This window comes from Arenimonas soli (genome assembly GCF_014643775.1).
GTDB classification, from domain to species: domain Bacteria; phylum Pseudomonadota; class Gammaproteobacteria; order Xanthomonadales; family Xanthomonadaceae; genus Arenimonas; species Arenimonas soli.
Genome location: NZ_BMKC01000002.1, coordinates 56,109 through 112,832, shown reverse-complemented (window position 1 = coordinate 112,832; position 56,724 = coordinate 56,109). Strand labels below are relative to the sequence as shown.

General features: G+C 70.0%; 46 protein-coding genes (2 of these 46 running past the window's edge). 25 read left to right on the top strand and 21 right to left on the bottom strand.

The features are described 5' to 3' along the window. Positions 1 to 2,362, top strand: the 3' portion of a protein-coding gene (locus IEX13_RS08655; protein WP_188663264.1) for an ankyrin repeat domain-containing protein. It extends 941 nt beyond the left edge of the window; the window shows 2,362 of its 3,303 coding nt (coding positions 942-3,303); its start codon lies beyond the left edge, outside the window; it ends in the stop codon at positions 2,360 to 2,362. A gap of 6 nt (positions 2,363 to 2,368) precedes the next feature. Here IEX13_RS08655 and IEX13_RS08650 read toward each other — a convergent pair whose 3' ends face one another. Next, a complete protein-coding gene (locus IEX13_RS08650; RefSeq protein ID WP_188663261.1) occupies positions 2,369 to 4,183 on the bottom strand; it encodes a monovalent cation:proton antiporter-2 (CPA2) family protein in 1,815 nt (604 codons plus the stop codon). Positions 4,184 to 4,271: 88 nt separating this feature from the next. Between IEX13_RS08650 and IEX13_RS08645 the strand changes: the two genes are divergently transcribed. After that, positions 4,272 to 5,078, top strand: a complete 807-nt coding sequence (locus IEX13_RS08645) for an energy transducer TonB (protein WP_188663259.1) — start codon at positions 4,272 to 4,274, stop codon at positions 5,076 to 5,078. 70 nt (positions 5,079 to 5,148) lie between these two features. Here IEX13_RS08645 and rho read toward each other — a convergent pair whose 3' ends face one another. Both rho and trxA read right to left on the bottom strand, forming a co-directional pair. Then, positions 5,149 to 6,897, bottom strand: coding sequence for a transcription termination factor Rho (gene rho / locus IEX13_RS08640; protein WP_188663257.1), 1,749 nt, complete (start codon positions 6,895 to 6,897; stop codon positions 5,149 to 5,151). Between the two features lie 155 nt (positions 6,898 to 7,052). Further along, positions 7,053 to 7,379: a thioredoxin TrxA gene (gene trxA, locus IEX13_RS08635; protein ID WP_188663255.1), complete on the bottom strand. Its 327-nt coding sequence runs from the start codon at positions 7,377 to 7,379 to the stop codon at positions 7,053 to 7,055. A 172-nt stretch (positions 7,380 to 7,551) separates the two neighbouring features. Between trxA and rhlB the strand changes: the two genes are divergently transcribed. The 6 genes from rhlB to rpoH all read left to right on the top strand — a co-directional run bounded on the left by rhlB (position 7,552) and on the right by rpoH (position 13,564). Continuing rightward, positions 7,552 to 9,306, top strand: coding sequence for an ATP-dependent RNA helicase RhlB (gene rhlB, locus IEX13_RS08630; protein WP_188663253.1), 1,755 nt, complete (start codon positions 7,552 to 7,554; stop codon positions 9,304 to 9,306). Positions 9,307 to 9,321: 15 nt separating this feature from the next. Next, on the top strand, positions 9,322 to 10,008 hold the full coding sequence (gene ftsE, locus IEX13_RS08625; protein WP_188663251.1) for a cell division ATP-binding protein FtsE: 687 nt from the start codon (positions 9,322 to 9,324) through the stop codon (positions 10,006 to 10,008). Between the two features lie 44 nt (positions 10,009 to 10,052). Further along, positions 10,053 to 10,988 carry a permease-like cell division protein FtsX gene (ftsX, locus tag IEX13_RS08620; RefSeq protein ID WP_229668516.1) on the top strand — a complete coding sequence of 312 codons (936 nt, stop codon included), beginning with the start codon at positions 10,053 to 10,055 and terminating at the stop codon, positions 10,986 to 10,988. A 1-nt stretch (position 10,989) separates the two neighbouring features. Further along, entirely contained in the window at positions 10,990 to 11,832 is an 843-nt protein-coding gene (locus IEX13_RS08615) for a response regulator (RefSeq protein WP_188663249.1), read from the top strand. A 1-nt stretch (position 11,833) separates the two neighbouring features. After that, positions 11,834 to 12,565 carry a uracil-DNA glycosylase gene (ung, locus tag IEX13_RS08610; protein ID WP_188663247.1) on the top strand — a complete coding sequence of 244 codons (732 nt, stop codon included), beginning with the start codon at positions 11,834 to 11,836 and terminating at the stop codon, positions 12,563 to 12,565. 123 nt (positions 12,566 to 12,688) lie between these two features. Further along, positions 12,689 to 13,564, top strand: coding sequence for an RNA polymerase sigma factor RpoH (rpoH, locus tag IEX13_RS08605; RefSeq protein ID WP_188663245.1), 876 nt, complete (start codon positions 12,689 to 12,691; stop codon positions 13,562 to 13,564). 60 nt (positions 13,565 to 13,624) lie between these two features. On the opposite strand, the gene IEX13_RS08600 is transcribed toward rpoH, so the two are convergent. Next, positions 13,625 to 14,908 (bottom strand): NAD(P)/FAD-dependent oxidoreductase, encoded by a 1,284-nt coding sequence (locus IEX13_RS08600; RefSeq protein ID WP_188663243.1) that lies wholly within the window; start codon positions 14,906 to 14,908, stop codon positions 13,625 to 13,627. A 52-nt stretch (positions 14,909 to 14,960) separates the two neighbouring features. Continuing rightward, entirely contained in the window at positions 14,961 to 15,581 is a 621-nt protein-coding gene (locus IEX13_RS08595) for a response regulator transcription factor (protein ID WP_188663240.1), read from the bottom strand. A gap of 159 nt (positions 15,582 to 15,740) precedes the next feature. Here IEX13_RS08595 and IEX13_RS08590 point away from each other — a divergent pair, with 159 nt between their 5' ends. Then, a complete protein-coding gene (locus IEX13_RS08590; protein WP_188663238.1) occupies positions 15,741 to 17,318 on the top strand; it encodes a histidine kinase in 1,578 nt (525 codons plus the stop codon). A gap of 10 nt (positions 17,319 to 17,328) precedes the next feature. On the opposite strand, the gene IEX13_RS08585 is transcribed toward IEX13_RS08590, so the two are convergent. After that, complete coding sequence (locus IEX13_RS08585) at positions 17,329 to 19,515, bottom strand: primosomal protein N' (protein WP_188663237.1); 2,187 nt, start codon at positions 19,513 to 19,515, stop codon at positions 17,329 to 17,331. Positions 19,516 to 19,965: 450 nt separating this feature from the next. On the opposite strand from IEX13_RS08585, the gene IEX13_RS08580 reads away from it, so the two are divergent. Next, positions 19,966 to 21,459: a DUF3106 domain-containing protein gene (locus IEX13_RS08580; protein WP_188663235.1), complete on the top strand. Its 1,494-nt coding sequence runs from the start codon at positions 19,966 to 19,968 to the stop codon at positions 21,457 to 21,459. A 16-nt stretch (positions 21,460 to 21,475) separates the two neighbouring features. On the opposite strand, the gene IEX13_RS08575 is transcribed toward IEX13_RS08580, so the two are convergent. Further along, positions 21,476 to 22,783 carry a DUF3667 domain-containing protein gene (locus IEX13_RS08575; protein ID WP_188663233.1) on the bottom strand — a complete coding sequence of 436 codons (1,308 nt, stop codon included), beginning with the start codon at positions 22,781 to 22,783 and terminating at the stop codon, positions 21,476 to 21,478. A gap of 68 nt (positions 22,784 to 22,851) precedes the next feature. Here IEX13_RS08575 and IEX13_RS08570 point away from each other — a divergent pair, with 68 nt between their 5' ends. Together IEX13_RS08570 and sppA are read left to right on the top strand one after the other, a co-directional pair. Then, entirely contained in the window at positions 22,852 to 24,210 is a 1,359-nt protein-coding gene (locus IEX13_RS08570) for an MATE family efflux transporter (protein ID WP_188663232.1), read from the top strand. A 61-nt stretch (positions 24,211 to 24,271) separates the two neighbouring features. Next, complete coding sequence (gene sppA, locus IEX13_RS08565; protein ID WP_188663230.1) at positions 24,272 to 26,137, top strand: signal peptide peptidase SppA; 1,866 nt, start codon at positions 24,272 to 24,274, stop codon at positions 26,135 to 26,137. A gap of 59 nt (positions 26,138 to 26,196) precedes the next feature. Here the strand turns inward: sppA and IEX13_RS08560 are convergent, their stop codons facing one another. Continuing rightward, positions 26,197 to 26,436, bottom strand: coding sequence for a hypothetical protein (locus tag IEX13_RS08560; protein WP_188663228.1), 240 nt, complete (start codon positions 26,434 to 26,436; stop codon positions 26,197 to 26,199). A 58-nt stretch (positions 26,437 to 26,494) separates the two neighbouring features. On the opposite strand from IEX13_RS08560, the gene IEX13_RS08555 reads away from it, so the two are divergent. Further along, the gene (locus tag IEX13_RS08555; RefSeq protein ID WP_188663226.1) at positions 26,495 to 27,271 is read left to right on the top strand and encodes an SDR family oxidoreductase; all 777 of its coding nucleotides are present in this window, start codon (positions 26,495 to 26,497) and stop codon (positions 27,269 to 27,271) included. On the opposite strand, the gene IEX13_RS08550 is transcribed toward IEX13_RS08555, so the two are convergent. Continuing rightward, complete coding sequence (locus IEX13_RS08550; RefSeq protein ID WP_188663224.1) at positions 27,268 to 27,834, bottom strand: DUF4124 domain-containing protein; 567 nt, start codon at positions 27,832 to 27,834, stop codon at positions 27,268 to 27,270. The two genes, IEX13_RS08555 and IEX13_RS08550, sit on opposite strands and share 4 nt — an antisense overlap. A 48-nt stretch (positions 27,835 to 27,882) precedes the next feature. On the opposite strand from IEX13_RS08550, the gene IEX13_RS08545 reads away from it, so the two are divergent. Beyond that, complete coding sequence (locus IEX13_RS08545) at positions 27,883 to 29,472, top strand: amidohydrolase family protein (protein WP_188663222.1); 1,590 nt, start codon at positions 27,883 to 27,885, stop codon at positions 29,470 to 29,472. Between the two features lie 63 nt (positions 29,473 to 29,535). Here IEX13_RS08545 and IEX13_RS08540 read toward each other — a convergent pair whose 3' ends face one another. From IEX13_RS08540 to IEX13_RS08515, 6 genes are all read right to left on the bottom strand, one after another. Next, entirely contained in the window at positions 29,536 to 31,290 is a 1,755-nt protein-coding gene (locus tag IEX13_RS08540) for a trypsin-like serine peptidase (protein WP_188663221.1), read from the bottom strand. A 79-nt stretch (positions 31,291 to 31,369) separates the two neighbouring features. Next, complete coding sequence (locus tag IEX13_RS08535; RefSeq protein WP_188663219.1) at positions 31,370 to 33,865, bottom strand: DNA topoisomerase I; 2,496 nt, start codon at positions 33,863 to 33,865, stop codon at positions 31,370 to 31,372. A gap of 148 nt (positions 33,866 to 34,013) precedes the next feature. Further along, positions 34,014 to 35,177, bottom strand: a complete 1,164-nt coding sequence (locus tag IEX13_RS08530) for an RDD family protein (protein WP_188663217.1) — start codon at positions 35,175 to 35,177, stop codon at positions 34,014 to 34,016. Positions 35,178 to 35,270: 93 nt separating this feature from the next. Continuing rightward, positions 35,271 to 35,744, bottom strand: coding sequence for a DUF494 family protein (locus IEX13_RS08525; RefSeq protein ID WP_188663215.1), 474 nt, complete (start codon positions 35,742 to 35,744; stop codon positions 35,271 to 35,273). Between the two features lie 36 nt (positions 35,745 to 35,780). Further along, on the bottom strand, positions 35,781 to 36,914 hold the full coding sequence (dprA, locus tag IEX13_RS08520; protein ID WP_188663213.1) for a DNA-processing protein DprA: 1,134 nt from the start codon (positions 36,912 to 36,914) through the stop codon (positions 35,781 to 35,783). Between the two features lie 67 nt (positions 36,915 to 36,981). After that, on the bottom strand, positions 36,982 to 38,055 hold the full coding sequence (locus tag IEX13_RS08515) for a LysM peptidoglycan-binding domain-containing protein (RefSeq protein WP_229668503.1): 1,074 nt from the start codon (positions 38,053 to 38,055) through the stop codon (positions 36,982 to 36,984). 170 nt (positions 38,056 to 38,225) lie between these two features. Between IEX13_RS08515 and def the strand changes: the two genes are divergently transcribed. The 6 genes from def to IEX13_RS08485 are packed head-to-tail and all read left to right on the top strand — an operon-like array spanning position 38,226 to position 45,544. Next, positions 38,226 to 38,735, top strand: a complete 510-nt coding sequence (gene def, locus IEX13_RS08510; protein ID WP_188663210.1) for a peptide deformylase — start codon at positions 38,226 to 38,228, stop codon at positions 38,733 to 38,735. A 2-nt stretch (positions 38,736 to 38,737) separates the two neighbouring features. Then, positions 38,738 to 39,664, top strand: coding sequence for a methionyl-tRNA formyltransferase (fmt, locus tag IEX13_RS08505; protein ID WP_188663208.1), 927 nt, complete (start codon positions 38,738 to 38,740; stop codon positions 39,662 to 39,664). Further along, complete coding sequence (gene rsmB, locus IEX13_RS08500; RefSeq protein ID WP_188663206.1) at positions 39,661 to 40,986, top strand: 16S rRNA (cytosine(967)-C(5))-methyltransferase RsmB; 1,326 nt, start codon at positions 39,661 to 39,663, stop codon at positions 40,984 to 40,986. Before fmt ends, rsmB begins: the two co-directional genes overlap by 4 nt. Before the next feature lie 26 nt (positions 40,987 to 41,012). Continuing rightward, positions 41,013 to 42,704 (top strand): ArnT family glycosyltransferase, encoded by a 1,692-nt coding sequence (locus IEX13_RS08495; RefSeq protein ID WP_188663204.1) that lies wholly within the window; start codon positions 41,013 to 41,015, stop codon positions 42,702 to 42,704. A 6-nt stretch (positions 42,705 to 42,710) separates the two neighbouring features. Further along, complete coding sequence (trkA, locus tag IEX13_RS08490; protein ID WP_188663202.1) at positions 42,711 to 44,090, top strand: Trk system potassium transporter TrkA; 1,380 nt, start codon at positions 42,711 to 42,713, stop codon at positions 44,088 to 44,090. Continuing rightward, a complete protein-coding gene (locus IEX13_RS08485; RefSeq protein ID WP_229668502.1) occupies positions 44,087 to 45,544 on the top strand; it encodes a TrkH family potassium uptake protein in 1,458 nt (485 codons plus the stop codon). The genes trkA and IEX13_RS08485 overlap by 4 nt, the downstream gene beginning before the upstream one ends. Here IEX13_RS08485 and IEX13_RS08480 read toward each other — a convergent pair. Genes IEX13_RS08480 through IEX13_RS08470 form a run of 3 tightly spaced genes read right to left on the bottom strand, consistent with a single transcriptional unit; the run spans position 45,519 to position 48,453 of the window. Then, the gene (locus tag IEX13_RS08480; protein WP_188663200.1) at positions 45,519 to 47,033 is read right to left on the bottom strand and encodes a PH domain-containing protein; all 1,515 of its coding nucleotides are present in this window, start codon (positions 47,031 to 47,033) and stop codon (positions 45,519 to 45,521) included. The genes IEX13_RS08485 and IEX13_RS08480 overlap by 26 nt on opposite strands. Then, positions 47,017 to 47,535, bottom strand: coding sequence for a PH domain-containing protein (locus IEX13_RS08475; RefSeq protein WP_188663198.1), 519 nt, complete (start codon positions 47,533 to 47,535; stop codon positions 47,017 to 47,019). The genes IEX13_RS08480 and IEX13_RS08475 overlap by 17 nt, the downstream gene beginning before the upstream one ends. A 9-nt stretch (positions 47,536 to 47,544) precedes the next feature. Beyond that, entirely contained in the window at positions 47,545 to 48,453 is a 909-nt protein-coding gene (locus tag IEX13_RS08470) for an LpxL/LpxP family acyltransferase (RefSeq protein ID WP_188663196.1), read from the bottom strand. Positions 48,454 to 48,528: 75 nt separating this feature from the next. Here IEX13_RS08470 and dtd point away from each other — a divergent pair, with 75 nt between their 5' ends. Further along, the gene (gene dtd, locus IEX13_RS08465) at positions 48,529 to 48,966 is read left to right on the top strand and encodes a D-aminoacyl-tRNA deacylase (RefSeq protein ID WP_188663194.1); all 438 of its coding nucleotides are present in this window, start codon (positions 48,529 to 48,531) and stop codon (positions 48,964 to 48,966) included. A gap of 97 nt (positions 48,967 to 49,063) precedes the next feature. Continuing rightward, a complete protein-coding gene (rpoD, locus tag IEX13_RS08460; RefSeq protein ID WP_188663192.1) occupies positions 49,064 to 50,920 on the top strand; it encodes an RNA polymerase sigma factor RpoD in 1,857 nt (618 codons plus the stop codon). 93 nt (positions 50,921 to 51,013) lie between these two features. On the opposite strand, the gene IEX13_RS08455 is transcribed toward rpoD, so the two are convergent. The 3 genes from IEX13_RS08455 to IEX13_RS08445 all read right to left on the bottom strand — a co-directional run bounded on the left by IEX13_RS08455 (position 51,014) and on the right by IEX13_RS08445 (position 55,555). After that, positions 51,014 to 51,886: a CPBP family intramembrane glutamic endopeptidase gene (locus tag IEX13_RS08455; protein ID WP_188663190.1), complete on the bottom strand. Its 873-nt coding sequence runs from the start codon at positions 51,884 to 51,886 to the stop codon at positions 51,014 to 51,016. Positions 51,887 to 52,012: 126 nt separating this feature from the next. Continuing rightward, positions 52,013 to 53,068: a helix-turn-helix domain-containing protein gene (locus IEX13_RS08450; protein WP_188663188.1), complete on the bottom strand. Its 1,056-nt coding sequence runs from the start codon at positions 53,066 to 53,068 to the stop codon at positions 52,013 to 52,015. Between the two features lie 480 nt (positions 53,069 to 53,548). Further along, entirely contained in the window at positions 53,549 to 55,555 is a 2,007-nt protein-coding gene (locus IEX13_RS08445) for an amidohydrolase family protein (RefSeq protein ID WP_188663186.1), read from the bottom strand. A 178-nt stretch (positions 55,556 to 55,733) separates the two neighbouring features. On the opposite strand from IEX13_RS08445, the gene IEX13_RS08440 reads away from it, so the two are divergent. From IEX13_RS08440 to IEX13_RS08430, 3 genes are all read left to right on the top strand, one after another. Continuing rightward, positions 55,734 to 56,135 (top strand): host attachment family protein, encoded by a 402-nt coding sequence (locus tag IEX13_RS08440; RefSeq protein ID WP_188663184.1) that lies wholly within the window; start codon positions 55,734 to 55,736, stop codon positions 56,133 to 56,135. A 74-nt stretch (positions 56,136 to 56,209) separates the two neighbouring features. After that, positions 56,210 to 56,386, top strand: coding sequence for a hemin uptake protein HemP (locus IEX13_RS08435; protein ID WP_188663182.1), 177 nt, complete (start codon positions 56,210 to 56,212; stop codon positions 56,384 to 56,386). A gap of 52 nt (positions 56,387 to 56,438) precedes the next feature. Further along, positions 56,439 to 56,724, top strand: partial view of an alpha/beta hydrolase gene (locus IEX13_RS08430; RefSeq protein ID WP_188663180.1) — the beginning only. It continues 386 nt past the right edge of the window; only the first 286 of its 672 coding nucleotides appear in the window; its start codon is at positions 56,439 to 56,441; the stop codon falls past the right edge of the window.

Below are 56,724 nucleotides of genomic sequence, written 5' to 3'. Positions count from 1 at the left end.
CTGGCACGGCCGGCCCGAAGCGGTGATGACCCTGCTGGCCAACGGCGCCGACCCGCGCCATGCCGACGCCGACGGCAACACCGCCCTGCACCACGCCGCGCGCAGCACCGACCCGGCGGTGGCGGCGCTGCTGCTCGATGCCGGCGCCACGCTCGAAGCGCTCAACGCCGACGGTTTCAGCGCGCTGGGCGTCGCCTGCGCCAGCGGCAACTGGCGGCTGGCCAAGTTCCTGATCGAACGCGGCGCCAAACCCGAACCCCGGGACGGCCAGCCGGCCCTGCTGGCGGCGGCGGGTGGCGACGACGACCCCGCCGGCGTGCAGTTGCTGCTGCGCCACAAGGCGCGCGTGGATTCCCGCGGCCACGGCCAGCGCTGCGCGCTGCACGTGGCCTGCGCGGCCGGCAATGCCGACGTGGTCGGCTGCCTGCTTGATGCCGGCGCCGACCGCAATGCCCGCGACGCCGAGGGTGCCACGCCCCTGCTCGAAACCGCCCGCCACGCCCAGGCGGCCGTGCTGGCGCGGCTGGCCCGGGCGCGCCCGGATGTTTCCGCGGTGGACGGGCGCGGCCGCAACGCCCTGGTGCTGGCCGCCGAATCCGAAGGCGGCCCGGAATTCCTGCGCCACCTGATCGCCATGGGCGTTGACCCCGAGCAGCGCGACCAGGACGGCCGCCGCGCCCTCGAACACGCCCTGGGCGCGGGCCGCTGGCCGCTGGTGGCCGTGCTCGACCCGACCTACCCGCTGCCGGCCAGCGTCGCCGAAGGCCTGGCCGAAGGCAGCTTCGAGCGCAGCCCGCGCGAACTGCTGCGCGAAGCCCTGGTCGCCGGACGCCTGGAGTCGGCCGAAGCCATGCTGCGCCTGGGCGCCGGCCCCGATGCCACCGGCCTGGCATCGCTGCTGCTCGAATTCGCCGGTGACGCCGACCTGGCGATGTTCGACTGGCTGCTGCGCCATGGCGCGGTCGCCGACACCCGCGTGGACGACCAGGACAGCGTCTTCATGCACCTGCTCGACCGCGGTGGCCTGGCTTGCGGGGCGCTGCAGCGCCTGTTCGACCGTGGCCAGCCGGTGGGTGGGCGCGGCGGCCTGGCGCGCTGGCTGCAGGCCTGCCTGGCCGGCGAACACGTCAGCCGCGGCCACGAAAACATCGCCCTGGCCCTGCTTGAACGCGGCGCCGACGCCTTCGGCGGTGCGCCGGCCGACCCGCCGCTGGGCCTGGCGATCCGCCTGGGCTGGCTGCGCCTGGCCCAGTCCCTGCTGGCGCTGGGGGCCGACCCGAACGATCGCGATGGCCACGGCCACACGCCGCTGCACGCCGCCGCCGCGCTTGGCCGCGAGGGGGCCCTGCAGCTGCTGGTCCGCCACGGCGCCTCGCCGGCGCTGTGCGCGCCCGACGGCCAAACCCCGCTGGGCCTGGCCCTGGCGGCGGAACGGCCGGAACTTTCGCACTGGCTCGAATGGCGGCAGTGGCAGCTGCCGGGACGCACCCTGCAGCCGGCCGACCTGCCCGCCGCCGCGATGGCGGGGGACGCCGAAGCCGTGGGCCGCCTGCTGGAACTGGACCTGCCGGTGGATGCGATCGACGCCCAGGGCTGCACCGCGCTGCTGCGTGCGGCCGGTGGCGGCCACGAGGCGGTGGTCGACCAGTTGCTCGGCCGCGGCGCCGACACCCGTATCGCCGCCCGCACCGGGGCGACGCCGCTTTCGGCGGCGATCAGCATGCGCCACGTCGGCGTGGTCGATCGCCTGCTGCGCGCCGGCGCCGAACCCGACCTGCCGCTGCCCGGTGAAGTGACGCCGCTGATGCTGGCCGCCGCCCTGGGCCAGCCGGAGCTGATCTCGCGCCTGCTAGCGCACGGTGCCGACCCCGAGGCCCGCGACGCCCAGGGCCTGTCGCCGCTGCACTGCGCGGCCCTGCATGCGTTTTCCTCGCGCGACCGCCAGCGCGTGCTGGCGCTGGTGGACGTGTTGCTGCTGGCCGACGTCGAACCCGACGCGCCCAACGCCACCGGGCAGACGCCATTGCTGCTGCTGCTCGGCGCCCGCGCCGAACCCGGCACCGCCTGCGACGAAGAGGTGCTGCTGGCCGGGCTCGAACGCCTGCTGGCCGAAGGCGTGGCGCTCGACGCCGCCGACCAGCGCGGGCTGACGCCGCTGCACCTGGCCGCGATGCACGGGCTGGCGCGCGTGGTCCAGCGCCTGCTGCGCGAAGGGGCCGACCGCCAGGCCCGCGACATCCTGGGGCGCACGCCGCACGACCTGGCGGTGCTGCGTGGATTCGTCGACGTCGCCGCCGAGTTCGAACCGGGCCGGGCCGGCGGACCGCCCTCGCTGGCGCGTTTCCTGCGCGACCGGGACTAGGCGCGGCTAACGCCCGGCGTCGCCGTCGTCTTCGGCGGCCTCGTCGGGGCTGAGGTCGGCTTCGAACAGGGTTTCCAGGTCCGCCAGCGCCTCCTGCGAGGACGCCACCAGCGCGGCCTCGTCGTCGTAGACAAGGTGTTGCCGGCGCAGCAGCTGTTCGTCGTGCTGGCGGAAGCGTTCGGTGTTGCGTTCGGCTTCTTCGGCCGGCACGCCCAGGGCCTGCATCACCTTGCGGCCCATCACCAGGCTGGAGTGGAAGGTTTCGCGGGTGGCGTCGGCGTCCAGGTCCATCAGCCGGAAGGCATGCTGGCGGTTGCGCGCGCGGGCGAACACCTTCAGGTGCGGGTACATGCGCTTGACCAGGCGCGCGGTGCGCACGTTCGCGTCCGGGTCGTCGGTGGTCAGCACGAACACCTCGGCGCGGTCGGCGTGGGCCGCGCGCAGCAGGTCGGCGCGGGCCGGGTCGCCATAGTAGATCTTGGTGCCGAAGCGGCGGGAAACGTCCACCTGGTCGGCGCTGTTTTCCAGCGCGGTGAAGGGGATCTTCTGCGCCCGCATCATGCGCCCGACGATCTGCCCGACGCGGCCGAAACCGGCGATGATCACGCGCGGGTATTCGTGGTCGATGTCGTCCGGTTCGCGCTTTTTTACTTCCGAGGGGTGTTCGCGCAGCCAGCGCGACACCACCAGCAGGATCAGCGGCGTCGCCGCCATGGACAAGCCGATGACCACGAACAGCTGGTCGCGCAGCTGCGCGTCCATGAGCCCGGCCTTGAGCGCTTCGGCAAACACCACGAAACCGAACTCGCCGCCCATCGCCAGCACGGCGCCCAGCTGCACCGCCTGGCGCCAGTCCAGGCCGCCGGTGAATCGGCCCACCGCCAGCAGCATCAGGATCTTGAGCGTCAGCAGGCCCAGCACGCCGCCGGCGATCATCGCCGGCTGGTCGGCAATCACGTCCAGGTCGATGCTCATGCCGATGGCGATGAAGAACAGGCCCAGGAACAGGCCCTTGAAGGGTTCGATATGCGATTCGAGTTCGTGCCGGAACTCCGACTCGGCCAGCAGCACGCCGGCCAGGAACGCACCCAGGCCCATCGACAGCCCGGCCTGGTCCATGATCCAGGCGTTGCCCACCACCACCAGCAGTGCGCTGGCGGTGAACACTTCCACCGACCGCGCCTTGGCCACCACCCGCAGCAGGTGGCGCAGCAGGAAGCGCCCGCCGACCACGACCGCCAGGATCGCGCCGACCGCGACCACCACGCTGTCGAGCGGCGGGGCCGAACGTTCCAGCGCCTTGGCCGCGCCCAGCAGCGGAATCGCCGCCAGCAGCGGGATGGCGATCAGGTCCTGGAACAACAGGATCGCAAAGGCAACCCGTCCGTGTTCGGTGGTCAGTTCCTTGCGTTCGGCCAGCAGCTGCAGGCCCACCGCGGTGGACGACAGCGCCAGGCCCATGCCGATCACCAGTGGCGCCTTCCAGCCGTCCACGCCCAGCGCCGCGATGGCGGCGATGGCGGCCGCCGAGACGAACACCTGCAGGCCGCCGGTGCCGAACACCTTGCGCCGCATCACCCACAGCCGCGCCGGGCTCAGCTCCAGGCCGATCACGAACAGCAGCATCACCACGCCCAGCTCGGACGCGGCCAGCACGTCGTCGGGGTCGGGCACCAGCGACAGCCCGTCGGGCCCGATCACCACGCCGGCGGCCAGGTAACCCAGGATCGCACCCAGGCCCAGCCGCCGGAACAGCGGCACCGCGATGACCGCGGCTATCAGGAACACCAGCAGCAGGGCGAGAAAGCCGGAATTGTGCATGGGGCGATTATGCCCCGGCATCATTGCGTTGAACCGTCACGGGGTGGGTGTTCTACTTCCGCCCACAACGAACTCCGGAGACACAGGCATGAAGTACTGGATGGCCGGCATGCTGCTGGCCTTGGCGGGCTCCGCCCAGGCGGCCGACACCGCCCGCTTCACCGCGGAAGTGGAAGGTACGCTCACCATCGGCACGGAAGGGCAGGTGCTGGATGTGCAGCTCCGGGACGCGGACTGGATGGGCGAGCCGGTGGTCGAGGGCTACCTGCTCAAGATCCGCGGCTGGCGCTTCGAGCCGGTGGTCGAGAACGGCGAACCGGTCAATGCCACCAGCCCCATGCGCCTGCGCCTGGCGGCCTTGCGCAACGACGCCGAAAAGACAGCACGTTTCGCCATCGAACAGGCCTGGTTTCCCGACCCGGAACAATCGCGCGAGCTGCCCGCGGGCATGAAGCGCCACCCGGTCTACCCGGCCGACGCCGCGCGCAATGGCGTCGGCGCCGTGGTGATCCTGGTGGCCCGGGTGGACGCGCAGGGCGTGCCCGAAGACGTGGCGGTGGAGTACCTGCACCTCACCGGCCGCGACCCGGGCAGCCACGGCCGGCGTCTGGCCGGCCAGTTCGTGAAGGCGACCCAGGCCGCCGCCCGCCGCTGGCGGATCGACGGCGCGGATGCCCGGGGATTGGTGCGCATCCCGGTGAAGTACACGCCGCCGGCGTTCTCGCCGCCGCGCGCGGGCTGGGAGCGGGTCTACCCGGTCACGCTTGAAAGCCCGGCCTGGCTGGCCGGGGCACTGGCCGGGGAAGCGCAGGTGCTCGACTTGGCGGCCAACGGCACCCGGGCCTCGTCGAAGCTGCGTCTGCTCACCCCGCTCGACCCGCGCCTGGACGGCTGAGTCCCGGCCAGGGCGGCCACGAAAAAGCCGGCCAAAGGGCCGGCTTTTTCTTTGCGCGTGGACCGGGGGGTCAGCGCTTCATCGAACTGAAGAACTCGTCGTTGGACTTGGTGTTCTTCATCTTCTCGAGCAGGAACTCCATCGCGGCCAGTTCGTCCATCGGGTGCAGCAGCTTCCGCAGGATCCAGATCTTCTGCAGCATGTCCGGCTCGATCAGCAGCTCTTCGCGGCGGGTGCCGGAGCGGTTGATGTTGATGGCCGGGTAGACGCGCTTTTCGGCGATGCGGCGGTCCAGGTGCACTTCGGAGTTGCCCGTGCCCTTGAACTCTTCGTAGATCACCTCGTCCATCTTCGAGCCGGTTTCCACCAGCGTGGTGGCGATGATGGTGAGCGAGCCGCCTTCCTCGACGTTGCGGGCCGCGCCGAAGAAACGCTTCGGGCGGTGCAGGGCATTGGCGTCGACGCCACCGGTGAGCACCTTGCCCGAGCTGGGCACCACGGTGTTGTAGGCGCGGGCCAGGCGGGTGATCGAGTCGAGCATGATGACGACGTCGCGCTTGTGCTCGACCAGGCGCTTGGCGCGCTCGATCACCATTTCGGCGACCTGCACGTGGCGCGCGGCCGGTTCGTCGAAGGTCGAGGAAATGACCTCGCCGCGCACGGTGCGCTGCATCTCGGTCACTTCCTCGGGCCGCTCGTCGATCAGCAGCACGATCAGGTGCACGTCCGGGTGGTTGTGGATGATGGCCTGGGCCACGTTCTGCATCAGCACGGTCTTGCCGGCCTTGGGCGGCGAGACGATCAAGGCGCGCTGGCCCTTGCCGATCGGCGACATCAGGTCCATCACGCGGCCGGTGATGTCCTCGGACGAGCCGTTGCCGCGCTCGAGCTTGAAGCGGGCGCGCGGGAACAGCGGGGTGAGGTTCTCGAACAGCACCTTGCCCTTGGACGCCTCCGGCGGTTCGCCGTTGATGGTGTCCACGACGTTGAGGGCGACATAACGCTCGCCTTCCTTGGGGCTGCGGATGCGGCCGGAGATTTCATCGCCGGTGCGCAGGTTGAAGCGGCGGATCTGGCTGGGCGAGATGTAGACGTCGTCCGGGCCGGCCAGGTAGCTGGCGTCGTCCGAACGCAGGAAGCCGTAGCCGTCGGGCAGGATCTCCAGCACGCCGTCGCCGGCCACGCCCTGCGGGTGGCGGGTGAGCACCTTGAGCAGGGCGAAGGTGACGTCCTGCTTGCGCATGCGCGCCACGCCTTCGTGCAGGCCCAGCTTGTCGGCGATCTCGAGCAGCTTGAAGGCCGGCATGCGCTTGAGGTCGTTGAGGCTGTAGACCGGGAAGTCGGGCGGCAGCTGGGGCAGCGGGCGCTCGTTCTGGCCGCCGTTGCCGCCATTGGCGTTGCCTTCGTCGTCGCCGGGCATGCCGCCGCCGCCGCCACCTTCGCGGCCCTTGAAGCGGTCGCGCTTGTCGCGGAACCGGTCACGCCGATTGCGCCGGCCTTCGCGGCCGCGGTCGCCGCCACCACCCTGGGGGCCACCGTCGCCGCCGCCCTGCTGGCCGCCGTCGTCGTTGCCGCCCTGGCCGCCACTGGACTGGCCACCTCCGGACTGGCCACCGCCGCCGCCCTGGCCGCCACCGCCGCCGGCATCGCCGGAAGCAGCAGGTTCAGCCTTGGCGCGCTCGGGGGCCGGTGCCGAGACAGGCACGGGCGCCGGTGCCGGGGTATCGGCGGCCGGGGCGTCGTTGTTGGGATTTGCGGCGCGCGATTTGCGCGGACGCTTCTCGGCGCTGGCGCCGGAGTCGGTTTCGTTTTCGGACACAGGATTCACCTCGCGAACGCGAGCGTGGGGAGGAAGGGGGTATGGCGAGACATCGGCGCCCGGGGCGCCCGAATGACCTTCAAACTACCACCGCCGGGGGCGGCGCGACAAGCGCCGGTCCCCCGCGGGGCCCCGGGGGACCGGGGCGGGGCGCGTCAAAGCGCCTTGTCTACGAACTGCGCGAGCTGGGCCTTGCCCACCGCGCCGACCTGGGTGGCGTGCACCTTGCCGTCCTTGAACAGCATCAGGGTCGGGATGCCACGCACCGCGTACTGGCGCGGGACCTGCGGGTTGTGGTCGATGTTGAGTTTCACCACCTTGACCTTGCCGGCATACGTGTCGGCCAACTCGTCCACCATCGGGCCGATCATCTTGCAGGGGCCGCACCACTCGGCCCAGAAATCCACCAGCACCGGGGTATCGGACTGGAGCACCTGGGCCTCGAAGTCGGCGTCACCCACATGAAGCACCTGGTCGCTCATGCGTCAAACTCCTGATTTACTTGAAGGTGGCGGCCCGGTCGGGCCTGCCGTTGGGTTAAACTGGGGCGCTTCGAACGGTAAATCAACCGCCATCGGCGGCCCCGGGTTCAGGGCAGTTTGCGACCCCCCGGCCAGGCCGCGCAAGCGCAGAGACGCGCAACCAGAGACCTACATGTCCGACAAACCACTGACCGATATCGCTTTTTCCAGTTTCGAGCTGCATCCGGACCTCCAGGCCGGCCTCGAATCCGCAGGCTTCACCCGCTGCACCCCCATCCAGGCCCTGACCCTGCCGATCGCCCTGCCGGGCGGCGACGTCGCCGGCCAGGCCCAGACCGGCACCGGCAAGACCCTGGCCTTCCTGGTCGCGCTGATGAATCGGCTGCTGACCCGTCCGGCCCTGGCCGACCGCAAGCCCGAAGACCCGCGCGCGCTCATCCTCGCCCCCACCCGCGAACTGGCCATCCAGATCCACAAGGACGCCGTGAAGTTCGGCTCCGACCTGGGCCTGCGTTTCGCCCTGGTCTACGGCGGCGTCGATTACGACAAGCAGCGCGAACTCCTGCAGCAGGGCGTGGACGTCATCATCGCCACCCCCGGCCGCCTGATCGACTACGTCAAGCAGCACAAGGTCGTGTCCCTGCACGCCTGCGAGGTCTGCGTGCTCGACGAAGCCGACCGCATGTTCGACCTGGGCTTCATCAAGGACATCCGCTTCTTGCTGCGGCGCATGCCGATCCGCACCGAGCGCCAGACCCTGCTGTTCAGCGCCACGCTCAGCCACCGCGTGCTGGAACTGGCCTACGAACACATGAACGAGCCCGAGAAGCTGGTCGTCGAAACCGAGACGATCACCGCCGCCCGGGTCCGCCAGCGCGTCTACCTGCCGTCCGACGAAGAAAAGATCCCGCTGCTGATCGGCCTGCTCACCCGCAGCGAAGGCCAGCGCACCATGGTGTTCGTGAACACCAAGGTCTGGGTCGAACGCGTGGCCAAGGCGCTTGAACGTGCCGGCTTCCGGGTCGGCGTGCTGTCGGGCGACGTGCCGCAGAAGAAGCGCGAAACCCTCCTTGGCCGCTTCCAGAAGGGCCAGCTGGACCTGCTGGTGGCCACCGACGTGGCCGCCCGCGGCCTGCACATCGACGGCGTGTCGCACGTCTACAACTACGACCTGCCCTTCGACGCCGAAGACTACGTGCACCGCATCGGCCGCACCGCCCGCCTGGGCGCCGAAGGCGACGCGATCAGCTTCGCCTGCGAGCGCTACGCGATGTCGCTGCCCGATATCGAGGCCTACATCGAACAAAAGCTGCCGGTCGAGCAGGTAACGGCCGAACTGCTGGTGCCGATGCCGCGCACGCCGCGTCCGGTCGAAGGCGACGACGCCGGCGAAACCGAAAGCGTCAGCGCCATCTACCGCGAAGTCCGCGAAGCCAAGGCCGCCGAAGACGAACGCCGGGGCGGCAGCCGTTCGGGCAGCCGCTCGGGTGGCCGCGAAGGTGGTCGTTCCGGAAGTGGCGGCGGCCGTGGTGCCGGCGCCGGCCCGCGCCGCGAACGCCGTCCGGCCGCGGCCGAAGGCGCTCAAGGCGCGCACGCGGCCCCCCAGGACGCGCCAGCCGAAGCCGGCGTCGAACGCCCGGCCCGCCGTCCGGCGCCGTCCTCGCCGATGCTCGAAGACCCGAATGCGCCGGCCCGTAAGCGCCGTCGCCGTCGTCGCGGTCGTCCGGTGGGTGAAGAAGGCGCCGAGGCCGGCGCCGGCGCGCCGCGCGGCGACGCGCCGCGCAAGGAAGCTTCCCGCAGGAAGCCCGACGCCAAGCCCGCGGCCAAGCCGGCCAAGCCCGCCACCGACGCCAAGCCCTCGCTGCTGGGCCGCATCAAGGCCGGCCTGAGCTCCCTGGTCAAGCGCAACCCGCCCGGCAAGCACTGACCGCCCCGCGCCCGCATGGCCCTGCTGCGTTTCGACAACGTCTCGAAAACCTACGCCGGCAGCTCGCCGGCGCTGAGCGACGTCAGCTTCGCGGTGGAGGAGGGCGAAATGCTCTTCGTCACCGGCCACTCGGGCGCCGGCAAGTCCACGCTGCTGCGCCTGGTGCACCTGTCCGAGCGCCCCAGCCGGGGCACCGTGCTGGTGAACGAACGCAACCTGGCCAAGGTGCGCGGCCGCAAGGTGCCGCTGCACCGGCGCCAGGTCGGCGTGGTCTTCCAGGACCATCGCCTGCTGACAGACCGCAGCGTCTTCGACAACGTCGCCCTGCCGCTGCTCATCGCCGGCACGCCGCGCTCGGAAGTCGGCAAGCGCGTGCGCACGGTGCTCGACAAGGTCGGCCTGGGGGATCGCGAACGGGCGCTGCCGCTGCAGCTTTCCACCGGTGAACAGCAGCGCGTGGGCATCGCCCGCGCCCTGGTCGCCCAGCCCCAGCTGCTGGTCGCCGACGAACCCACCGGCAACCTCGACCCGCAGCTGGCGGCCGAGATCATGCAGCTCTTCGCCGCGCTGCCGGCCTCGGGCACCACGGTCATCATCGCCAGCCACGACCTCGCCCTGGTCAAGCGCATGCGCCAGCGCGTGCTGGTGCTCGACCACGGCAAGCTGGTGGACGACATCTCGCCCGAGGACCTGGCGGCGTGAACACCAAGGCCGAAAACCGCCCCCGGCCCGCCGCCGCCGAACGGGTGAAGTCCGGCGGCCTCGGCGCCCGCCTGCGCGCCTGGCGCGAACAGCACCTGTATTCCCTGTTCTCCAGCCTCGGTCGCCTGCTGCAGCGGCCGGTGGCCACCAGCCTCACCGTCGGCGTGATGGCCGTCGCCATCGCCCTGCCGCTGGGCCTGGCCCTGGCGCTGGGCAACCTCGAGCGCTTTTCCGGCACCGTCAGTGAATCACGCGACATCGGCGTGTTCCTGGCCGCCGATGTCGAAGGTGAACGGGTCTCGGCGCTGTCGGAAGAACTGCGCGCCCGCCCCGACGTCACCGCGGTGGCGGTGCGCACGCCCGATGACGGCCTGGCCGAATTCCGCGAAATGAGCGACCTCGCCGGCGCCCTGGAGGTGCTCGAAGGCAATCCGCTGCCCTACGTGCTGGTGGTTTCGCCCGCCGGCGACGACGACGGCAGCGCCCTGGCCGATGCCCTGCGCGCCCTGCCCGAGGCCGAAGTGGTGCAGCACGACGCGCTGTGGCGCCAGCGCCTCACGGCCTGGCTGGCCTTCGGCGAACGGGTGGTGCAGGTGGTGGCCGTGCTGCTGGGCCTGGGCGTGCTGCTGGTGGTGGGCAATACCGTGCGGCTGGACATCGGCGCGCGCAGCGAGGAAATCGCCGTGCTGCAGCACCTGGGCGCCACCGACGGCTTTGTGCGCCGACCGTTCCTGTACCTGGGCGCCTGGTATGGCCTGGCTGCCGGCGGGCTGGCGCTGGTGCTGCTGGCCGTGGCCGGCTTCCTGCTGCAGGGCCGCCTGACCGCCCTGGTGGCCAGTTACGGCAGCCAGTTCGCCCTTTCCGGGCCGGGCTGGCGGGGCACCGCGGCCCTGCTCCTGGGCGCCGCGGCGATGGGGTGGCTGGGCGCGTGGCTCGCAACCGGGCATCATCTACGTCGGACCCGTCCTACGGACGTGTGACATGAGCAACCCGAGTTTCAAAAGCTTCGACACCACCAGCCCGCGCATCATGGTCGTGGACGGCTCCAAGGTCGTGCGCAAGATGATCGAAGGCGTCCTGCGCCAGCAGCTGCCCGACATGGAGTTCGTCGGCTGCGAAACCGGCGAGGAAGCCAAGGCCGCCCTGCAGGCCGGAGCGGTGAACCTGGTCACCATGGCCCTGCGCCTGCCCGACATGGACGGGCTCGATCTCGCCCGTTACCTGCGCGAGCACACGCCCCAGGCCTACATCCCGATCATCGTGGTGTCCGGCGACGTCCAGGAACGCCTGGAAAGCCGCTCGATCAGCGACGACGTCACCGACTATTTCGACAAGTCGCTGGGCTTCAACGCCCTGGCGGCCTTCATCAAGGGCTACGTGGCGCCCGAATCCGAGGCCGGCGGCGAAGTGCTGTACGTCGAGGACAGCCGCGTGGTCGCCATGGCGACCCGGCGCATGCTGGAAAAACACGGGCTCACCGTCACCCACGCCACCGGTGTCGAAGACGCCATCGCCCACCTGGAAACCGCCCGCGCCCAGGGCAAGGTGCCCGGCCCGGACGTGGTGCTGACCGACGTCTACCTCAAGGGCGAACTGACCGGCAAGGACCTGCTCAAGTCCATCCGCGAGGAATTCGGCTACGTGAAGGGCCTGCTGCCGGTGCTGGTGATGACCGGCGACGCCAACCCGGCCAACCAGAGCGACCTGCTGCGCGCCGGCGCCAACGACCTGGTGCAAAAGCCCATCGAGGAACGCCTGCTGGTGACCAAGCTGCTGTTCCAGCTGCGCGTCGGCCGCCTGCTGCGGGCCAAGCTCGGCAAGTAGGGTGGGCGAGGACCGCGTCCGCCTGGAGCCGGGCTGGAAGGCCCGGGTCGGCGATTACCTGCAGCGCCCCGACATGCAGGAACTGTCCGCCTTCCTGCGCCGGGAGAAGGCGGCCGGAAAGCACATCTTCCCGCCCGGCCCGCGCATCTTTTCCGCCCTCGACGCCACGCCCTTCGACCAGGTCAAGGTGGTCATCCTGGGCCAGGACCCCTACCACGGCGCCGGCCAGGCCCACGGCCTGTGTTTTTCGGTGCTGCCGGGCGTGCCGGTGCCGCCTTCGCTGGCCAACATCTACAAGGAAATCCAGGCCGACCAGGGCCATGCGCCGCCGGGCCACGGCTGCCTGCTGCCCTGGGCCCGCCAGGGCGTGCTGCTGCTCAACGCCGTGCTCACCGTCGAGGAAGGCCGGGCCGGCTCGCACCAGGGCAAGGGCTGGGAAGGTTTCACCGACGCCATCGTCCAGGCCCTGGACCGGGAAAAGGAAGGCCTGGTGTTCATGCTCTGGGGTGCCTACGCCCAGGCCAAGGGCAAGCTGCTGCAGGGCCGGCACTGCGTGCTGCGGGCCCCGCACCCCTCGCCGCTGTCGGCGCACCGGGGATTCCTGGGCTGCGGCCACTTCAGCAAGGCCAATCGCTGGCTGCAGGTCGGTGGCAAGGCGCCGGTGGACTGGTCGCTGCCGCCGCGGGCGGCGGTGGAGGCCCTGCTGGCGCAGGAGGTCCCGGCCAGCCCTTGAACCCGGCCCGGGCGACCCCAGATCAGCGGAACGGCCAGGGGAGAGGTCGTTCCATTCATGGAACGGACAGGGAACTTTGTGCCTCTTTAGCACTCTTATTGCCCGAGTGCTAAACTCCGACCCATGAAAGAGGATCGCATGACCACCACGGCCCTTATCGCAAACAACCTGCCGATTCCCAGCGCGCTGGGTTCGCTCGACGCCTACATCGCCGCGGTCAACCGCGTGCCGGTGCTGAGCGTCGAAGACGAACAGGCCCTGGCCCGCAGCTATCGCGATGACGAAGACCTCGACGCCGCCAAGGCGCTGGTGATGTCGCACCTGCGTTTCGTGGTGCACGTGGCCCGCGGTTACCAGGGTTATGGCCTGGGCATGGGCGACCTGATCCAGGAAGGCAACATCGGCCTGATGAAGGCGGTCAAGCGTTTCGACCCCGACCAGGGCGTGCGCCTGGTGTCCTTCGCCGTGCACTGGGTGCGCGCCGAGATGCACGAATTCATCCTGCGCAACTGGCGCATCGTCAAGGTCGCCACGACCAAGGCGCAGCGCAAGCTGTTCTTCAACCTGCGCAAGTCCAAGAAGCGCCTGGGCTGGATGAACGACGCCGAGGTCACCGCGGTGGCCAAGGACCTCAACGTGTCCAAGCGCGAAGTGCTGGAAATGGAATCGCGCCTGTCCGGCCGCGACATCGGCTTCGACGCGCCCGACAACGGCGACGACGACGGCCCGCCGTCGCCCGTGGCCTACCTGCGCGACAGCGGCGAAGACCCGGCGATGGCCTACGAACGCGAGTCGCACGAAGACGACCAGCTCGAACTGCTGCGCGAAGGCCTGTCCGGCCTGGACCAGCGTTCGCGCGACATCCTCAAGCGTCGTTTCCTGGGCGAGCCCAAGGCCACGCTGCAGGAACTGGCCGACGAATACGGCGTTTCCGCCGAACGCATCCGCCAGGTCGAGGCCAACGCGCTCAAGAAGATGCGGGCGCTGTTCGCGGCCTGACCGGTCCGCCACAGGCAGCACCACCGACGGCCCCGCGAGGGGCCGTCGTCGTTTCCGGCCTCATTCGTCCGGCGGCGGCCGGCCGACGATGATCCGGGCGTGGCGCTGGTAGGTCCAGTACGACCAGGCCCAGTTGGTCAGCACGATGATCCGGTTGCGGAAACCGATCAGGAAGAACAGGTGCGCCACCAGCCAGAACCACCAGGCCAGCAGGCCCGACAGTTTCAGGCGCCCGAAATGCACCACGGCGGCCATGCGGCCGATGGTGGCCAGGTTGCCGTAGTCGCGGTAGCGGAAGGGTTCGCCGGCAACCCCGCGCAAGCGGTCGCGGATGACGGCGGCGGCATGGGCGCCCATCTGTTTGGCCGCCGGGGCGACGCCGGGCACGGGTTTGCCGTCCTGCGTCACGCTGGCCAGGTCCCCGATCACCAGGACCTCAGGATGACCGGGCAAGGACAGGTCCGGTGCAACCAGCACACGCCCGGCGCGATCCGTCGGTGCGCCAAGCTGGCTGCCCAGCGGCGACGCCGCCACGCCGGCGGCCCACAGCACGGTGCGGCTGGCCAGGCGACGTCCCGCGAGCGTGATGCCTTCGGCGTCGATGGCCGTCACGGCGTCCCCCGTGTGCACCTGCACGCCCAGGCGCTGCAGCTGCTGGCGGGTTTTTTCCGACAGGTCCTCCGGCATGGCCGCCAGCACCCGCGGCCCGGCTTCGACCAGGTGGATGCGGGCGTCGCGGACTTCGGCGCGGCGGAATTCGCGCGGCAGCGTGTGGCGGGCGATCTCGGCCAGGGTGCCGGCCAGCTCGACGCCGGTCGGGCCACCGCCGATGACCACGAAGTTGAGCCAGGCCGCGCGCTGCAAGGGATCGTCCTCGCGCTCGGCGGCCTCGAAAGCCGACAGCACGCGGGTGCGGATCGCCAGCGCGTCGTCTAGGGTCTTCAGGCCCGGGGCGAACCCGGCCCATTCATCGTGGCCGAAATACGCGTGGGTGGAGCCGGTGGCGACCACCAGGTAGTCGTAGTGCAGCTGGCCCTGGGCCAAGGCGACCCGGCGGGCGTGGGGGTCGATCGCGCGGACCTCGTCCAGGCGGACGGTGGCGTTGGCCTGCTTGCGCAGGATGTGCCGCAGCGGCGCCGCGACGTCCGGTGCCGACAGGCCGGCGGTGGCCACCTGGTAGAGAAGGGGCTGGAAAAGATGGTGGTTGGTCCGGTCCACCAGGGTGATGCGCACCGGCGCCGCAGCCAGCGCACGCGTGGCCCACAGGCCGCCAAAGCCGCCGCCAAGCACGAGCACGTGCGGAAGTGTTCCGGCGTCGTCCGGCGAGTCGGCCCTGGGATCCATGGCCTATGGTGACCGCGAATGCCCGCTGGCGTCGAGCGCCCCGGGCCAGGCGTCAGTCGGTATCCACCAGCAGCCCGCGCTCGCGGGCGATGCGCGCCAGTTCGCCCGGATGCCGGGCGCCGAGCTTTTCCATCAGGTTGGCGCGGTGGCGGTAGAGCGTCTTGTCGCTGATGCCCAGCGCGGCCGCGACCACCTTGGGCGGCAGGCCGGACAGCAGTCCACGCAGGGTTTCGCGTTCGCGCTGCGTCAGTGCCGAGGCTTCGCCGTCGGCCCTGGGTGGCGCCAGGTCGGTGCTGAGCACGCGGTCGCCGTTCATCACGCGGCGCAGTCCTTCGATCAGCTCCTCGGCCGCGACCGCCTTGCTGAAATAGCCGGCGGCGCCGCGTTCGAGCGCGCGCACCACCAGCCCGGGGTCGTCGTGCATGCTCAGCACCACGCAGCGTGTCTGCGGGTAGGACTCATGCAGCTGCAGCAACAGCACCAGCCCGCTGGTCTCGCAGCCGAGGCTGAGGTCGACCAGGGCCAGGTCGGGTTGGTGTTCGCGAACCGCGGCCAGCGCATCGCTTGGCGTGCCGGCTTCGGCCACCACTTCGAAACCGTCCGCTTCCTCGAGCAGGCGGCGGAAGCCCTCGCGCACCATGGCGTGGTCGTCGATGAGCAGGATGCGTGGCATTCGTACAGTCTGGCAAAGCCGTCGCGTGCAACGGCGAGAAAATTTCCCAGCGGCGCCGATTCCGCGCCGTTAAGCTAGCGACGAATGCGGAACCGGAGCCCGACGCTGGATGCGGTTGAAAAGGCGCAGGCCTGGGCCTCGACGCGCCCGCGTTACTTGATGGCCGGTGTGCTGGGGGCCCTGTTGCTGGCGGCGTTGCTGCATGGGATCGCGGCGCTGGATTTTTACCACTGGGAACTCGGCACCGGTCTGCTGTTCATCACACTTTGGTGTTTTCCACGGCGCTGGTGGCCCTGGGCGCTGGGCGCGGCGATGGTTTCGCATCCGCATTCCGGTCCGCTGACTTCGGTGGCCGAGCCCTTGCTGGTGATGTCGGGCGTGTTCCTGCTGCAGGCCTGGGACGTGCGCCCGGGCGTCGGCGTCAGCCTGCGGCGCATAGGCCGCCTGCATGTGGTGGCGCTGGCCGCCGCCATGGGCACGGCCCTGGTCGAAGTGCTGGTGGCCGTGGGCGGCCCGGAATCGTGGCAACCGGACCTGCGGGAAATGGCCGGCGCGGCGCCGTTCGGCGACGCCAGCCGCGCCTCGCTACTGGGCAACCTGCTGCTGCGCCACCTGCTTTGCGACTTCATCGGCATCCTGCTGGTGGCGCCCTTTGCGGTCTGGCTCATGGCGCCTTCGCCGCTGCACTCGCCGCCGACGGTGGCGGTGTTGCTGCGTTCGGTCGCCGTCATGGGGCCGGTGGCCGGGCTTTACCTGTGGCTGGGCCTGGCGTTTCCCGGGTCCGAATTCGCCGAACTGTTCCGCCTTCTGCTGGTCGCCGCGGTGGTGGTTTTCACGCTCTGGCAGGGCTGGCGCGGCGCGGTGGCGGCGATGGTGCTGATCAGCGCCGCGGTGGCGCTGGAAGAAGCGCTGGGCAATCCGCGCATGAGTCCGATCGTGACCCAGGCCTACGTGGGCGTGGTCGGCGCGCTGACCCTGCTGTTCGGCGCCTCGGTCGACGATTTCCGGCGCCAGGCCGCCGACCTGGTGCGTGCGCGCCGGCAGGAACACCGCCTGCTCGATGAACTGCAGGACGCCGCGCTGCGCAACCTGCAGCTCGAGGAAAGCGAGCGCCAGCGACTGGCCCGGGAACTGCACGACGAGTTCGGCCAGAACCTGGCCGCACTGCAAACCCACCTCAAGCTGGCCGCACCGCACCTGGCCAGCGCCGGCCGGCCCGGCATGGCCGACCTGCTGCTTGAAATCACCCGCGCCATGCAGCGCAACATCGGCCGGGTGCTGGCCGACCTGCGGCCGGCGGGCCTGGAGCAGCTGGGCCTGTTCAGCGCCGTCGACCGCGGCAGCGTCCGTCGCCTGGCCCAGGACGCGGGGCTGCAGATGGATGTTCGCCTGGAGGGTGACGCCCGCCTGTTGGGCCAGCTCGACGGCACCCATGCCACGGCCATCTACCGCATGGCGCAGGAGGCGGTGACCAATATCGTGCGCCATGCCGACGCGCGCCGCTGCCAGCTGACGCTGCGCATCAGCCGGCGGCGCCGGGCGCTGTGGGTGTTCCTGGACATCCGTGACGACGGGTTGGGCCGGCTCGACCGCCTGCTGCCGGGCAACGGCATCACCGGCATGCGCGACCGCGTGCTGGCGCTCAACGGCGCGTTGTACCTGCACCAGCTTTCGCCGGGCCTGCGCCTGCACCTGATGGTGCGCCAGGAAGACGGCGCCCCGGGCACGGGAAGATGAGCGGTACCCGTCAGTAGAGGTCGGTCGGGTCGACGTCAAGCGACCAGCGCACGCGCCGCGCGGACTTGAGTGCCCGCAGGGCCGGCAGCCAGTCGCGCAGCGCGGCGTGCAGGGCGTTGCGCTGGCTGGCGTCCACCAGCAGCTGGCCGCGGGCCTTGCCGGCGCGGCGCGCCATGGGTGCCGGCATCGGCCCGTTCGCATGCACACCCTCGCGCGCTTCGAACGCCGCGTGGGCTTCGTGCAGGAATCCCTGCACGTCGGCCTCGGTGGTGGCTTCGGCGCGCAGCAGGGCCAGGTGGGCGTAGGGCGGGAAAGCGGCGGCCTCGCGTTCGGCCAGCTGCAGCGCGGCGACCGCGGGATAGCCGCCGTTGAGCAAGGTCCCCAGCAGCGGGTGGTCGGGATGGTGGGTTTGCAGCACCACTTCCCCGGGCAACCGGGCGCGGCCGGCGCGACCGGCCACCTGGATCAGCAACTGGGCGAGTTTTTCACCGGCGCGGAAATCGGCGCTGAACAGGCCCTCGTCCACGCCCACCACCGCCACCAGCGTGAGCCGCGGCAGGTCGTGGCCCTTGGCCAGGATCTGGGTGCCGACCAGGATGCCCGGCCCGTCGCCAAGGCGGGCCAGGTGCTTTTCCAGGGCATCGCGGCGGCGGGTGGTTTCCCGGTCCACGCGCACCAGGCAGGCCTCGGGGAAACGGGCGGCCAGGGCCTGTTCCAGGCGTTCGGTGCCGGCACCCTGCGGCTGCAGCGCCAGGCTGGCGCAGTCGGGGCAGGCATTGGGCGGCGTCGCGCGGGCGCCGCAGTGGTGGCAGACGAGCCGACGGCCGCCGGCGTGCACGGTCATGGCGGCGTCGCAGCGGGCGCAGTGTGCGCTCCAGCCGCAGTCGTGGCAGAGGAGCACCGGCGCGTAGCCGCGTCGGTTCTTGAACACCAGCGCCTGTTCGCCGCGCGCCAGGCAGGCACCCACGGCGTCGAGCAGGGCGTCGGACAGGCCGTCGCGCAACGGCCGCTTGCGCACGTCGAGGACACGCACCGCCGGTGGCCGTGCGCCGCCGGCACGTTCGCCCAGGCGCAGGTGCCGGTAGCGGCCGGAGAGGGCGTTGTGCAGCGATTCCAGCGACGGCGTGGCGCTGCCCAGCAGCACCGGCACGCCCAGCCTGCTGGCGCGCACCAGGGCCAGGTCGCGGGCGTGGTAGCGCACCCCGTCCTGCTGCTTGTAGGAGCCGTCGTGTTCTTCGTCCACGACCAGCAGGCCGGCCTCGGGCAGGGGACAGAAAACCGCCGAACGGGTACCGACCAGCACCCGTGCCCGGCCGCTGGCCATGTCGGCCCAGGCGCGCGCGCGCTCGCCATCGCCCAGGCCGGAGTGGAAAGCCAGCACCGGCACGCCCAGGCGCGCCCGGAACCGCGACAAGGTCTGCGGCGTCAGGCCGATTTCCGGTACCAGCACCAGGGCCTGGCGTCCGGCGGCCAGGCAGTCGCTGATGGCCTGCAGGTAAACCTCGGTCTTGCCGCTGCCGGTCACGCCCTCAAGCAGGACCGGGCGAAAACCTTCGCCGGTGCGCAGGGCGCTGATGGCGGCGGCCTGGCCGGGGGTGGGCCGGGGCGCCGCGATCGGGCGCGGCGGAACCACGCCCTCCATCACCACCCGTTCGGCCAGGCCCCGGTCGGCCAGGGCGCGCGCGGCGGTGCGCCAGCCGGGGGAACGCTGGTCTAGGTCGTCTTCGTCGCGCGGGGCCTCGCACAGTTCCTGCAGCAGGCGGCGGGGGCGGCCTTCCCGGCCGGGCCGGGCCGCCGCCTCGTGCCCGGCCGGCGTGGCGGCCCAGCCGTGCCGGCGGGTGTCGGGCAGGGGCTGGCCGGCGCGCAGGGCGGCGGGCAGGGCCGTGGCGATTACCTCGCCCAGCGGCGCGTGGTAGTACGCGGCGACCCAGCGCAGGCTGTCGAAGAGCTCGCCCCTGAGCAGCGGCGCGGTATCGAGGCGTTCGTGGGCGGCCTTGAGCGCGGCCGGGTCCCCGCTGGCGGGGCCGGTGCCCACCACCACGCCCACCTGCTCGCCACCGCCGCGCCCGAAGGGCACCCGCACCCGGCAGCCCAGCCAGTCGGGGCCGGCCGCCTGGCCGGCCGGCGGCAGGTAGTCGAACTCCCGCGGCAGCGGCACCGGCAGGGCGACGCGCAGGATGTCAGGGGGAAAAGGCATCCGCGAAGTCTAGCTTGCGACCGTGCCCCGACTGTGGGTCATGGAACAAACGAGACTTGCGACGCAATGCTGCCAAATGCATCACAAAGCACGGGTAAGCCACTGTTCAGAAAAACGAAACACCCTTATCCACATTTCTTGTGGATAAGTCTGTGGAAGGGAGCGCGGCCATCGCTGCGCACCCCCGTGCCAACGGCCCCCACGCTGGGTTGGCGATTTTTTAACCACGCTGACATATTCTTTTCAAATCAGTCGGTTAGCGCTGCCATGAATCGGTAACCAGGCGTCGCCGGGGTGTGAAGGCGTGGATTCACGGACGCCGGCTGCCGCTGTGCACAACGTTCCACGCCGGAAGCCGCGCCGGGCTTGGCTGAGCGCGAATTTCCCACATGTCAACCGATGTTTCGATGCGACCGCTGGCTAGAATAGGGGGTGATTTCCGACCCCCCGATGCCCACTTCCCCGACCCCTTCTCCGGCCCCCTCCCCGGCACTTGCGGCCTTCCTGCGCGGCATCGAGCGTCGCGCCTTCGTCTTTGCCCAGGTCCAGTCGGGACGCGACGACCAGGCCCTGGAATCGGTGGGGCGCGCCATGCGTGCCTTTCGGTCCGTTTCGGCCGTGACGCCACTGTCGGGCTGGCCGGCGGGCTTCTGGTCGCTGCTGCTGGCGCAACCGGAGCTCTCCGGTGGCCAGGCGCCCGAGCCCGAACTGTCGCACCTGGGTGCCGGGCCGCGGGCCGCGCTGCTGCTGCGCCTGGTTGGTGGCCTGGACTTCGCCCACGCCGCCCAGGTGCTGGGCGTGGCCGAACCGACGTATCGTTTCGCCCTGCAGCGCGCCTTGCAGCAGCTGGGCGAGGCCGGCGTCAGCTACGCCGCGCTGGGGCAGCTGCGCGAACGGTTGCACCGCCAGGTCAAGACACTGCCGGCCCAGCACGTCGAAGCCCTGTCCGGGCAACGCGGCCGGATCCTGCGCGACGAGGACGAACCGGTCCCGGCCCCGCCGCCGCCGCCGTCACCCTGGCCGCGGCGCGTGGTTTGGGCGTTGCTGGCCCTGCTTGCGATCGCCTTCGCGGCCACGTTCTGGAAACCGGCCCCGCCGCTGCTGCCCGGCGCCGTCCAGGACCTGCCCGCCGAGTCGCCGCCGCCCGAGGTGCCGGCCTCCGCGGATGCCGACCAGGTCATCCACCCGGCCTATGCGGCGCTGGCCCGGCCCGAAGATGCCGGCCTGGCGGCCGATCTCGCCTTCCTTAGCTGGCTGGCGGCCCGCGACGGCGCCCCGCCGGAAGCACATGCCCGCGCCGCCGCCGACGGGGCACCGATGCCCGCGCCCGCCGACCACGACCAGCCCGCCTTCCAGTCCCTGCCGGCCGGCCAGCGCGGCCTGCTGGCGCCCCTGGCAACGACCTGGCCGCGGCTTGATCCGGCCACCCGCCGCCAGCTGATCGGCCAGGCCAGCCACTGGCTGGCCCTGGACGGGCCCTCGCGCGAGTCGCTGCGCCAGCGCCTGGCCGAGTGGGACGACCTGCCGCCTGCCGACCGCGCCTCGCGTCGCGGCCACCTGGCCGCCTGGGCCAACCTGTCCGCGGACGAACAGGCCTGGGTGCGCGATACCGCCCGGGCCTACGTCGCCAGCACCGCCGCCGAACAGGCCGCGGCCCGCGAAGCCTTCGAGGCCCTGCCGGCGCAGGCACGCGAGCCGTGGTGGCTGGGCCCGGCCCTGGGTGAGTGGTTTTCGCCGGTGCAGCCGCTGTTCGCCTACGTGCCCCAGGACCAGCGACCGCCGCTGCTGGCCATGCTGCGGGCGCTGTCGCCGCAGGCGCGGGCGGACCTGGCGCTGCTGGCCCGGCGCCTGCCCGCGGCCGAGCGCGAGCGCCTGCGTCGCGCGCTGCTCGAAGCCCCCGCGGAAGATCGCGAAGCCCTAGTGCGCGACCGCCTGGCCCGCTAGCCGCGGGACCGCCTGGCTACATGTTCACCAGGCTGGCCAGCAGCGCGAAGGTGGCGCCGAAGCTGATCAGCACCAGGTAGCAGGTGCCCAGCACCCAGTACTTGAGGATCGTCATGATCCAGCCCTGGCCATAGACCCGCTTCTGCATCAGCAGCAGGTAGACCGGCATCCAGCACAGCAGCGCGATCTCCAGCCAGCCCAGGGGCCGCGACAGCCAGGCCCAGGCCGATGTCCACTCCGACAGCGCGTCCAGGATCACCACGATCAGCAGGCCGCCACACAGGAAGCTGTGGCTGTGCAGCGCGACGATCAGGTGCTCCATGTACAGGCGCTTCTTGAAGAAGTACATGATCTTGAGCAGCACCGCGAACAGCGGCAGCAGCACGAACAGCGTGGTCGGCACCATCGACAGGAACGCGTTCTTCAGCAGGTTCGGGTCTTCCTTGATTCGTTCGACGTTGTCTTCGGCGCGTCCGATCTGGGTATTGACCCAGGCATTGCCGGTGTCGCCCAGCCAGTCGATGACCAGCGGGTTTTCGGTCGGGTGCCAGGGTTTGCCGTTGAACGACATGGCGTCGTTCATGGCGATCGCCGGGCCAACGGTGACCGGCTTGCCGGCGGCCAGGGCGCCCTCGATCTCGCGGATGCGGTTGGCGGCCTCGCCCTTCACGGCTTCCTCGGCGACATCCATGCTGATGTCCAGGCCGAAGTCGACGCCGGGCACGCCGGTCTTTTCCGCGCGCGCCTCGTTGATTTCCGCCAGGGCCAGGTCGCGCAGGCGCTCGACCTCGGCGACGGTGATGGCCTGGCGCATGCTGGCCAACTGGCGGTCGTCGCCGGGCGCCGCGGCCTCCCCGGTCGTCGCGTCGGGGTCGGCACTGGCATCGGCATCCGAATCCGCGCCCCCACCTGCCGGCGTCCCGCCGGCCTGGTCACCGGCGACCGTCACGACCTGGCCCGCCGCCGCCTGCCCGTCGTCGAAGGCCGCATCGAAGCGCAGCTGCGCCGCGAAAAAAGCGAACAGGCTCAGGAACACGAACAACCGCACCGGGCTGACGTAGCGCACCCGCCGGCCGGCGAAATATTCCAGGCTCAGGTAGCCCGGCTTGAACAGCAGTGGGCCGAGCGTGCGCAGGATGCGCGAATCGAGCTCGAACACCGAATCCATGAAGTCGCCGATGATCGAGCTGAAGTGCCGCACCAGCCCCTTGGTCGGCTGCCCGCAGGCGTAACAATGCTCGCCGAGTAGTTCCGCGCCGCAGTTGGCGCAGGGGCGCCGGGTTTCGGCGGCGGTGGGCGGGTTCGGGCTGGATTGAACGTTCATCACTGGCTCCGGCAGGGCTGTGGCTAATATAGCGGGCCGCCGTCCCGGCCGGACCCCACCGTGAACCCATGAGCGTTTCCGAAAGCCGCCTTGCCCGTTTGCTGCGGGAAATGCGGGTCAGCTTCGTGCTTGCCCTGCCCCTGGTGCTCAGCCAGCTCTCGTCGATGGCGATGAACATCGTCGACACGGTGCTGGCCGGCCGCCACGGGCCGGTGACGCTTGCGGCCGTCGGCGTCGGCAGCGCGGTGTGGTCGGTGGTGATCCTGATCAGCATCGGCGTGCTGATGGCGGTGCCGCCGACGGTGTCGCAGCTCAACGGCGCCGGCCGCCGCGCCGACATCGGGCCGGTGTTCCGGCAGGCGCTGTGGCTGGCGCTGGCCTTGGGCCTGGCGCTGATCTTCGTGGTGCGCGCGGGCGCGGTGGCCCTGGAACCGATGGGCATCACCGCCGAAACGCGGCCCGAGGCCGTGGCCTTCCTGCGCGCGATCAGCTGGGGTGCGCCGGGCCTGGCCCTGTTCTTCTGCCTGCGCAACCTCAGCGAAGGCGTGGCCTGGACGCTGCCGTCGATGGTGTTCGGACTGGTCGGCCTGGCGCTGCTGGTGCCGCTGGGCTGGGGCCTGATGTTCAGCGCCGGACTGGGCGCCGCCGGCCTGGGCTATGCGGTGGCGATCGTGTTGTGGTGCCAGGCGGCCTCCATGGCGGTGTACCTGTGGCGGGCGCCGCGGTTCGCCGACCTCGGCTTGTTCACGCGCTTCGACCCACCCAGCTGGCCGCCGATCCGCGCGCTGCTGAAGCTGGGCCTGCCCATGGGCGTTTCGGTGTTCATGGAGGGCAGCCTGTTCGTGGCCACGGCGCTGCTGGTGGGCACCCTGGGCACCACCCAGATGGCCGCGCACCAGATCGCCATCCTGATGGCCAGCCTGTGTTTCATGGTGCCGCTGGGCGTGGCGATGGCCACCACGGTGCGCGTGGGGCACGCGGTCGGTGCCGGCGACCTGCCGGGCGTGCGCTGGTCGGCGGCCGCCGGTTTCAGCCTGGCGATGATCGCCCAGACCCTGTCGGCCCTGCTGCTGGTGGTGGGCGCCAGCTGGCTGGCGGCGCTGTTCACTTCCGACCCGGCGGTCATCGCGCTGGCCAGCCTGCTGATGGCCTATGCCGCGGTCTTCCAGTACCCCGACGGCCTGCAGGCGCTGTCGGCCGGCTCCCTGCGCGGCCTCAAGGACACCCGGGTGCCGATGTTCATCACCGTGCTGGCGTACTGGGGATTCGGGCTGCCGCTGGGGGCCTGGCTGGGCATCTCCCAGGGCCAGGGCGCGCCAGGCCTCTGGACCGGCCTGATCCTGGGCCTGGGCGTGGCCGCGACCCTGTTGGGCTGGCGCTTCTGGCGCATGGCGCACCGGCCCCTGCCGTCGGTACACGTGACCTGAGGCTTATGCGCCTTCACGGCGGGCTGGTTATGCTGGCGCCTGGATTCATTGGAGCCACCCCATGTCTGATTCGAAGCCGGGCCCGATCCGGCGCTTTTTTGTCGGGATCTGGAACGCCCTGAACTTCACCCGCCGGCTGGTGTTCAACCTGCTGTTCGTGCTCGTGTTGGTGTTCTTCATCGTGGTGTTGTTCTCGGGCCCCGGCATCAAGCCGGTGGCCAAGCAGAGCGCGCTGGTGATGAACCTCTCGGGTGCCCTGGTCGAACAATACGGTGCCCATCCGGTGGACCGCGTGCTCAACCAGGCCATGGGCCAGGGCCGCGCCGAGGTGCAGCTGCGCGACGTGCTGCGCGCCATCAAGCTGGCCAAGGACGACAAGCGCATCGACCGCATCGTGCTGCTGACCGACGGCTTCAGCGCCAGCGGTTTCGCCGCCATGCGCGACGTCGCCGCCGCGCTGCGCGACTTCCGCGCCAGCGGCAAGCAGGTCGTCGCCTACGGCACCGGCATGGACCAGATGGGCTATTACCTGGCCGCGCACGCCGACGAGGTCTACATGGACCCGCAGGGCGGCGTGCTGCTCGAGGGCCTGGGTCGCTACCGCATGTACTACCGCGAAGGCCTGCAGGACAAGCTGGGCGTGGACGTGCACCTGTTCAAGGTGGGCGAATACAAGTCGGCCGCCGAACCCTACGTGCTCGACGCTGCGTCGCCCGAGGCCAAGGAAGCCGACCTGTACTGGATGAACGACCTCTGGGACCGCTACATCGCCGACATCGCGGCGGCGCGCGGCCTGGAGCCGTCGGCCATCGACGCGATGATCGCGCAGCTGCCCCAGCGCGTGCAGGCGGTGGAAGGTGACCTGGGCAAGCTGGCCGTGGAGGAAAAGCTGGTCGACGGCCTGCGCACCCGCCACGAAATGCGGGAAATGCTCGTCGCCCGCGGCGCCCTGGACGAAGAAGAAAACACCTTCCAGCAGGTGGACATGCGCAGCTACCTGCGCCAGCAGTCCCTGCAGCACCTGTCGCTGGACACCGGCCCGCAGGTCGCGGTGGTGGTGGCCCAGGGGCCGATCACCGACGGCGAGCAGGCGCCGGGCACCATCGGCGGCGAGTCCACCTCGGAGCTGCTGCGCCTGGCCCGCGAGGATGAAAACGTCAAGGCCGTGCTGCTGCGCGTGGACTCCCCGGGCGGTGGCGTGTTCCCGTCCGAACAGATCCGCCGCGAAGTCGAGCTGATCCAGGCCGAGGGCAAGCCGGTCGTGGTGTCCATGGGCAACGTGGCCGCCTCCGGTGGTTACTGGATCTCGATGAACGCCGACAGGATATACGCCGACGAATCCACCATCACCGGTTCGATCGGCATCTTCGGCCTGTGGATGACCGCGCCGCGCGTGCTCGACAAGCTGGGCGTGAACACCGACGGCGTCGGCACGACCGAACTCGCCGGTGCCTTCGACCCGACCCGCCCGATGGACCCGAACGTCGGCATCATCATCCAGTCGGTCATCAACAAGGGCTATGCCGACTTCATCGGCAAGGTCGCCGACGCCCGCGAAAGCACGCCGGCGCAGATCGACGTGCATGCCCGTGGTCGCGTGTGGTCCGGCGCCCAGGCCAAGGAACGTGGCCTGGTGGACGAACTCGGTGGCCTCGAAGCCGCCCTGGCCGAGGCCGCGAAGCTGGCCAAGCTCGAGGAAGGCAAATACCGCGTGCGTTACGTCGAAAAGCCGCTGACGCCGTTCGAGAAGTTCCTGGTCGACGTGGGTGGCCAGGCGCGTTTCCAGGGCGCCATGCGCCTGCTGGCGCCGGCCGCGCTGGGCCTGGACCGCGAAACCGCGGCGCGCATCGGCGACGAGCTGGGCTGGCTGGAAAGCCAGTCGCGTTCACCGTACCGCGCGGTGGCCCACTGCCTGTGCGATCTCTGACGCCGGTCGGAAACAGGGCTTGAACGCGGACGCCCGGGCTTGCCCGGGCGTCTTCGTTTTCAGTCGCCGGCGGCTTCCAGCGCCTCGTCGCGCTCGGCGGCGTCGTCGTGCAGCGTCACTTCCACCGACTGCGCCTTTTCCAGCGGCGCCTGCATGGCGTCGCGCAGTTCGGTGTGTGCTTCGGCGGTGGCCGTCTGCGGCTCCGGCGGGTCCGGCGTGGGCGTCGGCGCGGGATCGGTGCAGCCGCACAGGGCCAGCCCGGCGGCCAGGGTGAACGTCAGCTTGGTCAGGTCGCGCATGGTTTCCTCCTCGGGGTCCCTGGCCGCTATCCTAAGCCCCGGCGACGAGGAGATGGCCATGGGCACGAACCGCTGGCGTTTGGACGGGCAGGTGGCGCTGGTCACCGGTGCGAGTGCCGGCATCGGCAGGGCGATCGCCGCCGAGCTGATCGAGCTGGGCGCCGACGTGCTGATCGTCGCACGCGACCAGGACGGCCTGGACGTCGCCGTGGACGAGCTCGAGGACCAGTTCCCCGACGCCGAGGTGCGCGCCTTCGCCGCCGACGTCTCGGACACCGAACAGCGCCGCGAAGTCTTCGACTGGGTCGAGGACCTGGGCGACGGCCTGCAGATCCTGGTCAACAACGCCGGCACCAACGCCAGCAAGCCGACCATGGACTACGCCGACGACGAGTGGCGGGACATCTTCGAAACCAACCTGTTCTCGGCCTTCGAGCTCAGCCGCTTCGCCTTTCCGTTGCTCAGCCAACACGCGACCTCGTCGATCGTGAACGTCGGATCGGTGTCCGGCCTGACGCACGTGCGCACCGGTTCGCCCTACGGCATGTCCAAGGCGGCCCTGCACCAGCTGACGAAAAACCTGGCCTGCGAGTGGGCCGAGGACGGCGTGCGCGTGAACGCCGTCGCGCCCTGGTACATCCGCACCCGCCGCACGTCGGTCAAGCTCGCCAACCCGGACTACCTGGACGAAGTGCTGGACCGCACGCCCATGGGCCGCATCGGTGAGCCCGAGGAAGTGGCCGCCGCGGTGGCGTTCCTGTGCCTGCCCGCCGCCAGCTACGTCACCGGCGAATGCATCGCCGTCGACGGCGGCTTCCTGCGCTACGGCTTCTAGCGGCAGCTTTCGCGAACGATCTGCGTCAGCCGTTCGACCTCCGACTTGCGGTAGGCCGCCGTGTCGCTGAATGCATGCAGCGCATCCGACTTCGCCTGGTCGAGCTTGCGCTTGAACACCTGGCAGGCCGAAGCGTCGTCCAGGCGCACGCACGAGTCCTCCACCCAGCGACACACGGACCCGTAGGCGCCGGCGTCGTAGCCGAGCACGGCCAGCGGCACGCAGCGTGGATTGGGGTCGTAGTTTTCGCTGAAGCGGGCCTCGCCGTCGTAAGCCGTGCACTGGTAGAGCGGGGGCGGCGGGTAATACGCCGGTGCCGGCGTGGGCGCCGGTTGGGCCGGCGGCGGTGCCGGCGGCGGCGCAGGCGCGGCAGGCCGGGGCGGCGGGTCCTTGGGCTTCACCATGCTGCGCTGCTGCTGGGTCTGGCCCGTGGGGCAGGGTTCGTCCTGCAGCATCACCCGGCCCTGGCCGTCGGTGCAGCGGTAAACGGTGATGTCCTGCCCGCCGGCCGGGCCGACGATGGCCAGCAAAATGGCTAAGCTTGGCCAGCCGGGTCTGCGCATGCCTGCATTCTCCGCCGCCCGCGCCCTTCCTACCAGTCCAGGCCCGCCATGACCCGACCGCTGCGCTGTATTGCCCTGCTCGCCGCCCTCCTGTCCGCACCGCTGGCCCAGGCCGCCATCCCGGCGGCGCCCGACCGCGACGAAGGCGAGGGCCCCTGGCCGCAGCTGATCCTGCGCGGGGCCACGGTCATCACCGGCACCGGCTCGCCGGCCTATGGGCCGGTGGACATCGTCATCGAAGGCGACCGCATCACCCGCGTGCAGATCGTCGGCAGCGCCAACGCGCCGATCGACCCCGCCAACCGGCCGGCGCTGAAGCAGGGCGGCCGCGAGATCGACCTCAGCGGCCACTACGTGATGCCGGGCATCGTTGACATGCACGGCCACATCGGCGGCGACGAGCAGGGCGTGACCGCCGAGTACGTCTACAAACTCTGGCTGGCGCACGGCATCACCAGCGTGCGCGACCCGGGCTGCGGCAACGGCATCGCCTGGTGCGCCTCGGAGGCGAAGCGCAGCGCCGCCAATGCCATCACCGCGCCGCGCATCTTCCCCTACGCCTTCTTCGGCCAGGGCCACGATGGCCCGATCACCTCGCCCGAACAGGCGCGCCAGTGGGTGCGCAGCATGAAGGCCAAGGGTGCGCTGGGCATGAAGTGTTTCGGTTACCGCCCCGACATCCTGGCAGCCGCCTTCGACGAACTGCGCAAGCAGGGCATGGGCAGCGCCTGCCACCACGCCCAGCTCGACGTCGCCCGCGTCAACGTACTGACCACCGCGCGCTGGGGCCTGGGCACGATGGAACACTGGTACGGCCTGCCCGAGGCGCTGTTCGACGGCCAGACCGTGCAGCAGTACCCGGCCGACTACAACTACATGGACGAACAGCACCGCTTCGGCGAGGCCGGCCGGCTGTGGGCGCAGGCCTCGGAGAAGGGCAGCGAGCGCTACGAGGCGGTCATCGGCGAGCTGCTGGAACTGGACTTCACGCTCGACCCCACCTTCACGATCTACCAGGCCACCCGCGACCTGATGCGCGCGCGCACCGCCGAATGGCACGCCCAATACACGCATCCGGCGCTGTGGGATTTCTTCACGCCCAGCCGGCACAACCACGGCAGCTTCTTCTTCGACTGGGGCAGCGAGCAGGAAACCGACTGGAAGCACAACTACCAGCGCTGGATGGCCTTCGTGAACGACTACAAGAACCGCGGCGGCCGGGTCACCGTCGGCAGCGACTCGGGCTATATCTACAAGACCTACGGCTTTGGCACCATCGAAGAACTCGAGCTGCTGCGCGAAGCCGGTTTCCACCCGCTGGAAGTAATGCGCGCCGCCACGCTGTCGGGCGCCGAAGCCCTGGGTGCGCAGGACCGCATCGGTTCGGTCGAAGCGGGCAAGCTGGCCGACCTGGTGGTGCTGTCGGAAAACCCGCTGGCCAACCTGAAGGTGCTCTACGGCACCGGCCACATCCGCCTGGGCGAAAACGGCGAACCGACCCGCGTGGGCGGCGTGCGCTACACCATCAAGGACGGCATCGTGTACGACGCCCCGGCGCTGCTGCGCGACGTGCGGGCCATCGTTGCCGGCGAAAAGGCCAAACGCGGGATCCAGGCCCTGCCCCAGCCGGGCGGCTGACCGTCGCCAGCGCCAAAAAAAGAGGCCCCGGCGCTGCGCCGGGGCCTCTTTTCCGGACTGTACTCAGAGCATCTGCAGCGAGGCGCTGCGGGTGACCCCGTTGATGGTGAACTGCACCGTCGCCGTGGTGGCCGAGGTGTAGGTGATGGTCGCGTTGCCGGCCGCCGTGAAGCTGCGGTTGGCCGGGTTGAACGTGGTGCCCCACGGCGCGGCATTGGATGCATACACCGGGCCCGAACGCACGTCGGTGCCGGTCCAGGTGCCGTCCATCTCGAACCACTGCGCCTTGCCGGTGTCGTCGTAGATGAAGAACATCACGAACTGGTTGTAGGTGGGCGCGGCGTACTGGTAGATCGTCAGGCCCCAGCCGGATTCGGTGGGCACGTACCAGGCGCCGGTGTAGTCGCGCCCGTTGGACGGGCCGTTGGACTGGGTGGTGGGTGCCAGCCACTGTTTGACGTCGTCGTAGACCACGTCGAGGCGCGAGTACACGTCCCAGTTGCCTGTGTTCGAAAGGTTCCCCGAATTGGCACAGCTGGCCTGGCCACCATAGAGGCCGCCGCGCAGGAAATAGCCGCCCGACCCCCCGGTGAACAGGCCCGAGCCGCTGCTTCCGCCTTCGGTCGTGCCGTTCAGCCAGCCCACCTCGGTCAGGTACGTGTCCTGCGACTTCTGCCGGCCCAGGGAGGACTTCTTGGAGTCGCCGCTGGGGTGGTGGATGGCCAGCACGTCCGCGTTGGCGGCAATGGGATTGGCATCCCAGCCCGCGTAGAAAGCGAAACCAGGGGGCGCATTGTTGAGCCGGAGCAGGGCGGCATCCGTGCCCGTGTCGGAACTGTCCCCCGCGTAGTCGCTGAAGAGCAGCTGCGCGCCGCCGCTGACCTGGGTGGTGGCTGTCGAGACGCCACTGTTGCAGCTGGTGGCCTCGTAGTTCCAGACGGTGGAAACCGTATTGGCGACCGATTGCGAGCCGATGCAGTGGTCGGCCGTGAAGTAGTACGGGATCTGGGTGCTGGTGTCGGTATCGTTGAGCAGGGTGCCGGTGCAGATGTAACTGCCGCCGTCCTGGAACAGCAGCCAGGACACCGAATCCTTCGCATCGACGAAGGCCTGGCCGAGGGTGTTCACGCGGCAGGCGGTGTCCACGTTGCAGCTGTCGGACTCGCCGATCTTGGGTGTCAGCGCGAAGTTGCTGCGCATGCTCGTGACCAGGTGCGACACATGCGCCACCTGGACGCTGATCGCCTTGAAGTCCACGCCTGCCGGCGCGAACAGCTCGATGACCTGCGTGTCCCCATCGGTGGCCGGGGTCCAGTGCAGGCCACGGTCATCAACCAGGCGACGGGCCTCGGCGCCGGTGGTCAGGGCTTCGATCTTGCCGGGGGTATCCGAGCCGGCAAATCGCAATTCGATGCGATCGCCCACGCCGCGCAGCTTCAGGCCCACGCGCAGCGCCATGGCGTCGGGCGACCGTACTTCAATGCGCGCAACCGAACCGCCATCGATGGCTTTCCAGCGCAGCGCGGGAAGGGGCGCCACGGCTTCGCCGACCGAGCGCTCAATGCCGACCTGGAGCCGCTTGCCGGCCAGCTTTTCGTTGCTGCGCTCGAGATCGCGGATGCGCTCTGGCGCCATCGGGCCCAGTTCCAGGCGGGTGGTGGGCGCACTGGCGGCGGCATCGCGCCAGGCCAGTGGGGCGGCGGCCTTGCTGGCCTGCGCGCGCTCGCCGGCGACCACGCGCGGGGGCTCGCTGGCCCAGGCGGCCACGCTTGAAAGGGCCAGCGCAAGCGCCAGTGACAGGGCAGTACGGGTATTCATGGGTCGCTCCAGCTCACAAGCACGGTCCCGGCAGTTTAGTCCCTGCCGGGCGGGATGCAATGCAGTTGGCGGCGTCGGTTCAGCTAGCCCTGGCGGCGGCCTTCTTCACGGCCTTCTTCGCGGTCTTCTTCACCGCGGCCTTTTTCGTAGCCTTTTTCGCCGCCTTCTTGGTGGCCTTCTTGGCCGTCTTCTTCGCGGGCGCCGCGGTGTTATCCGACGCCTTCTTCGCCGCCTTCTTCGCAGGCGCCTTCTTGGCCGCGGCCTTCTTGCCGAAGCGGCCGCCCTTGCGCACCGGCTTGCCCTCGGCCAGCAGGGCTTCGCACTCGGCCTGGGTCAGGCTGGCGGGGTCGCGGTCCTTGGGGATCTTGCCGTTCTTCTCGCCGTCGGTGATGTACGGGCCGTACCGCCCGTTGAGCACCTGGATGTCGGTGCCTTCGAAGGTCTTGATGGTGCGGTTGGCGATCATCTCTTCCTTGGCGCGGATCAGCTCGACCGCGCGTTCGAAGCTGATCTTGTACGGGTCGTCTTCCTTGCCCAGCGAGGCATAGGTGTCACCGCGCTTGGCGAAGGGGCCGAAGCGGCCGATCGCCACCGTCACCGGCTTGTCGTCCATCTCGCCCAGGGTGCGCGGCAGGTCGAACAGCGGCAGCGCTTCTTCCAGGGTGATGGTGTGCATGCTGGTGCCCGGGCGCAGCGAGGCGAACTTGGGTTTTTCCTCGTCGTCCATGTGGCCGATCTGGGCGTAGGGCCCGTAGCGGCCCAGGCGCACCGACACCGGCTTGCCCGACTTGGGGTCGGTGCCCAGCTGGCGCGCGCCGGTGGCTTCGGAACGGTCCACCGATTCGCTTTTTTCCTCGACCATGGTCTTGAACGGCTTCCAGAACCGTTCCATCAGCGGCACCCAGGCGCTTTCACCGGCAGCCACCGAATCAAGCTCGTCCTCGAGCTTGGCGGTGAAGTCGTAGTCCACGTACTGCGTGAAATGGCTGGTCAGGAAGTTGGCCACCGCGCGGCCGACGTCGCTGGGCCGGAAGCGCCGGTTGTCCAGGTACACGTACTCGCGGCCCTGCAGCACCTGGATGATGCTGGCGTAGGTGGACGGGCGGCCGATGCCGTATTCCTCCAGCGCCTTCACCAGCGAGGCCTCCGAGAAGCGCGGCGGCGGCTCGGTGAAGTGCTGGTCGGTATGGATGCTGCCCAGCGGCACGGTCTGGCCGGTTTTCATCGGCGGCAGCTTGCGGCCTTCGTCGTCGTCCTCGGCGGCCTTCTGGTCCTTGCCCTCTTCGTACACGGCCAGGAAGCCCGGGTCGATGACGGTGGTGCCGCTGGCGCGGAAGCCGTGTTCGCTGCCGGCCGCCAGTTCCACCGACACGGTGTTCAGGGTGGCGGGCACCATCTGGCAGGCGACGGTGCGCTTCCAGATCAGTTCGTAAAGGCGGCGGCCGTCGTCGTCGAGGTACTTGGCCACCGAGGCCGGCGTGCGCAGGGCCGAGGTCGGGCGGATGGCCTCGTGCGCTTCCTGGGCGTTCTTGGACTTGGACTTGTATTCGTTGGGCTTGTCCGGCACCGCCTGGGTGCCGAAATCGCGGGCGATGACGTCACGGATTTCCGACACCGCGTCCACGGAAAGGCTGACCGAGTCGGTACGCATGTAGCTGATCAGGCCGACGGTGCCTTCTTCGCCGATCGCCATGCCTTCGTACAGCTTCTGCGCCACGCGCATGGTGCGCGAGGTGGTGAAGCCGAGCTTGCGCGCGGCTTCCTGCTGCAGCGTGGAGGTAATGAAGGGCGGCGCCGGGCGGCGCTTGCGTTCCTTGCTGATGACGTCGGTGACCCGCAGCGCATCGCCGGCGGCCTTGACCAGGCGCTCGCGGGCGGCCTGGGCGTCTTCGGTATTGGTCAGCGTGAACTGCTCGAACTTCTTGCCGTCGAGCTTCACCAGCCGGGCGGTGAAGCCCTGCTGCGGGTGGTTCATCTCGGCTTCGACGCTCCAGTACTCGCGCGGCACGAAGGCTTCGATCTCTTCCTCGCGCTCGACGATCATGCGCAGCGCCGGCGACTGCACGCGACCGGCCGACAGGCCGCGCTGCACCTTGCGCCACAGCACCGGCGAGAGGTTGAAGCCCACCAGGTAGTCCAGCGCGCGCCGGGCCTGCTGGGCGTCCACCAGGTCGCCGGCGACCTGGCGCGGGTTGTCCACGGCGGCGCGGATGGCGCGCGGCGTGATTTCGGTGAACACCACCCGGTGCAGGGCGCGGTCCTTGAGCAGGCCGCGTTCCTTGAGGATCTCGGAGATGTGCCAGCTGATGGCCTCGCCCTCGCGATCCGGGTCGGTGGCCAGGTAGATGGCGTCGGCGGCCTTGGCGGCCTTGGCGATGGCCTCGACGTGTTTCTGGTTCTTCTCGATCAGCTCGTAGCGCATCGCGAACCCGTTCTCCGGGTCCACCGCGCCTTCCTTGGGGACCAGGTCACGGACGTGGCCGTACGAGGCCAGGACGTGGAAGTCCTTGCCCAGGTACTTGTTGATCGTCTTGGCCTTGGCGGGCGATTCGACGATGAGGAGGTTCTTGGCCATGCCGGTGCTTGCTCCAGGGCGGACCCGCTTTCGGGCCGCCCAGATGGCGAGGCCCGCGGGGAACGCGGGCCGGGGGGTCTTTTTTCATTAAGGCACCACTCCGGCCGGGCCTGTCAAGCAAGGGCCCGGGCCGGGGGTGCCGCGCCGTTCACTTGCAGGCGCTTGGCAGAAGCCGGTCCGGGATGCCTTCGGCGCTGCAGGTTCCGGCCCCCTCGGGGTCCTGGCCCACGTACAGGACCCCGCTGGCAGCGCCGCCAAGCCCGTCCACGTCGCGCAGGGTCACGGCGATCTCGCAGGTGCCGTCGGGGTTCTCGATGACCAGGATTTCCTGGATGTCGGCGCTGCTGGGGGCCGCCAGGCCCAATTCGGCCCCGTCCCGGGGGCAGCGGTCGGTCTGGGCCCGGAATTCGGCCACCCGCCGGGCGGCCGCGGCACCTTCGGCCTGGGCAGCGACCACCCGCGAGCGCACGACGTAGTCCTGGTAGGCCGGCACCGATATCGCGGCCAGGATGCCCACCACCGCCAGCGCGCCCATGGCGACCACGCCGGCCACCACGGCGACCAGGCAGCCATTGAGCTCGCGCACCTGGCGCCCGGGCTGGTCCGTGTAGGCCCATTTGTCGACCACGAAGGTGCCGGCCATCAGGTCGTGCAGGGCCTGCTTGCGGCGGGTCCAGCCGGCCATGAAAAAGCCGATGTAGAGAATCAGGTAGGACACGATGGAGCCGGCCCAGCGGGCCGTTGCGCGGCCAAAACCAAGTCGCCGGCCCCGACTGTCGACGACCTTGATTCCCAGCGCCAGCTTGCCGACGGTGGCCTGCAGCTTCGAGGACTCCATGCCGGCGTAATAGGCCAGGCTGAGCACGGGGTAGATCAGGTACACCAGCACCATCCCGACTATGAAGCCGTCGCCTTCGAAATCCTGGCCAGCGGCCACGATGGCCACCGCCACCATGCCCACCATCAGCACCACGTAATACACGCTGCCGATCAACATCGAATCGATCAGGTAGGCGCCCAGGCGGCGGATGAAACCGGCGTCGACGACGTCGTTGGGGTCGGCGTTGCCCTGGGCCGCCGGCGGAATCACGCCGGCCGGGAAACCGGCGGCGGCATCGCTGGCCGGAAGGGTGGGCGGCGGCGCCGGCAGTTCGGCCAGGTGGCGTTCCAGCGGCACCCACTGGGGCAGCCCGTCGCGCCAGACCAGGGTGTCGCGGTTGACGCGGCCCTGGCGGAAGGCCACGGCCAGGTCCTCGTCGGAAACCGGTCCCTGCCGGTTGTGGCCGGCATCCACGTAGTACCACGCGTTCATCGTTCCCTGGCTCCCCGGCGCGCCGCGCCCCGTGCAAATGAAAAACGCCCGGCCATGCCGGGCGTCTTCACAAGGGTAAACGCGAAACGCGGTTCAGTGAACGGGTTCGGGCTCATCCTCGAACATCTGGCTTTCCATCCAGGCGTAGGCGGCCTCGGAACCGGGCTGGTTGAACAGCACCATCAGCACCACCCACTTGATGTCGTCCACGTCCACTTCGTCCTGGTCCAGGGCCATGACCCGGTCCACGACCAGTTCGCGCTGGTCGGCATCAATGACGCCGCTTTGCTCGAGGAACATCAGGAACCCGCGGCACTCGGCGTCCAGGCGATCGAGCTCGGGCTCCGAATACACCCGCACCGGCACCTGCAGCCGCGGCGTGGCCACGGCCGGCCGCTGGCGCGCCAGTTCGTCGAGCCAGTCGAAGGCCTTGTTGATCTCGGAAGGGCTGAAACCGGCCTGGATCAGGCCGTTCTGGAGCGAGTCGCGGTCCCGGACGGCGTCGGGGTCGTCGTAGAAGTAGTGTTCGAACAGGTACAGCAGGACATCCAGTATGGTCTCTTTCATTACCCTCAGCCTGCGCCAGGCGGCGCGATGGGAAGGTCAGGGGTGCCGGGCGAAGCGGCCATTGTCGGCGACCACCCGCCCATCCAACTCCATGACCAGCAGCATGGAGGACAGTTCGGCCACCGTCAATCCTGTGCGGCGGACCAGTTCATCCAAAGGGGTGGGGTCGTGGCCCAGCGCCGACCACAAGCGCTTGTGGTTCGCGCTGTCGCCTGGCTGTCCGCCGGCTGAGCGGCCCGCGGGCTGTCCCGGCGCGTCGCGGGCCGCCGTATCCGCGGCCCCCAGCGCACTGCGCAGATCGTCGGCGAGGCTGGCGGCCAGGGGTTCCAGGGCCTCGATGACCTGGTCGGGGGATTCGACCAGGGTGGCGCCCTCGCGGATAAGCCGGTGGCAGCCGCGCGCCACCGGGTTGTCCACCGAGCCGGGCAGGGCGAACACTTCGCGTCCGGCTTCGGCGGCCAGCCGGGCGCTGATCAGGGCGCCCGAGCGCAGGGCGGCCTCCAGCACCACCGTCGCCAGCGAAAGACCGGCCACCACCCGGTTGCGGCTGGGGAAATGGCTGGCGATGGCCGGCGTGCCGGGGGGGTGTTCGCCCAGGACCAGGCCTTCGGCCGCGATTCGCGCCATGAGGGCGGCATGGCCGGGCGGGTAGGCCTGGTCCAGACCGGTGCCGACCACGGCCAGGGTGCGGCCACCAACCGCCAGGGCCCCGGCGTGGGCGGCGGCGTCGATGCCTTCAGCCAGGCCGCTGGTGACCGCCCAGCCGGCGCCGGCCAGGTTGGCGGCGAAGTCGTGGGCGCGCTGGCGGCCCGCGGGGCTTGGCCGCCGGCTGCCGACCAGGGCCACCTGCGGGTGCCAGAGCAGGCTTGGGTCGCCGTGCAGGAACAGCAGCGCCGGTGGCCAGGGCGTGCGTCGCAGCAGGGCCGGGTAGTCGGGTGAGTTCCAGGCCAGCAGCCGGCGCCCGGGTTTGTCCAGCCAGGCCCGGTCGGCGTCGAGCCGGCGCGGGCAAGGGCGGGCCAGGGCCTCGCGACAGGCCAGCGGCAGGCCGGCGCCGTGGCGTGCGGCGGCGAGCGCGGCGGCGGGTTCGGCGTGGGCGGCCAGCAGGTGCCGGAACAGGGCGTCGGGCAGCCTGGCGCGGGCCAGCACCAGCAGGGCGTCTTGGTTTTCCATGGCCCGGACAGCATCGCGGCGCCCGGAGGCGCCGCGATGTAGGCAAAACCCTGAAGCCGGCGTCGGCTTATTCGGTCGCGTCCGGGTGCTTGAGCAGGTCGCCGTGGCGAACCGGCCGGATACCGTTCATCACCAGCGCGTAGGCGACCTTGTCGAAGGTGCGGAAGACCATCAGGTTGCCGACGAACTCGTCCGGCAGCTGCACCTTGTCGGCCTTCGCCGCCGTGCCGCTGCGATGGGCGACGGTGTCGGGCACCACGGTGCCTTCGTTCCAGATCGACATCACGTGGCCGTTGCGGATGCCGTCGCGGGCGCCCGCCGAAATCGCCACCACCAGGTTCGGGCCGGCCTGCAGGCCGTCGGCAATCGCCATGATGCGGGCGTTGGCCGGCACCTGGTCGGGTGCGCGCGGCAGGAACTGCAGGTCGTAGGGCTGGGCCTCGGAGGGCAGCACGCGGTCGCCGACGCGGATTTCGCGGCCTTCCTCGCGCAGCACCACGGTGGCCACTTCACCCTGCACCCGGGTCACTTCACCCGTGGCGTGGATGGCCAGTTCGTAGCCCAGCTTCTCGCCCGTGGCTTCGCCGAAACCAGCCGGCACGGTCCAGTGCGAGTGGTGGCGGTCGCCGCGGAAGTCGAGCGGGGTGGCACCCGGATGGTTGCGCTTGTTGCCGCCCCCGAAGAGGTTCACCGGACGGGCCAGGTCAACCACCATGCCCGGCGCCGCACCCTGCAGGCCGCGCACGTAGATCAGCTGGCCGGCGACGCCGTAGAGACGGTCGTCCTCGGTGCCGATGACGTAAGGCAGCGCCTTGGGGTCTTCGACCACGGTGAAGTGCTTGAGCAGCGCCTCGATCTCCGACAGTGGGATGGTGTCCACCGCCTCGCCGACCCGCGGGCCATCAGCGCGGATGCGCGGCTCGCCGTCGATATAGACCAGGCTCAGGACCTGGCCCGGGAAGATGAGGTGCGGATTCTGCACCTGCGGGTTGGCCTGCCAGATTTCCGGCCAGAGCCAGGGCTTCTGTAGGAAGCGCCCCGCGATGTCCCAGAGGGTGTCACCCCTCTTCACCACGTACGTGGTTGGGTGGTCTCCGCGAAGTTCGGCCGCGAAAGCGGCCGCCGCGAAGGTGAGCAACATGGCAGCTGTAACTGCAAGAAGCCGTTTAAGCATGGCGGCTATCCACCTGATTTCCCCGGACAGGTTGGGCGACTATAGCCCAAATCCGGCCCCGGATTGCAAGCCCGCCGGAGGTATACTGTCGTGCCGGCCCCTTGAGGTCCGGGCCCTTGTACCCAATCTTTCCGTCCATGGCCAAGCTCCCTATCCTGGAATTCCCCGATCCCCGCCTTCGAACGGTCGCCAGGCCGGTCGAAACCGTCGACGACACCCTGCGGGTCCTGGTGGACGATATGTTCGAGACCATGTACGCGGCCCCGGGCATCGGGCTGGCGGCGACCCAGGTCGACGTTCACCAGCGCCTTCTCGTCCTTGACGTAAGCGAAGACCAGAGCCGGCCAATGGTGTTCATCAATCCCGAGATCCTCTCGGCCGAAGGCCACCAGGTCTACCAGGAAGGCTGCCTGTCGGTGCCCGGCATCTATGCCGACGTCAAACGCGCCAATTCGGTGCGGGTCAAGGCGCTGGATCGCGACGGCAAGCCGTTCGAGATCGAGGCCGACGGCCTGCTGGCGGTGTGCATCCAGCACGAAATGGACCACCTGGCCGGCAAGGTCTTCGTGGACTATCTCTCGCCGCTCAAGCGCGAACAGGTTCGCAAGAAGCTCGCCAAGCAGCAGCGCGAAACCAGCACCGCCTAGCCATGTCCCTTCGCATCGTCTTCGCGGGCACGCCGGCCTTCGCCGTGCCCTGCCTGCGTGCGGCCGCAGCGCGCGGCGAAGTGGTGGGCGTCTACACCCAGCCCGACCGCCCGGCCGGCCGCGGCCGCCAGCTCGCGCCCTCGCCGGTGAAGGTCGAAGCGCTGGCGCGCCAGCTGCCGGTGTTCCAGCCGGAAAACTTCAAGTCCCAGGCCGCCCGCGACCAGCTGCGCGCGCTCGAACCCGACCTGATGGTGGTGGTGGCCTACGGGCTGATCCTGCCGCAGGCGGTGCTCGACATCCCCGCCCAGGGCTGCTGGAACGTGCACGCTTCGCTGCTGCCGCGCTGGCGCGGGGCCGCGCCGATCCAGCGCGCCATCGCCGCCGGCGACACCGAGACCGGCGTCTGCCTGATGCAGATGGAAAAGGGCCTGGATACCGGCCCGGTCCTGCTGTCGCTTTCAACGCCGGTTTCCGACCACGACACGGGCGGTTCACTGCATGACCGCCTGTCCGAACTGGGTGCCGAAGTCTTGTCCGACGGCCTGAAGCTGCTGCGTGCCGGCATGCGCCCGGTGCCGCAGCCGCAGCCGGCCGAGGGCGTCACCTACGCCCACAAGCTCGACAAGGCCGAGGCCCGCCTGGATTGGACGCGCCCCGCCGCCGAACTGGCCAACACGGTCCGCGCCTTCAACCCCTGGCCCGTCGCCGAAGCCCAGCTCGCCGGCGAACGCCTTCGCATCCACGAAGCGCAGGCGCTGCCTGGCGCCGCCGGCCAGGCGCCCGGCACCGTGGTGGCCGCCGGCCGCGACGGCATCGACGTTGCCTGCGGCGACGGCCTGCTGCGCCTGAAGGTGGTGCAGCGTGACGGCGGCCGCGCCCTGCCGGTCGCCGACTACCTCAACGCCCGCCCGGCATTGGCCGGCCGATGAGCGCCCCCGGCTCGGCCCTGCGCGCCACCGCCGCCCGCGTGCTGGGCACGGTGCTGGGCGAGGGCCGTTCACTGAAAGCCGTGCTGGCGCGCGCCCTGCCCGAGGTGCCCGATTCGCGCGACCGCGCCCTGCTCGAGGCGATTTGTTTCGACGCCCTGCGCCATCGCCGGCGCTACGAATTCGCCCTGTCGCAGTGGCTGGCCCGGCCCCTGGCCCAGCGCGACCAGGCCGTGCACTGGCTGCTGCTGGCCGGCCTGGCCCAGGTGAAAGGCCTGGGCCTGGCGCCGCACGCCGCGGTCAGCGCCACCGCCGAGGCCGCCCGCGACCTGGGCCGCACCGGCCTGGTCGGCCTGGTGAACGCCCTGCTGCGCCGCGCCAGTCGCGAACCCTTGCCTGAAAGCGACGACCCGGCCGTTCGCTGCAGCCACCCCGACTGGCTGGTGCAGCGCCTGCGCCAGGACTGGCCCGACCAGGCCGATGCCATCCTGGCCGCGAACAACCAGTCGGCGCCGCTGTGGCTGCGCGCCAATCCCCGCCAGGGCAGCGCCGGTGCGCTGGCGGCCGCCCTGCAGGAAGCCGGCCTGCCCGCCGACTGCCCCGACACCGTGCCCGGCGCGGTGCGCCTGGAAACCCCGGTGCCCGTGGACCGCCTGCCCGGCTGGGACCGCGGCGCCATGGGCGTGCAGGATGGTGCCGCCCAACTGGCGGTGCTGGCGTTGGACCCGCGCCCCGGCGAGCGCCTGCTCGATGCCTGCGCCGCCCCGGGCGGCAAGGCCGCGCAGCTGGCCGAACACCTGGGCGAAGGCGAACTGCTGTGCCTGGACGTGGACGCGCGCCGCCTGGACAAGGTGCGCGACCTGCTGCGCCGGCTGCGGCTCGAGGCCCCCAACGTGCAGGTGCGGGTCGCCGATGCTGCCCGGCCCGACGAGTGGTGGGACGGCCAGCCCTTCGACGCCATCCTGGTCGACGCGCCCTGTTCGGCCACCGGCATCATCCGCCGCCAGCCCGACATCAAGTGGCACCGGCGGGAAGCCGACATCGCCGCGCTCGCCGCCACCCAGGCGCAGCTGCTCGACGCCCTGTGGCCGCTGCTGGCGCCGGGCGGTCGCCTGGTCTACGCCACCTGTTCGGTGCTGCGCGAAGAGAACGAAGCCCAGGTCGCCGCCTTCCTGGCGCGCCACGCCGACGCCCGCGCGGCCGACCTGCCGGCGCGCTTCGGCCACGCCAGCGGCGCCGGCCGCCAGCGCCTGCCGGGCGAAGACGGCATGGACGGGTTTTTCTACGCGCGGCTGGAAAAGTCGAGCCAGGTCAAAACCGCGTAACGGCGTCGCCCCTATAGTTCGCGCAGATGACTGCCGCCGAACGCCGCCACGCCCTGGTTTTTTTCGCGATCGCCTTTTTCGTGCTGGCCGCCGGCTACGGCTTGCGCGACCCCTGGCCGGCCGACGAACCGCGCTTCGTGCTGGTCGCCAAGCAGATGGTCGAATCGGGCGACTTCCTGTTCGCGCACCGCGGCCAGGAGCTCTACCCCGACAAACCGCCGATCTATTTCTGGCTGCTGTCGGCGGCCTTTGGCCTGTTCGGCAGCTGGCGCTGGAGCTTCCTGCTGCCGTCCCTGCTGTCGGCCATGGGCACGCTGGCGCTGACCTGGGACCTGGGCCGGCGCCTGTGGTCGCCGCGCGCCGGTCTGTGGGCCGCCATCGCCGTGGCGGTGGCGCTGCAGTTCGTCTACCAGGGCAAGCGCGCGCAGATCGATCCGACCCTGGTGTTCCTGACCACGCTGTCCTTCTACGGCCTGTGCCGGCACCTGCTGCTGGGGCCGCACTGGCGATGGTGGCTGGCCGGCTGTTTCGCGGCCGGCCTGGGCGTGGTGACCAAGGGGGTGGGTTTCCTGCCGCTGCTGGCGTTGCTGCCCTTCGCCGTGTTCGCAAGGCGGGGCTGGCAGGGCGTCGCGCCCAGGGGCCAGGGCAATCGCTGGCGCTGGGCCGGCGGCGCGATGGCCTTCTTCGCCGCCATCGGCCTGTGGCTGGTCCCGGTGCTGGCCGTCGGCCTGGGCAGCGGCAATCCCGAGCACGCCGAATACCTGCGCAACATCCTGTTCAAGCAGACCGCGCAGCGCTACGCCGACCCCTGGCACCACACCGAACCCGTCTGGTACTTCGGCCAGGTCGTGCTGTTCTTCTGGCTGCCGTTTTCGCTGGCCCTGCCCTGGCTGGTGAAACCCTGGGCCCGGGCCTGGCGCGAACGCGACGCGCGGGTGTGGCTGCCCCTGGCCTGGTTCGCCCTGGTGCTGCTGTTCTTCAGCGCCAGCGCCGGCAAGCGCGACATGTACCTGCTGCCGGCGCTGCCGGCGCTGGCGCTGGCGGCGGCGCCGTTCCTCGACGGCATCGCCGGCCGAACGGGCTTCCGTGCGGCGGTGATGGTCTTCACCGGCCTGCTCGCCGCGCTGCTGCTGGCGGTGGGCGCGTTGGGCCTGTGGAGCGACGTTGGCCTGTTCGCGCGGCAGGTCGCCGAGCGCGGCCTGGGCGACGAAGTGCGCTGGATCTGGGGCATGCTGGCCACGGTCGGCGGGGTGTCGCTGCTGGCCGTCGTGGTGGCGCGCCTGCGCCGTGCCCTGGCTGCCTGTGCCCTGTTCCTGGTGCTGCTGTGGTCGGGCTACGGCTTCGTGGTGCACCCAGTGCTCGATGACGAGAGCTCGGCGCGTGAACTCATGCAGCGGGCCCGCGTGCTGGCCGGGCCGGACAGCACGCTGGGCCTGGTGGACTGGAAGGAACAGAACCTGCTGCAGGCCGTCGGGCCGGTGGCGGAGTTCGGATTCCGCGCGCCGGCAGAAGAACAGCTGCAGCGTGCGCAGGCCTGGCTGGCCACCGACCCGGCCTCGCGCCTGCTGCTGGTCCAGCGCTCCGACGCCGTGGCCTGCGCCAGCTTCGACCCCGCCGACGGTGCCCGCCCCGTTGGCATGGCCAACCGGCGCGAGTGGTGGCTGCTGGGGCCGGGCGCACTTTCGGGCTGTTCCCCCGGGGCCACGCGAGTAGACTAGCGCCGCATGAAGATCCTCATCCTGGGTGCAGGGCAGGTCGGCACGTCGGTGGCATCGGCGCTGGCGTCCGAAAACAACGACATCACCGTCGTCGACACCGACCACCAGCGCCTGCGCGACCTGGCGGAAAAGCTCGACATCCGCACGGTCATCGGCCATGCCTCGCTGCCCGACGTGCTGGCCCAGGCCGGCGCCGAGGAAGCCGAGCTGCTGGTGGCCGTCACCTCCAGCGACGAAGTGAACCTGATCGCCTGCCAGGTCGCCCAGCACCAGTTCCGCACGCCCACCCGGGTGGCGCGACTGCGCGAGGCCCAGTACCTGGACGTGGCCGCGCTGGCCGACCCGGATCACTCCGCGGTCAGCGCCGCGATAAGCCCCGAGCAGCTGGTCTGCCGCCACGTCGAGCGCCTGATCGAATACCCCGGCGCCCTGCAGGTGCTCGACTTCGCCGAAGGCCGGGTGCAGCTGGTGGCCGTGCGCGCCGTGCCCGGCGGCGCCCTGGTCGGCCACGAGATCCGCGAACTGCGCGAACACCTGCCCACCGGCGTCGATGCCCGCGTGGCCGCCATCTTCCGCAAGGGCCGGCCCGTGCAGCCCGAGGGCAACACGGTCATCGAAGTGGACGACGAAGTCTTCTTCCTGGCCGAACGCAAGCACATCCTCACCGTCATGGCCGAACTGCGCCGCGTCGACATGCGCCCGGCCCGGCGCCTGCTGATCGCCGGCGGCGGTAATATCGGCCGCAACCTCGCGCGCAGCCTGGAAGGCCGTTATTCGGTGAAGGTGCTGGAACGTTCCCGCGAGCGCGCCCGCAGCATCGCCGAGGACCTGCTCAACTCCATCGTGCTGGTCGGCGACTGTGCCGACGAAGACCTGCTGCGCGAGGAAAACATCGACCAGACCGACGTCTACTGCGCGATGACCAACGACGACGAGGCCAACATCCTCTCGGCGATGCTGGCCAAGCGCATGGGCTGCCCGCGGGTGATTTCGCTGATCAACCGGCCCAGCTACGCCGAGCTGGTGGAAGGCGGCAGCATCGACATCGCCGTCAGCCCGCAGCTGGTGACCCTGGGCGCGCTGCTGGCGCATATCCGCGAAGGCGCGCCGGCGCGGGTGTATTCGCTGCGCCGCGGCGCCGCCGAGGCGATCGAAGCCGTGGTGCGCGGCGACGCTCGCACCTCGCGCGTGATCGGCCGCGCGCTCGATGAACTCGAGCTGCCGCCGGGCACCACCATCGGCGGCATCGTGCGCGGCGAGAAGCTGCTGATCGCCCACCACGACGTCGTCATCGAACAGGGCGACCACGTCATCCTGTTCGTGATGGACAAACGCGAGATGGCCCGCGTCAGCGCCCTGTTCCAGACCGGGGCAACCTGGCTGTGAGCCAACGCTTCCGCGCCATCCAGCGCATCCTGGGCGTGATCATCGTGCTGTCCTCGATGACCAAGCTGCTGCCCGGCTTCCTGGCCCTGGCCTGGGGCGAGGAGGGCACGGCACCGGTGTTCTTCGGCAGTTTCCTGGCCAGCGGCCTGCTGGGCGTCGTGCTTTGGCTGCCGGTGCGCCACGTCAAGTACGACCTTCGCCTGCGCGACGGCTTCCTGATCGTCACCTTCACCTGGTTCTTCGCCAGCCTGGTGTCGGCGCTGCCCTTCGTGCATGGGCCGCCGCACCTCGATTACGCCGAGGCGTTCTTCGAAGCCACGTCGGGCCTCACCACCACCGGTGCGACGGTCATCGCCAACCTCGACGCGCTGCCGCGCAGCGTGCTGTTCTATCGGCAGCTGCTGCAGTTCCTGGGCGGCATGGGCATCGTGATCCTGGCGGTGGCGATCCTGCCGATGCTCAAGATCGGCGGCACCCAGCTGTTCCGCGCCGAAAGCACCGGCCCGACCAAGGACACCAAGCTGACCCCGCGCATCGCGGAAACGGCCAAGGCGCTGTGGGGCGTTTATTTCGGCCTGACCGTGCTGTGCGCAGGGGCCTACTGGGCGGCCGGCATGAGCCTGTTCGACGCCATCTGCCATTCGCTGTCCACGGTGTCGACCGCGGGTTTCTCTACCCACGACGCGGCGCTGGACTACTGGAACAGTCCGCTGATCGACTGGATCGCGATCATCTTCATGACCCTGGGCGGCATCAACTTCGGCCTGCATTTCGTCGCCTGGCGGCGTGCGTCCATGGGTGTGTACGGCAGCGATTCCGAGCTGCGCTCCTACCTGCGCATCCTGGCGATCGCGGCGGTGGTGATCACCTTCGTCGCCTGGGCCGGCGGCACCTTCGACAGCTTCGGCGAATCCTTCCGCCGCGCCACCTTCCAGGTGGTGTCGGCGATGACCACCACCGGTTTCGCCACCATGTCCTTCCACGAATGGGCGCAGCCGGCGCCGCTGCTGATCGTGGGCCTGGCCTTCATCGGTGGCTGTTCGGGTTCGACGGTCGGCGGCCTGAAGGTCGCGCGCGTGGTGATGGTGGTTCGCCAGGGCTTCCGCGAGATCAAGCAGCTGGTGCACCCCAAGGCGCAGTTCCTGGTGAAGATGGGCGGCCGCCGCGTGTCCGAATCGGTGGTGCTGTCGGTCAGCGGGTTCATCGCGATCTGGATGCTGTGCTTCGTGGTGCTGATGATCGGCTTCAACCTGGCCGGCCTGGACCTGGAATCGTCCTTTGGCGGCGCCGTGTCCACGCTGACCAACCTGGGTCCCGGCCTGGGCAGCGTGGCGGTCACCTGGGCCCATGCCGGCGACCCGGCCATCTGGCTGGGCAGCCTGGGCATGATCCTCGGCCGCCTGGAAGTGTTCTCGCTGCTGGTGCTGCTTACGCCGGCGTTCTGGCGGGAGTAGGCGCGGCTTCCATCGCCGCGGCCAGCTGGTCGCGCAGGGCCATGGCTTCGTCGGCCGGCAGGTAGCGGATGCGCAGCGGCGTGTCGAAGGGGCTGGCGCCCACCGTGTCCATCAGCAGCGAAGCCATGCCGTGGTAGCGGTCGATCGGTGACTGCACCAGCACCAGCGACTGGATCTTGCGCACTTCGGCGAAGCGCCAGCGCTTGTCCAGCCAGCCTTCGCGCACGGCGATGACGCCGGCTTCCTCGCTCCAGCCCGCGTGCCGGGCCCAGACGATGGCGCGCACGAGGAACAGCGGCACCAGCAGCAGCGCCGCCAGGCCAACGGGCCCGTTGATGAAGGTCGCCGCACCCGTCAGCGCCAGGCTCAGCAGCGCCGGGAAGGTGAACTGCCGCCGCCAGGCGCGGTGGTGCAGCCGGCGCCAGGCCTGCATGGGCCAGTGCCCGACCGGCAGCAGGTGCCGGATCAGCGCGTTGACCGTTTCCGGCGTGGCCACCGGCGCCAGGTCGCGCAGGGAACGCTGGTCGTTGGCGGTTTCGACCGAGGCGCTGTCCACGCGCAGGCTCTGGCGGCCGAACCAGCGGTGCAGCAGGCCTTCGCGCAGGCTCCAGGCCTGGATGCGCGAGCGCGGCATGTTGGCGCGCAGGCGGGTAAGCAGTCCGCGCTGGGCGCTCAGCCGCCGGCCCTGCTCGGTCAGCGTGAAACCGTGGAACTGCAGCAGCGCCAGCACCACCGACAGCACCCGCAGCGCGACCACGAAAACCAGCAGCAGGGCGAGCGCCCCGACGATCCAGCCCACCCAGTCCAGCTGCTGGTTGCGGCCCCAGTCCACGGCGTCGGCCGCCCAGGGTTCGACCAGCACGTCCAGCATGTCGGCCTGGGCCAGCAGGCCGAAGGCCGCGGCGACGGCGATCAGGCCGCGGTTGGAGATCAGGCCCAGGCGCACCACTTCGCCGGTGGACAGCGCCAGCAGGACGCGGCTCTCGGGCAAGGCCAGGGCGTCGCTGTCGCCTTCGCCGACCGTGGGTGAACCGGCCCCCTGGGCCCGCACCAGTTCTTCGAGTGCCTGCGCGTCCACGAGCGAAAGCACGCGCATCTCGGCTTCGGGCTTCATGCCGCCGGCGGATTCGAGCCGCACCTCCGCCACGCCGAAGAGCCGGTGCAGCAGCGACTGGTGCACGGCCACGTTGTGCACGCGCTGGTAGGGGATATGCCGGTGGCTTTTTTGCAGCACGCCGCTGCGGATGACGATGCCGTCGCCTTCGACGCGGAAGCGGTAGAAGAAATACTGCAGCAGCGACACCAGCACCAGCACGCCGCCGCCGGCCAGGCCCCACAGTTCCCAGGAATTGCCGCGGCCGGTGAACAGCAGCACCAGCAGCGGCAGCGCGAAGGCCTTGACCTGCTGGATCAGCACGAACAGCCAGGACCACGGATGCAGGCGGCGTTCGCCGCCGCCGGGGTTGATCGACTCAGAGGCTGTCGTCATGGCGGTCCGTTTCCGGCAGCAGGGCGTCGCGCAGGGCCACCGCGTCGTCGTCCAGGAACCCGGACTGGCGCAGTGCGTGCATGCGGGTGCCGGCGGTGTGCACCACCAGGGTGGCCAGGCCGAAGTGGCGCTCGATCGGGCCGCGCTCCAGGTCCAGGTGCTGGACGCGGCTGCGCGGCACCAGCACTTCGCTGTGCCAGACCACGCCGCGCCGCACGCGCAGGCCGCCGGCGTCCAGGCGCCACTGCGTCCGGCGCCAGCGTGCGCGGGCCCAGGCGTAGAAGACCAGGGCGGGCAGCACGGCCACGGCCAGCCCAAGGCCGGCTTTCGCCGCCGGGCCGATGTCCAGCGCGACGGCCAGGGGAACCGCGACGACCACCCCGATCACCAGGCCCCAGAACGCCCCCACGCCCGCCCCGACCCGGCGTGCGGCGGGCGCCAGGGGCTGCCAGTCGGCGGCAAAGGGCTGGAAGGACGGGGCGGCGGGATCGGTTGGATTCATCCGGGTTCCTTAGCGCGGGCGCTGGTAGGGGTTGGCTTCGCCCGAACCGGGCGGCCTGAGTGTGTAGCGTTTGTAGGTCCACTGGTACTGCCGCAGGTCACGTCGTGCCACGGCTTCGACGGCGGCGTTCATGGCGGTGGTGGCGACCAGGATGTCCGGGCTGGCGATGTCGGCCGGCGCCGGTTCGAAGCGCACGGTGAATCGGCCGTCTTCGTGGCGCTCGGCGTAGCCCATCAGCACCGGGGCGCCGGTGCGCGCGGCCAGCTTGGGGATCAGGCTCAGGGTGAGCGCGCGCACCCCGAAAAAGGGCGCGAACTCGCCGCCGCCCAGCTTGGGCTGGTGGTCGGGCGTGATGCCCACCGCCTCGCCGGCCTGCAGCGCGCGCAGCAGGGGCCGCATCGCGGTGGCCTCGGCCGGCACCAGGCGCACGTTGGCGCCACCGCGGGCCAGGCGCAGGAAGCCGTCGCCGGCGGCGCTTTCCGGCACCCGGTACACCAGGCTGAAGGGGCCGCGCGCCGCCATGAACTCGACCAGCAGCTCCCAGCTGCCGTAGTGCGGCGCGGCGATTAGCACGCCGCGGCCGGCGCGTTCGGCGGCCTCGAGGTGTTCCAGCCCGTCGCATCCGGCCACCAGGCGCAGCGTGGCTTCGCGCCGCGCCGTCCACAGCCGCAGGGTTTCCAGCGCGCTGCGGCCGGTTTCGCGCATCACCGCGCGCACCAGGGCTTCGCGTTCGCCCGGGGCCAGGCCGGGCAGGGCCAGTTCCAGATTGCGCCGGGCGACGCGCGGTTCGCGGCCGTTGGCTCGCCAGGCCAGCTCACCCAGGGCCGTGCCCAGGCCGCGCTGCAGGGCCCGGGGCAGGCGGCCCACCAGCCAGGCGGCGGCGTAAAGGAAACGACTGGCGACGGGCGCGGAAGGCATCGCTGGAGTGTAAGGGAATCGCCGAATCGCCCGGCCGGATTGACCGCCCGGACCGGGCACGGCGACGATGCCGGCATGATCGCCCTCATCCAGCGCGTGCTTGAAGCCAGTGTCCGGGTCGACGGCGAAATCGTCGGCGCCATCGGCCCCGGCCTGCTGGCCCTGGTGGCGGTGGAGCCGGGCGACGACGAAGCCCGCATCGCCCGCATGGCCGAGCGCCTGCTGGGCTACCGGGTCTTCGCCGACGACCAGGGCCGCATGAACCGGTCCCTGGCCGACACCGGCGGCGGCCTGCTGCTGGTCAGCCAGTTCACCCTGGCGGCCGACACCCGCAGCGGCATGCGGCCCAGCTTCACCTCGGCCGCCAGCCCGGAAGAGGGCCGGCGGGGCTTCGAGCGGCTGGTCGAACTGTGCCGGGCCCGGCACCCGGTCCTTGAAACCGGCCGCTTTGGCGCCCACATGCTTGTCAGCCTGGCCAACGATGGCCCAGTGACCTTCCGGCTGCAGTCCTAGGCGCCCAAAACCCCCGGTTAATCAAACAGATAGCTAGGTGGGCGGGCGTCCTGTATACTGCGCGGTTCCATTTTCCCTCGTCTCGGGACACGTTTTCATGGCCAACGATCGTCCGGCGCAGCAGTCCGAAATCAAGCAGCTGATCAGCAAGGGCCTCGAGCAGGGTTATCTGACCTATGCCGAGGTCAACGATCACCTGCCCGACGACATCGTCGATGCCGAGCAGCTCGAAGACATCATCGGCATGATCAACGGCATGGGCATCGAGGTGCACGAAGTTGCCCCGGATGCCGAGACGCTGTTGCTGTCCGATTCCTCGTCGCAGCGTGACTCCGACGACACCGCCGCCGAAGAAGCCGCCGCCGCGCTGACCGCGCTCGACAGCGAAGGTGGCCGCACCACCGACCCGGTGCGCATGTACATGCGCGAAATGGGCTCGGTCGAGCTGCTTACCCGCGAAGGCGAAATCGCCATCGCCAAGCGCATCGAAGAAGGCCTCAACCAGGTCCACGCCTCGCTGGCCAGCTTCCCGTGGTCGATCCAACTGCTGCTCGAGGACTACGACCAGCACCTGGAAGGCAAGAAGCGCCTGAACGAAGTCGTGGTCGGCTTCCTGGACATGGAAGAGCCCGAGGCCGTGGTGCCCGACGCGGCCACCGCCAGCGACGAAGACGCCGAGTCCGAAGACGACGATGACGCCACCGACGGCGACGACGAAGAAGAAACCGTCGTCGACACCGGTCCGGACCCCGCCGAGGTCGGCCGCCGGATGGACGCGCTCAAGGCGCTGTACACCAAGTTCCAGAAGACCCACGTCAAGTACGGCGCCTCCGACAAGAAGACCGTCAAGGTCCGCGAGGAAATGGCCGCCGAGTTCCTGCGCCTCAAGCTGCCGCTGGCGCTGATGGACGCCTTCGTGCGCAAGCTGCGCGAGGTGGTCAACTCGGTCAAGGAACACGAACGCAAGGTGCTCGACATCTGCGTGCGCGGTGCCCGCATGCCGCGCAAGGACTTCCTGCGCGCCTGGCCGGGCAACGAGATCAACCTCGACTGGGCCGACGAAGTCATCCGTCGCAAGCAGAAGTGGGCCTCGGGCGTGCGCGAGCACAAAGACGAGATCGTCGCCGAGCAGCACAAGCTGGTGGGCATCGAACAGTCCCTGTTCCTGTCGCTGCCGGACATCAAGGAAATCAACCGCGCCATGGCCTACGGCGAGGCCAAGGCCCGCAAGGCCAAGAAGGAAATGGTCGAGGCCAACCTGCGCCTTGTGATCTCCATCGCCAAGAAGTACACCAACCGCGGCCTGCAGTTCCTCGACCTCATCCAGGAAGGCAACATCGGCCTGATGAAGGCGGTCGACAAGTTCGAATACCGCCGCGGCTACAAGTTCTCCACGTACGCCACCTGGTGGATCCGCCAGGCCATCACCCGCTCGATCGCCGACCAGGCGCGCACCATCCGCATCCCGGTGCACATGATCGAGACCATCAACAAGCTCAACCGCATTTCCCGCCAGATGCTGCAGGAAATGGGCCGTGAACCGACCCCGGAAGAGCTTGCCAAGAAGATGGAGATGCCCGAGGACAAGATCCGCAAGGTGCTCAAGATCGCCAAGGAGCCCATCTCGATGGAGACTCCGATCGGCGACGACGAAGATTCGCACCTGGGCGATTTCATCGAGGACATCAGCATCGAGTCGCCGATCGACGCGACCACGAACCTGGGCCTGATGGAAACCGTGCGCGACGTGCTGGCCGGCCTGACCCCGCGCGAAGCCAAGGTCCTGCGCATGCGCTTTGGCATCGACATGAACACCGACCACACCCTCGAGGAAGTCGGCAAGCAGTTCGACGTCACCCGCGAACGCATCCGCCAGATAGAAGCCAAGGCCCTGCGCAAGCTGCGCCACCCGACCCGCTCGGAACAGCTGCGCAGCTTCCTCGACCTCGAATAAGCGCTTCTCCTCCCTCTCCCCTTGCGGGAGAGGGCCGGGGGTGAGTGGAAAAACGGCCGCGAAAGCGGCCGTTTCCATTAGCTGCCGGACAATTCAGGCCGGCGCCCGACCCCGGATCCAGGCGGAGCCGGTCACCTGCCGGCCGCCGTGTCGGCGCACATACACCAGGGTCGCCAGCACCGAAAGCGCGATGCATGCGAGCCGAACGGCGACCGCCATGGCGCTTCCGAATGCGTCATCCGCGACTGCGAACGCGGTCCAGTACGCGTTGAGCAGCACGTGGAAGCTGATTGGCACCCACAGGTTCCAGCGCCACTCCACCAGCAGCCAGGACCACCAGACGCCCCCGATGCCGGTCAGTACGGCGATCGCGAATGCCTCGCTCGCGTCGTTGCCCTGGTAGACATGCTCGAGCCCAAACACCACCGACGACAGCAGTGCCGCAGGCAGGAACCCCCAGCGTGCGTAGCGCCAGAGCACGCCGAACAGGAAGCCGCGAAAAAGAATCTCCTCGGCGAGGCCGGGAAGCAGCGCGGTCCGCACCAGCGCCAGCGCGAGCTGGTCAGGCGGGATCGGTGACGACGTGGCGGCGATCCAAGCCAGCACGATCGCGCTGCAGGCCGCCGCGACGCCCAGCCCCTGCCACGGCGACCCGGCCAGCCCGAGGCTGGCGATCGCCTGGTGCCGGCCCACCAGCCAAACGGCGACCAGCAGTGGCACCACGAGGTAGAGGCCGTAGCCGACCGTGGCCAGCGCGGCCATGCGCGACCAGCCGGTGAGATCCCCGGCGACGGCGCGGAACGGCACCAGCCCGATCGCGTTGACCGCCAGGAAGGCGAGGATGACCACCACCGAGGTCGCGACCGGCGAGCGGCGGGTCGCCGGCGCGGCGGAGCCCGGGAAGGCCAGGGTCTTGCCCGTGGCCGCATCGGGGCTGGAAACGGAGGGAATGGTATGGGTGGGCATGGCGAAGGGAGGATCGGGGAGGGGGCACCATTCTTGGTGCCGGGGCTGCGTCGAGGCTCCCCAAAACCGGCGGGATCACTCCCCAAAACCCTTGCCGTCTCCCCGAAACCCGCGAAGCCAGGCTGCTCAGCCTCCGTGCGGCCGGCCGTCGCCCGCCCGGAACGCGCTGGGCGTGCAGCCGGCCAGCTCGCGGAAGACCCGGTTGAACGAGGCCAGCGACGCGAACCCGGAATCAAGCGCCACCGCCAGGATCTTGTCGCCGGCCGTGGCCGGGTCGCGCAGCCGCCGCTTCGCCTCCTCGACCCGGTAGCCATTGACGAACCCGCTGAAGTGGCCGTGCCCGAGGCGATGGTTGATCACCCGCCGCACGGTCGGTTCGGGCAGGCCCACCCGGAGCGCGAACGCCCTGATCGTGAGCGCCGGATCCAGGTAGAGGCGACTTTCGCGCATCGTCCCCTGGATCCGCGCCAGCAGCGCCAGTTCGGGGTCCTTCCCTGGGTCGGCGGCCGGTTCGTGGGCGGGGGGAGTGCTGCGAATGGCAGTGGCGAGCGACGGTTCCGCGCGCAGCAGCCATATCGCCAGACCGCTGCCCATCACCAGAACAAGACCGTTTTGCAGCAGCAAGAAGGACGCGGGCCGCCAGCCGTAGCCCTGCAGCGCGTCGACCGCGAAGTCCAGCGCGAGGAAGGCCAGCAGCACCAGCGCGAACAGTGGCCGTGCGCGCCGCCGCCGCTCGACCAGGTCGCCGCGCAGCTCGACCAGCACACGCCAGCCGGCATGCAGCACCAGCGCCGTGCCCAGCCCGACCAGGACCGGAGAAAGAGGGATTCCCCCCGGCCTTGGGCCGAAGTACTGCTTGTCGACCACCACCAGCAGCAACCAGGTGCCGATCACCGCGGCGGCGGCACCACGCGAGCGAACACCGCCGTCGAACAGCACCAGGCAGAACAGCCAAAGCGCCGGAGCGGCCATCCGGCTGCAGAACGACGAGATCGACCACAGCGGTTCCGGCAGTTCCGCCGCGTCGAAGGCGGTGTTCACCCCGAGGAAGCCGGCGACACCGAGCGCCAGAGGAAGGAAGGCCCGGGCAAGCGCCGCGCGCGGTGCCGAGGCCAGCAGCACGCAGGCCGTCATCAGAAGCACCGCCGCGCCCGCGGCGCGCAATACGATTTCCAGTGGCATCGCGGTTTCCGGCCAGGTCGCGGAATCTTAGCCTGTGGCCGTTTCCCCGTCTCCAGCCGCCCCCTGCCCGGCGGGCCAGGTGGCCCTGTTCCGGGCGGGGCTGGCCAATCCCGGTCCTGTGCGGCTCGCGAGGGTAGAATGACGGCGCTTCAGGGCCTATAGCTCAATGGTTAGAGCAGGGGACTCATCGAAAGGTGTCGCCGTCCAGGAATGGGCGGACGAGAACGGGATGAATTCAGGGAAACCGCAGCGGCGTGGCGACACGGACGGCGGCAATCCTGAGCCAAGCCGGCGGTACACCGCCGGAAGGTGCAGAGACTACCTGGGGGCTGGAGTGCCCTTGATCACAGGCTAGAGCGTCCCGCACCCCACCCGCTTCGGCGAAGGGTGAAGAGATAGTCCGCGCCGGGGGAAACTCCGGAACCACGCGAATCCCTTGGTTCCAGGTTCGAGTCCTGGTGGGCCCACCAATCCGACGCCTTACGGAATCGCCTCGACGAACGGCTTGATTCCCAAACTCCGGAAGATGGCATCCGGCCGGTGCACCCGGTCGCCGCGCACCACCAGCACGCCGCGACGCAGGGCCGAAATGTCCTGCAGCGGATCGCCGTCGACCACCAGCAGGTCGGCGGCCTGGCCCGGCGCGATGCGACCCACCTTCACCCCGGTGTCGGCGATATCCGCCGCCGACGAGGTGGCCAGCCGGATGACCTCGGCATTGGGAATGCCCGCCCTGGCATAGAGCTCGAGCTCGTGATGCAGCGTGAACCCGACAACGGCGTCGGTGCCGGGCACCAGGCGCACGCCCGCGTCGTGCAGCCGGCGGATCATGCCCAGCTGGGCGTCCGCCGCGGCGGCATAGCGGGCGGCATTTTCGTCATCGATGGCAAGCCGGCCGGTGCGGGCCGCGCGCTGCACGCTGGGCGGCAGGTGGTCGACCACCTTGGCCAGGATCGGCGAAAGCTCGCCCGACCGGTGGCGGAACATGTTGTCGAAAATGGCGACCGTCGGATCCACCACCACGTCCCGCTCCTTGAGCAGGGCGATGAAGTCGCGCACCTGGGTACTGTCCAGGTCCAGGCTGCCGCCTTTTTCGGCCACCTTCAGGAAGCGCGCCGGCGTCCGCGTGTCGGTTTCTTCGTCGGCCAGGAAGTTCAGGAACAGCATGTTGACGTGCTGGATCTCGTCGAAGCCCTGGCGGACAGCTTCCTCGGCGGTCATGAAGGCGGGGATGTGGCCGGAAAGGCGCATGCCATGGCCGTGGATGCGTTTGGCGATCGGCGACACCCATTCCGGCGGGATCGACGAGTAGATCTTGATCTGCGGATAGCCTTGGGCGGCGTAGGCGTCGATTTGCTCCAGGGCCTGTTCGAGGGTATCCACCGGCGCGCCGGTCGGTGCCGTGTAGGGGCTCTTCTTGTCGATGAAGCCAGAGCGCTGCAGTCGCGGCCCGACCAGCTCGCCGCTGGCGAAATCCTTCGCAAGCCCCATCACCACCTCGTGGTCGTTGCCCAAATCGCGCACGCCGGTCACGCCATTGGCGATGTGCAGCAGGCCGTCGTCCGCGCCGGCATGCACGTGCATGTCCCACAGGCCGGGCAGCACCACCCGGCCGCCGGCGTCAATGCTGGCCAGTCCGGCGCAGTCGACCTTGGCCGGCGTGCCCACGGCTTCGATCACCCCGTCGCTGACCAGGATGTTCGAAGCCGCATTGAGCTCGCCTGCATCGACGTCCAACCAGCGTGCGCCAAGCAGGCACCAGCGGCCCGGCATCGACTGGGTCAGTTCCTCCGCGCGCCGGCGGAGCCAGGCCGCTTCGGCGTCGTCCTGCAGGCGTCCGGCTTCCTTGAAGACGCCGGTGGCGCCCTCGGGCGCCAGGCCCATCCAGCCGTAGCTCAAGGCAAACAGCTCGTTGTTGTCGTCCAGCCAGATGAAGTCGGGGGTGAAGCCCAGGCCGGAGATGGCGTGCAGCGTGGCGCGCACCGGCTGGCCCTTCACTTGGAAGGTATGGCTTTGCAGGGCCTCGATGCGCGCCTCGCCGGCCGGCAGCAGGTCCAGGCGCTGGTCCTTGGCCCGGAGCAGGGCGCGGGCGAGCAGCGCGGTCTGGTCCGGGGTGCCTTCGGCCGCGGCGTAGAACACCGGGCCTTCGGGCTGCTGCCTGCCGCTGTCGAGCGTCGAGGTCCATTGGGCCGTGGCACCGTCGCGCTTGAATTCCTCCTGCACGGACGCGCCCATGTAGGTGCGCCCTTCGACCGTTATCGCCACGGGCAATCCGGCGGCATCGAGCTGGATGTGTTCTTCGATCTTCGGCCCGCGCCCCCGGTCGCTGAACTCGAAGCTGCTGTGCCGCTGGCCGTCTTCGCCGATGCGCGTCACCAGCGAACCGCTGGGTTCGCCCTGGGTGAGCCAGTCGTAGCGCAGCTCGCGGGTCTCGCCGGCGTGCACGGCGGGCGCGATGAACAGCAGGGCGAACAGTCGGATGGACATGGCAAGGATCCCCGGGGAGCGTCGGCAAACCCTACCCCAGCCGGTCTGGACCCGATACGGGTACAAAGTCATTCCTGCATGCACGCCCTGCGGCCGGCCGCGTGGCGCCGCGGGCCACTCACCTCAGGTTTATGGCCGGTGCGAGACAGTCATGGGCCAAGACCACCCGGAGACGAACATGACCAAGATTCCTGCCGATTCATTGATCGTAGTCGCCGACGGCGCGGGCGCCCGCGTGTTCCGCAACGAGGGCAACGAACACAAGATCAAGCTGCACCAGTTCGACATCCTCGAGCTGGGCGAAATGATCGACGGCCCCGCGGGCAGCATGCCCAAGGACGCCTCCGACCAGCAGATCGTCGAGGCCACCTTCGCCAAGCAGCTGGCCCAGGTGCTCAACGACGGCGCCCTGAACCACCGCTACGAGCGACTGGTGCTGATCGCCGACCCCACCACCCTGGGCCGCATGCGCCCCCTGCTGCACCAGGAAGTGCAGCAGCGTGTCGTCGCCGAAGTGGCCAAGACGCTGACCAACTCGCCGGTGGAAGACATCCAGAAGACCCTGCAGGCGCTGGACTGAGGTTTCCGGGCGGGGCGGGTTGACATGCAAATGCGAATCATTATCATCAAGGTCGATTCCCCAAGGAGCCGGCCATGCACGCCCCCCAGCCCGAACCCGCCCAGATTCCCTCGGCCCACCGCAGCAGCGCCCAGGCTGACCACGACAGCCGGGAGCTGATGCGTGGCAGCCGCGAAGTGCTCATCCGCCACGGCGACCAGGTCTACCGCCTGCGCCACACCCGCAACGACAAGCTGATCCTGGTGAAGTAGGCCCGGACAGGGCGGGCATAATGGGATTTTCCGTCCGAAGAAAACCCCGCCGATGCCTTTGCTGGAAACCGTCGAACAAGAAACTGGCGCCAACCCCGCCTGGACCATCCTTTGGCTGCACGGCCTGGGTGCCGATGGCCACGATTTTGCGCCCATCGTTCCCGAGCTGCTGCGGCCCGGCTGGCCGGCGCTGCGCTTCGTGTTCCCGCACGCGCCGGTGCGTCCGGTCACGCTCAACAACGGCGTGCCGATGCGCGCCTGGTACGACCTCAAGAACCTCGACCTCGACCAGCGCGCCGACGAATCGGGCGTGCGCGAATCCATCGCCCAGGTCGAGG

Excerpts from the sequence above, each read along its gene's own strand:
- IEX13_RS08475 (WP_188663198.1), bottom strand. The coding sequence starts at position 47,535 with ATGAATCCAACCGATCCCGCCGCCCCGTCCTTCCAGCCCTTTGCCGCC.
- IEX13_RS08495 (WP_188663204.1), top strand. The coding sequence starts at position 41,013 with ATGACTGCCGCCGAACGCCGCCACGCCCTGGTTTTTTTCGCGATCGCC.
- IEX13_RS08445 (WP_188663186.1), bottom strand. The coding sequence starts at position 55,555 with ATGTCCATCCGACTGTTCGCCCTGCTGTTCATCGCGCCCGCCGTGCAC.
- IEX13_RS08580 (WP_188663235.1), top strand. The coding sequence starts at position 19,966 with ATGCCCACTTCCCCGACCCCTTCTCCGGCCCCCTCCCCGGCACTTGCG.
- IEX13_RS08595 (WP_188663240.1), bottom strand. The coding sequence starts at position 15,581 with ATGCCACGCATCCTGCTCATCGACGACCACGCCATGGTGCGCGAGGGC.
- IEX13_RS08570 (WP_188663232.1), top strand. The coding sequence starts at position 22,852 with ATGAGCGTTTCCGAAAGCCGCCTTGCCCGTTTGCTGCGGGAAATGCGG.
- IEX13_RS08590 (WP_188663238.1), top strand. The coding sequence starts at position 15,741 with ATGGCCGGTGTGCTGGGGGCCCTGTTGCTGGCGGCGTTGCTGCATGGG.
- rpoH (WP_188663245.1), top strand. The coding sequence starts at position 12,689 with ATGAAAGAGGATCGCATGACCACCACGGCCCTTATCGCAAACAACCTG.
- sppA (WP_188663230.1), top strand. The coding sequence starts at position 24,272 with ATGTCTGATTCGAAGCCGGGCCCGATCCGGCGCTTTTTTGTCGGGATC.
- IEX13_RS08575 (WP_188663233.1), bottom strand. The coding sequence starts at position 22,783 with ATGAACGTTCAATCCAGCCCGAACCCGCCCACCGCCGCCGAAACCCGG.
- fmt (WP_188663208.1), top strand. The coding sequence starts at position 38,738 with ATGTCCCTTCGCATCGTCTTCGCGGGCACGCCGGCCTTCGCCGTGCCC.
- rsmB (WP_188663206.1), top strand. The coding sequence starts at position 39,661 with ATGAGCGCCCCCGGCTCGGCCCTGCGCGCCACCGCCGCCCGCGTGCTG.
- IEX13_RS08600 (WP_188663243.1), bottom strand. The coding sequence starts at position 14,908 with ATGGATCCCAGGGCCGACTCGCCGGACGACGCCGGAACACTTCCGCAC.
- IEX13_RS08530 (WP_188663217.1), bottom strand. The coding sequence starts at position 35,177 with ATGAACGCGTGGTACTACGTGGATGCCGGCCACAACCGGCAGGGACCG.
- IEX13_RS08560 (WP_188663228.1), bottom strand. The coding sequence starts at position 26,436 with ATGCGCGACCTGACCAAGCTGACGTTCACCCTGGCCGCCGGGCTGGCC.
- IEX13_RS08480 (WP_188663200.1), bottom strand. The coding sequence starts at position 47,033 with ATGACGACAGCCTCTGAGTCGATCAACCCCGGCGGCGGCGAACGCCGC.
- IEX13_RS08585 (WP_188663237.1), bottom strand. The coding sequence starts at position 19,515 with ATGCCTTTTCCCCCTGACATCCTGCGCGTCGCCCTGCCGGTGCCGCTG.
- IEX13_RS08440 (WP_188663184.1), top strand. The coding sequence starts at position 55,734 with ATGACCAAGATTCCTGCCGATTCATTGATCGTAGTCGCCGACGGCGCG.
- IEX13_RS08525 (WP_188663215.1), bottom strand. The coding sequence starts at position 35,744 with ATGAAAGAGACCATACTGGATGTCCTGCTGTACCTGTTCGAACACTAC.
- dtd (WP_188663194.1), top strand. The coding sequence starts at position 48,529 with ATGATCGCCCTCATCCAGCGCGTGCTTGAAGCCAGTGTCCGGGTCGAC.
- IEX13_RS08515 (WP_229668503.1), bottom strand. The coding sequence starts at position 38,055 with ATGTTGCTCACCTTCGCGGCGGCCGCTTTCGCGGCCGAACTTCGCGGA.
- def (WP_188663210.1), top strand. The coding sequence starts at position 38,226 with ATGGCCAAGCTCCCTATCCTGGAATTCCCCGATCCCCGCCTTCGAACG.
- IEX13_RS08435 (WP_188663182.1), top strand. The coding sequence starts at position 56,210 with ATGCACGCCCCCCAGCCCGAACCCGCCCAGATTCCCTCGGCCCACCGC.
- rhlB (WP_188663253.1), top strand. The coding sequence starts at position 7,552 with ATGTCCGACAAACCACTGACCGATATCGCTTTTTCCAGTTTCGAGCTG.
- IEX13_RS08450 (WP_188663188.1), bottom strand. The coding sequence starts at position 53,068 with ATGCCACTGGAAATCGTATTGCGCGCCGCGGGCGCGGCGGTGCTTCTG.
- IEX13_RS08470 (WP_188663196.1), bottom strand. The coding sequence starts at position 48,453 with ATGCCTTCCGCGCCCGTCGCCAGTCGTTTCCTTTACGCCGCCGCCTGG.
- trkA (WP_188663202.1), top strand. The coding sequence starts at position 42,711 with ATGAAGATCCTCATCCTGGGTGCAGGGCAGGTCGGCACGTCGGTGGCA.
- IEX13_RS08535 (WP_188663219.1), bottom strand. The coding sequence starts at position 33,865 with ATGGCCAAGAACCTCCTCATCGTCGAATCGCCCGCCAAGGCCAAGACG.
- ftsE (WP_188663251.1), top strand. The coding sequence starts at position 9,322 with ATGGCCCTGCTGCGTTTCGACAACGTCTCGAAAACCTACGCCGGCAGC.
- dprA (WP_188663213.1), bottom strand. The coding sequence starts at position 36,914 with ATGGAAAACCAAGACGCCCTGCTGGTGCTGGCCCGCGCCAGGCTGCCC.
- IEX13_RS08650 (WP_188663261.1), bottom strand. The coding sequence starts at position 4,183 with ATGCACAATTCCGGCTTTCTCGCCCTGCTGCTGGTGTTCCTGATAGCC.
- IEX13_RS08455 (WP_188663190.1), bottom strand. The coding sequence starts at position 51,886 with ATGCCCACCCATACCATTCCCTCCGTTTCCAGCCCCGATGCGGCCACG.
- IEX13_RS08645 (WP_188663259.1), top strand. The coding sequence starts at position 4,272 with ATGAAGTACTGGATGGCCGGCATGCTGCTGGCCTTGGCGGGCTCCGCC.
- IEX13_RS08545 (WP_188663222.1), top strand. The coding sequence starts at position 27,883 with ATGACCCGACCGCTGCGCTGTATTGCCCTGCTCGCCGCCCTCCTGTCC.
- trxA (WP_188663255.1), bottom strand. The coding sequence starts at position 7,379 with ATGAGCGACCAGGTGCTTCATGTGGGTGACGCCGACTTCGAGGCCCAG.
- IEX13_RS08615 (WP_188663249.1), top strand. The coding sequence starts at position 10,990 with ATGAGCAACCCGAGTTTCAAAAGCTTCGACACCACCAGCCCGCGCATC.
- IEX13_RS08540 (WP_188663221.1), bottom strand. The coding sequence starts at position 31,290 with ATGAATACCCGTACTGCCCTGTCACTGGCGCTTGCGCTGGCCCTTTCA.
- IEX13_RS08550 (WP_188663224.1), bottom strand. The coding sequence starts at position 27,834 with ATGCGCAGACCCGGCTGGCCAAGCTTAGCCATTTTGCTGGCCATCGTC.
- rpoD (WP_188663192.1), top strand. The coding sequence starts at position 49,064 with ATGGCCAACGATCGTCCGGCGCAGCAGTCCGAAATCAAGCAGCTGATC.
- IEX13_RS08555 (WP_188663226.1), top strand. The coding sequence starts at position 26,495 with ATGGGCACGAACCGCTGGCGTTTGGACGGGCAGGTGGCGCTGGTCACC.